Origin of the sequence: Pseudomonas syringae pv. tagetis, from assembly GCF_022557255.1 — a bacterium.
Lineage (GTDB): Bacteria > Pseudomonadota > Gammaproteobacteria > Pseudomonadales > Pseudomonadaceae > Aquipseudomonas > Aquipseudomonas caricapapayae.
The window spans coordinates 5,111,103-5,164,973 of sequence record NZ_CP092923.1 but is presented as its reverse complement, the minus strand read 5'-3'; the positions used below and the strand labels follow the sequence as shown (position 1 = coordinate 5,164,973).

The 53,871-nt window shown below is 58.5% G+C and carries 63 protein-coding genes and 1 pseudogene (2 of these 64 running past the window's edge); 26 read left to right on the top strand and 38 right to left on the bottom strand.

The window, feature by feature from the left end; all coding sequences use genetic code 11:
• The 3 genes in view from MME58_RS23035 to MME58_RS23025 are tightly spaced (each overlapping or abutting the next) and all read right to left on the bottom strand, a layout consistent with a single transcriptional unit that may run on beyond the window.
• Positions 1 to 88: the 5' end (the start) of an ABC transporter permease subunit gene (locus MME58_RS23035; RefSeq protein WP_054987279.1), read on the bottom strand. It extends 806 nt beyond the left edge of the window; only the first 88 of its 894 coding nucleotides appear in the window; its start codon is at positions 86 to 88; its stop codon lies off the left edge, out of view.
• Positions 85 to 978, bottom strand: coding sequence for a carbohydrate ABC transporter permease (locus MME58_RS23030; protein WP_055004801.1), 894 nt, complete (start codon positions 976 to 978; stop codon positions 85 to 87). Before MME58_RS23030 ends, MME58_RS23035 begins: the two co-directional genes overlap by 4 nt.
• Positions 975 to 2,291, bottom strand: coding sequence for an extracellular solute-binding protein (locus MME58_RS23025; protein WP_055004800.1), 1,317 nt, complete (start codon positions 2,289 to 2,291; stop codon positions 975 to 977). The genes MME58_RS23030 and MME58_RS23025 overlap by 4 nt, the downstream gene beginning before the upstream one ends.
• Positions 2,292 to 2,455: 164 nt before the next feature.
• On the opposite strand from MME58_RS23025, the gene MME58_RS23020 reads away from it, so the two are divergent.
• Together MME58_RS23020 and MME58_RS23015 are read left to right on the top strand one after the other, a co-directional pair.
• Entirely contained in the window at positions 2,456 to 3,586 is a 1,131-nt protein-coding gene (locus MME58_RS23020) for an ROK family transcriptional regulator (protein WP_055004799.1), read from the top strand.
• Between the two features lie 154 nt (positions 3,587 to 3,740).
• On the top strand, positions 3,741 to 4,871 hold the full coding sequence (locus tag MME58_RS23015; RefSeq protein WP_233590976.1) for a tetratricopeptide repeat protein: 1,131 nt from the start codon (positions 3,741 to 3,743) through the stop codon (positions 4,869 to 4,871).
• Between the two features lie 74 nt (positions 4,872 to 4,945).
• Here MME58_RS23015 and MME58_RS23010 read toward each other — a convergent pair whose 3' ends face one another.
• The 5 genes from MME58_RS23010 to MME58_RS22990 form a co-directional block, all read right to left on the bottom strand.
• Entirely contained in the window at positions 4,946 to 5,185 is a 240-nt protein-coding gene (locus tag MME58_RS23010; protein ID WP_054987284.1) for a hypothetical protein, read from the bottom strand.
• 178 nt (positions 5,186 to 5,363) lie between these two features.
• The gene (locus MME58_RS23005) at positions 5,364 to 7,670 is read right to left on the bottom strand and encodes a TonB-dependent receptor (protein ID WP_055004797.1); all 2,307 of its coding nucleotides are present in this window, start codon (positions 7,668 to 7,670) and stop codon (positions 5,364 to 5,366) included.
• A gap of 72 nt (positions 7,671 to 7,742) precedes the next feature.
• Entirely contained in the window at positions 7,743 to 8,147 is a 405-nt protein-coding gene (locus MME58_RS23000) for an ExbD/TolR family protein (RefSeq protein WP_055004796.1), read from the bottom strand.
• 1 nt (position 8,148) lies between these two features.
• Positions 8,149 to 8,841, bottom strand: coding sequence for a MotA/TolQ/ExbB proton channel family protein (locus MME58_RS22995; RefSeq protein ID WP_055004795.1), 693 nt, complete (start codon positions 8,839 to 8,841; stop codon positions 8,149 to 8,151).
• 10 nt (positions 8,842 to 8,851) lie between these two features.
• On the bottom strand, positions 8,852 to 9,646 hold the full coding sequence (locus tag MME58_RS22990) for an energy transducer TonB (protein WP_055004794.1): 795 nt from the start codon (positions 9,644 to 9,646) through the stop codon (positions 8,852 to 8,854).
• A 318-nt stretch (positions 9,647 to 9,964) separates the two neighbouring features.
• Here MME58_RS22990 and MME58_RS22985 point away from each other — a divergent pair, with 318 nt between their 5' ends.
• Complete coding sequence (locus MME58_RS22985) at positions 9,965 to 10,813, top strand: ureidoglycolate lyase (protein WP_055004793.1); 849 nt, start codon at positions 9,965 to 9,967, stop codon at positions 10,811 to 10,813.
• Positions 10,814 to 10,861: 48 nt separating this feature from the next.
• Here the strand turns inward: MME58_RS22985 and MME58_RS22980 are convergent, their stop codons facing one another.
• On the bottom strand, positions 10,862 to 11,680 hold the full coding sequence (locus MME58_RS22980; protein WP_054987290.1) for an alpha/beta fold hydrolase: 819 nt from the start codon (positions 11,678 to 11,680) through the stop codon (positions 10,862 to 10,864).
• Positions 11,681 to 11,957: 277 nt separating this feature from the next.
• Between MME58_RS22980 and MME58_RS22975 the strand changes: the two genes are divergently transcribed.
• The 4 genes from MME58_RS22975 to MME58_RS22960 all read left to right on the top strand — a co-directional run bounded on the left by MME58_RS22975 (position 11,958) and on the right by MME58_RS22960 (position 17,064).
• A complete protein-coding gene (locus MME58_RS22975) occupies positions 11,958 to 14,261 on the top strand; it encodes a mechanosensitive ion channel family protein (protein WP_055004792.1) in 2,304 nt (767 codons plus the stop codon).
• 153 nt (positions 14,262 to 14,414) lie between these two features.
• On the top strand, positions 14,415 to 15,299 hold the full coding sequence (locus MME58_RS22970) for a sugar nucleotide-binding protein (RefSeq protein WP_061447435.1): 885 nt from the start codon (positions 14,415 to 14,417) through the stop codon (positions 15,297 to 15,299).
• Positions 15,292 to 16,221 carry an NAD-dependent epimerase/dehydratase family protein gene (locus MME58_RS22965; RefSeq protein WP_055004791.1) on the top strand — a complete coding sequence of 310 codons (930 nt, stop codon included), beginning with the start codon at positions 15,292 to 15,294 and terminating at the stop codon, positions 16,219 to 16,221. Before MME58_RS22970 ends, MME58_RS22965 begins: the two co-directional genes overlap by 8 nt.
• A gap of 354 nt (positions 16,222 to 16,575) precedes the next feature.
• Entirely contained in the window at positions 16,576 to 17,064 is a 489-nt protein-coding gene (locus MME58_RS22960; RefSeq protein WP_054987294.1) for a hypothetical protein, read from the top strand.
• Positions 17,065 to 17,340: 276 nt separating this feature from the next.
• Here the strand turns inward: MME58_RS22960 and MME58_RS22955 are convergent, their stop codons facing one another.
• From MME58_RS22955 to MME58_RS22935, 5 genes are all read right to left on the bottom strand, one after another.
• Entirely contained in the window at positions 17,341 to 18,027 is a 687-nt protein-coding gene (locus tag MME58_RS22955; RefSeq protein ID WP_055004790.1) for an OmpW/AlkL family protein, read from the bottom strand.
• Between the two features lie 103 nt (positions 18,028 to 18,130).
• The gene (locus MME58_RS22950; protein ID WP_055004789.1) at positions 18,131 to 18,655 is read right to left on the bottom strand and encodes a DUF3299 domain-containing protein; all 525 of its coding nucleotides are present in this window, start codon (positions 18,653 to 18,655) and stop codon (positions 18,131 to 18,133) included.
• A gap of 8 nt (positions 18,656 to 18,663) precedes the next feature.
• Positions 18,664 to 19,929, bottom strand: a complete 1,266-nt coding sequence (locus MME58_RS22945; RefSeq protein ID WP_054987296.1) for an ABC transporter permease — start codon at positions 19,927 to 19,929, stop codon at positions 18,664 to 18,666.
• A 1-nt stretch (position 19,930) separates the two neighbouring features.
• A complete protein-coding gene (locus MME58_RS22940) occupies positions 19,931 to 20,641 on the bottom strand; it encodes an ABC transporter ATP-binding protein (RefSeq protein ID WP_054987297.1) in 711 nt (236 codons plus the stop codon).
• A 70-nt stretch (positions 20,642 to 20,711) separates the two neighbouring features.
• Entirely contained in the window at positions 20,712 to 21,305 is a 594-nt protein-coding gene (locus MME58_RS22935; RefSeq protein ID WP_054987298.1) for a DUF2796 domain-containing protein, read from the bottom strand.
• 292 nt (positions 21,306 to 21,597) lie between these two features.
• Here MME58_RS22935 and MME58_RS22930 point away from each other — a divergent pair, with 292 nt between their 5' ends.
• Together MME58_RS22930 and MME58_RS22925 are read left to right on the top strand one after the other, a co-directional pair.
• The gene (locus tag MME58_RS22930; protein ID WP_054987299.1) at positions 21,598 to 22,020 is read left to right on the top strand and encodes a nuclear transport factor 2 family protein; all 423 of its coding nucleotides are present in this window, start codon (positions 21,598 to 21,600) and stop codon (positions 22,018 to 22,020) included.
• A gap of 61 nt (positions 22,021 to 22,081) precedes the next feature.
• The gene (locus tag MME58_RS22925; protein WP_054987300.1) at positions 22,082 to 22,435 is read left to right on the top strand and encodes a hypothetical protein; all 354 of its coding nucleotides are present in this window, start codon (positions 22,082 to 22,084) and stop codon (positions 22,433 to 22,435) included.
• Positions 22,436 to 22,475: 40 nt separating this feature from the next.
• Here MME58_RS22925 and trxA read toward each other — a convergent pair whose 3' ends face one another.
• From trxA to MME58_RS22910, 3 genes are all read right to left on the bottom strand, one after another.
• Positions 22,476 to 23,348, bottom strand: a complete 873-nt coding sequence (gene trxA, locus MME58_RS22920; protein ID WP_054987301.1) for a thioredoxin — start codon at positions 23,346 to 23,348, stop codon at positions 22,476 to 22,478.
• Positions 23,349 to 23,445: 97 nt separating this feature from the next.
• Positions 23,446 to 24,099 carry a class I SAM-dependent methyltransferase gene (locus MME58_RS22915; RefSeq protein WP_054987302.1) on the bottom strand — a complete coding sequence of 218 codons (654 nt, stop codon included), beginning with the start codon at positions 24,097 to 24,099 and terminating at the stop codon, positions 23,446 to 23,448.
• The gene (locus tag MME58_RS22910; protein WP_055004788.1) at positions 24,096 to 24,545 is read right to left on the bottom strand and encodes a hypothetical protein; all 450 of its coding nucleotides are present in this window, start codon (positions 24,543 to 24,545) and stop codon (positions 24,096 to 24,098) included. Before MME58_RS22910 ends, MME58_RS22915 begins: the two co-directional genes overlap by 4 nt.
• Positions 24,546 to 24,721: 176 nt before the next feature.
• Between MME58_RS22910 and nrdR the strand changes: the two genes are divergently transcribed.
• The 9 genes from nrdR (at position 24,722) to MME58_RS22865 (ending at position 31,401) form a co-directional block, all read left to right on the top strand.
• Complete coding sequence (nrdR, locus tag MME58_RS22905) at positions 24,722 to 25,186, top strand: transcriptional regulator NrdR (RefSeq protein ID WP_003317051.1); 465 nt, start codon at positions 24,722 to 24,724, stop codon at positions 25,184 to 25,186.
• Between the two features lie 41 nt (positions 25,187 to 25,227).
• The gene (gene ribD, locus MME58_RS22900) at positions 25,228 to 26,328 is read left to right on the top strand and encodes a bifunctional diaminohydroxyphosphoribosylaminopyrimidine deaminase/5-amino-6-(5-phosphoribosylamino)uracil reductase RibD (RefSeq protein ID WP_162491435.1); all 1,101 of its coding nucleotides are present in this window, start codon (positions 25,228 to 25,230) and stop codon (positions 26,326 to 26,328) included.
• A 47-nt stretch (positions 26,329 to 26,375) separates the two neighbouring features.
• Complete coding sequence (locus tag MME58_RS22895; RefSeq protein WP_054986642.1) at positions 26,376 to 27,038, top strand: riboflavin synthase; 663 nt, start codon at positions 26,376 to 26,378, stop codon at positions 27,036 to 27,038.
• A gap of 21 nt (positions 27,039 to 27,059) precedes the next feature.
• On the top strand, positions 27,060 to 28,151 hold the full coding sequence (gene ribBA / locus MME58_RS22890; RefSeq protein ID WP_054986641.1) for a bifunctional 3,4-dihydroxy-2-butanone-4-phosphate synthase/GTP cyclohydrolase II: 1,092 nt from the start codon (positions 27,060 to 27,062) through the stop codon (positions 28,149 to 28,151).
• Between the two features lie 129 nt (positions 28,152 to 28,280).
• On the top strand, positions 28,281 to 28,757 hold the full coding sequence (ribH, locus tag MME58_RS22885; protein WP_010438339.1) for a 6,7-dimethyl-8-ribityllumazine synthase: 477 nt from the start codon (positions 28,281 to 28,283) through the stop codon (positions 28,755 to 28,757).
• A complete protein-coding gene (nusB, locus tag MME58_RS22880; protein ID WP_054986640.1) occupies positions 28,754 to 29,251 on the top strand; it encodes a transcription antitermination factor NusB in 498 nt (165 codons plus the stop codon). The genes ribH and nusB overlap by 4 nt, the downstream gene beginning before the upstream one ends.
• 16 nt (positions 29,252 to 29,267) lie before the next feature.
• Positions 29,268 to 30,233 (top strand): thiamine-phosphate kinase, encoded by a 966-nt coding sequence (gene thiL, locus MME58_RS22875; protein WP_055004786.1) that lies wholly within the window; start codon positions 29,268 to 29,270, stop codon positions 30,231 to 30,233.
• Between the two features lie 134 nt (positions 30,234 to 30,367).
• Positions 30,368 to 30,985: a GTP cyclohydrolase II gene (gene ribA / locus MME58_RS22870; protein WP_054986638.1), complete on the top strand. Its 618-nt coding sequence runs from the start codon at positions 30,368 to 30,370 to the stop codon at positions 30,983 to 30,985.
• Entirely contained in the window at positions 30,982 to 31,401 is a 420-nt protein-coding gene (locus tag MME58_RS22865) for a hypothetical protein (RefSeq protein WP_054986637.1), read from the top strand. The genes ribA and MME58_RS22865 overlap by 4 nt, the downstream gene beginning before the upstream one ends.
• Before the next feature lie 54 nt (positions 31,402 to 31,455).
• Here MME58_RS22865 and MME58_RS22860 read toward each other — a convergent pair whose 3' ends face one another.
• From MME58_RS22860 to MME58_RS22840, 5 genes are all read right to left on the bottom strand, one after another.
• Positions 31,456 to 32,028, bottom strand: a complete 573-nt coding sequence (locus MME58_RS22860) for a HupE/UreJ family protein (RefSeq protein ID WP_054986636.1) — start codon at positions 32,026 to 32,028, stop codon at positions 31,456 to 31,458.
• A gap of 25 nt (positions 32,029 to 32,053) precedes the next feature.
• Complete coding sequence (ureG, locus tag MME58_RS22855) at positions 32,054 to 32,671, bottom strand: urease accessory protein UreG (RefSeq protein ID WP_054986635.1); 618 nt, start codon at positions 32,669 to 32,671, stop codon at positions 32,054 to 32,056.
• A gap of 21 nt (positions 32,672 to 32,692) precedes the next feature.
• Positions 32,693 to 33,367 carry an urease accessory protein UreF gene (locus MME58_RS22850; RefSeq protein ID WP_055004785.1) on the bottom strand — a complete coding sequence of 225 codons (675 nt, stop codon included), beginning with the start codon at positions 33,365 to 33,367 and terminating at the stop codon, positions 32,693 to 32,695.
• A complete protein-coding gene (ureE, locus tag MME58_RS22845; protein ID WP_054986633.1) occupies positions 33,364 to 33,864 on the bottom strand; it encodes an urease accessory protein UreE in 501 nt (166 codons plus the stop codon). The genes MME58_RS22850 and ureE overlap by 4 nt, the downstream gene beginning before the upstream one ends.
• A gap of 287 nt (positions 33,865 to 34,151) precedes the next feature.
• Positions 34,152 to 34,784, bottom strand: a complete 633-nt coding sequence (locus MME58_RS22840) for a TetR family transcriptional regulator (RefSeq protein WP_002555418.1) — start codon at positions 34,782 to 34,784, stop codon at positions 34,152 to 34,154.
• Between the two features lie 223 nt (positions 34,785 to 35,007).
• On the opposite strand from MME58_RS22840, the gene MME58_RS22835 reads away from it, so the two are divergent.
• The gene (locus tag MME58_RS22835) at positions 35,008 to 37,074 is read left to right on the top strand and encodes an AsmA family protein (RefSeq protein WP_055004784.1); all 2,067 of its coding nucleotides are present in this window, start codon (positions 35,008 to 35,010) and stop codon (positions 37,072 to 37,074) included.
• A gap of 67 nt (positions 37,075 to 37,141) precedes the next feature.
• Here MME58_RS22835 and MME58_RS22830 read toward each other — a convergent pair whose 3' ends face one another.
• The gene (locus MME58_RS22830; RefSeq protein ID WP_054986631.1) at positions 37,142 to 37,681 is read right to left on the bottom strand and encodes a ferritin-like domain-containing protein; all 540 of its coding nucleotides are present in this window, start codon (positions 37,679 to 37,681) and stop codon (positions 37,142 to 37,144) included.
• Positions 37,682 to 37,891: 210 nt separating this feature from the next.
• Here MME58_RS22830 and MME58_RS28015 point away from each other — a divergent pair, with 210 nt between their 5' ends.
• Positions 37,892 to 37,978: a small membrane protein YohP gene (locus MME58_RS28015; protein WP_441344152.1), complete on the top strand. Its 87-nt coding sequence runs from the start codon at positions 37,892 to 37,894 to the stop codon at positions 37,976 to 37,978.
• Between the two features lie 166 nt (positions 37,979 to 38,144).
• On the opposite strand, the gene MME58_RS22825 is transcribed toward MME58_RS28015, so the two are convergent.
• From MME58_RS22825 to osmE, 8 genes and pseudogenes are all read right to left on the bottom strand, one after another.
• A complete protein-coding gene (locus tag MME58_RS22825) occupies positions 38,145 to 38,519 on the bottom strand; it encodes a hypothetical protein (protein WP_055004783.1) in 375 nt (124 codons plus the stop codon).
• Positions 38,520 to 38,609: 90 nt separating this feature from the next.
• Positions 38,610 to 38,981 (bottom strand): hypothetical protein, encoded by a 372-nt coding sequence (locus MME58_RS22820; protein ID WP_054986629.1) that lies wholly within the window; start codon positions 38,979 to 38,981, stop codon positions 38,610 to 38,612.
• A 114-nt stretch (positions 38,982 to 39,095) separates the two neighbouring features.
• Entirely contained in the window at positions 39,096 to 39,431 is a 336-nt protein-coding gene (locus tag MME58_RS22815; RefSeq protein WP_055004782.1) for a hypothetical protein, read from the bottom strand.
• 100 nt (positions 39,432 to 39,531) lie between these two features.
• A pseudogene (locus MME58_RS22810) lies at positions 39,532 to 39,945 on the bottom strand (IS5 family transposase); the annotation flags it as partial.
• A gap of 81 nt (positions 39,946 to 40,026) precedes the next feature.
• On the bottom strand, positions 40,027 to 40,398 hold the full coding sequence (locus MME58_RS22805; protein WP_054986627.1) for a hypothetical protein: 372 nt from the start codon (positions 40,396 to 40,398) through the stop codon (positions 40,027 to 40,029).
• Positions 40,399 to 40,401: 3 nt separating this feature from the next.
• Positions 40,402 to 41,379: a hypothetical protein gene (locus tag MME58_RS22800; protein ID WP_055004781.1), complete on the bottom strand. Its 978-nt coding sequence runs from the start codon at positions 41,377 to 41,379 to the stop codon at positions 40,402 to 40,404.
• Positions 41,380 to 41,388: 9 nt separating this feature from the next.
• The gene (locus tag MME58_RS22795; protein ID WP_005736826.1) at positions 41,389 to 41,877 is read right to left on the bottom strand and encodes an Hcp family type VI secretion system effector; all 489 of its coding nucleotides are present in this window, start codon (positions 41,875 to 41,877) and stop codon (positions 41,389 to 41,391) included.
• A 211-nt stretch (positions 41,878 to 42,088) separates the two neighbouring features.
• The gene (gene osmE, locus MME58_RS22790) at positions 42,089 to 42,427 is read right to left on the bottom strand and encodes an osmotically-inducible lipoprotein OsmE (RefSeq protein WP_054986625.1); all 339 of its coding nucleotides are present in this window, start codon (positions 42,425 to 42,427) and stop codon (positions 42,089 to 42,091) included.
• A gap of 272 nt (positions 42,428 to 42,699) precedes the next feature.
• Between osmE and MME58_RS22785 the strand changes: the two genes are divergently transcribed.
• A complete protein-coding gene (locus tag MME58_RS22785) occupies positions 42,700 to 42,933 on the top strand; it encodes a hypothetical protein (RefSeq protein WP_054986624.1) in 234 nt (77 codons plus the stop codon).
• On the opposite strand, the gene MME58_RS22780 is transcribed toward MME58_RS22785, so the two are convergent.
• Positions 42,930 to 43,811 carry a DMT family transporter gene (locus MME58_RS22780; protein WP_055004780.1) on the bottom strand — a complete coding sequence of 294 codons (882 nt, stop codon included), beginning with the start codon at positions 43,809 to 43,811 and terminating at the stop codon, positions 42,930 to 42,932. The genes MME58_RS22785 and MME58_RS22780 overlap by 4 nt on opposite strands.
• Positions 43,812 to 43,963: 152 nt before the next feature.
• Between MME58_RS22780 and MME58_RS22775 the strand changes: the two genes are divergently transcribed.
• A complete protein-coding gene (locus MME58_RS22775; protein WP_054986622.1) occupies positions 43,964 to 44,254 on the top strand; it encodes a PsiF family protein in 291 nt (96 codons plus the stop codon).
• 188 nt (positions 44,255 to 44,442) lie between these two features.
• On the top strand, positions 44,443 to 45,453 hold the full coding sequence (locus tag MME58_RS22770) for an AI-2E family transporter (RefSeq protein WP_054986621.1): 1,011 nt from the start codon (positions 44,443 to 44,445) through the stop codon (positions 45,451 to 45,453).
• 155 nt (positions 45,454 to 45,608) lie between these two features.
• Here MME58_RS22770 and MME58_RS22765 read toward each other — a convergent pair whose 3' ends face one another.
• The gene (locus tag MME58_RS22765) at positions 45,609 to 46,874 is read right to left on the bottom strand and encodes an Hsp70 family protein (protein ID WP_054986620.1); all 1,266 of its coding nucleotides are present in this window, start codon (positions 46,872 to 46,874) and stop codon (positions 45,609 to 45,611) included.
• Between the two features lie 327 nt (positions 46,875 to 47,201).
• Between MME58_RS22765 and cbpA the strand changes: the two genes are divergently transcribed.
• Positions 47,202 to 48,146: a curved DNA-binding protein gene (gene cbpA, locus MME58_RS22760; RefSeq protein WP_054986654.1), complete on the top strand. Its 945-nt coding sequence runs from the start codon at positions 47,202 to 47,204 to the stop codon at positions 48,144 to 48,146.
• Positions 48,147 to 48,180: 34 nt separating this feature from the next.
• Here cbpA and MME58_RS22755 read toward each other — a convergent pair whose 3' ends face one another.
• Positions 48,181 to 49,311, bottom strand: coding sequence for a sensor histidine kinase (locus tag MME58_RS22755; RefSeq protein WP_055004779.1), 1,131 nt, complete (start codon positions 49,309 to 49,311; stop codon positions 48,181 to 48,183).
• 144 nt (positions 49,312 to 49,455) lie between these two features.
• Between MME58_RS22755 and MME58_RS22750 the strand changes: the two genes are divergently transcribed.
• Both MME58_RS22750 and MME58_RS22745 read left to right on the top strand, forming a co-directional pair.
• Entirely contained in the window at positions 49,456 to 49,854 is a 399-nt protein-coding gene (locus MME58_RS22750; RefSeq protein ID WP_233591001.1) for a thioredoxin family protein, read from the top strand.
• Between the two features lie 13 nt (positions 49,855 to 49,867).
• Positions 49,868 to 50,476, top strand: a complete 609-nt coding sequence (locus tag MME58_RS22745; RefSeq protein ID WP_055004778.1) for a thioredoxin family protein — start codon at positions 49,868 to 49,870, stop codon at positions 50,474 to 50,476.
• A gap of 49 nt (positions 50,477 to 50,525) precedes the next feature.
• On the opposite strand, the gene ureC is transcribed toward MME58_RS22745, so the two are convergent.
• The 4 genes from ureC to MME58_RS22725 all read right to left on the bottom strand — a co-directional run.
• Positions 50,526 to 52,226, bottom strand: coding sequence for an urease subunit alpha (ureC, locus tag MME58_RS22740; RefSeq protein ID WP_055004777.1), 1,701 nt, complete (start codon positions 52,224 to 52,226; stop codon positions 50,526 to 50,528).
• A gap of 342 nt (positions 52,227 to 52,568) precedes the next feature.
• Positions 52,569 to 52,877 carry an urease subunit beta gene (locus MME58_RS22735; protein WP_055004776.1) on the bottom strand — a complete coding sequence of 103 codons (309 nt, stop codon included), beginning with the start codon at positions 52,875 to 52,877 and terminating at the stop codon, positions 52,569 to 52,571.
• A complete protein-coding gene (locus tag MME58_RS22730; RefSeq protein ID WP_054986616.1) occupies positions 52,874 to 53,407 on the bottom strand; it encodes a GNAT family N-acetyltransferase in 534 nt (177 codons plus the stop codon). The genes MME58_RS22735 and MME58_RS22730 overlap by 4 nt, the downstream gene beginning before the upstream one ends.
• Positions 53,408 to 53,417: 10 nt before the next feature.
• A protein-coding gene (locus tag MME58_RS22725) for a GNAT family N-acetyltransferase (protein WP_055004775.1) crosses the window boundary here: on the bottom strand, positions 53,418 to 53,871 show its 3' portion. The gene runs 89 nt beyond the window's last position; the window shows 454 of its 543 coding nt (coding positions 90–543); its start codon lies beyond the right edge, outside the window; the stop codon is at positions 53,418 to 53,420.

Here is a 53,871-nt window from a genome sequence, read left to right as displayed (position 1 = left end):
CAACGTACAGCGGCCCCAGCGCGAACACCAGCCCCAGCGTCAGCAGCAAATAAGCACCTGTGTCGAGCAGCCGATGACGCTCGATCATGCTTTTACCCCGCGTCGCTGGAAGCGGACCAGGAGTTTGAATTGGGCAATGCTCAGCGCCACGACTGCCAGCAACATGAGTACTGACAGCGTCGACGATCCGGCCAGATCCAGCCCCATGAAACCGTCTGTGTAGATCTTGTAGGCCAGCACGTTGGTGGTATCGCCTGGTCCGCCGTGGGTGAGCGTATCGACCAGTCCGAAACTGTTCGACAGGCTTTCCAGCAGGTCGATGACAAACACGAAGAGCAAATAGGGCGCGATCAGTGGCAGCTGTATGTCGAGCATCCGTCGCAAGGAGCCAGCCCCGTCCAGTGCTGCAGCCGCGAGGTAGTCGTCCGGTACGGACTTCAAGCTGGCAACCAGCATCACAAAGTTGAACGGGACCAGGCACCACGCATACCCCACAATCAGCAGCAGCATGCTTTGTAGCGGGCTGGCGTAGGGTGCCCAGGTGCCTGGCGCTATCTCGTTGAGCCAGGCGAAAATACCCATCACCGGGTTGGCCAGCACATGAAAGACGATACCGATGGTGGCGCCCGATACCGCGTAGGGCCAGATCAGCAGATTGCGAAACACGGCATTGCCGCGCATTTTCAATTCAAGGCACAGCGCAAGTACCAGCGCGATGAGGATCGAAAGTACAACACTCGACAGACTGAACAGCAGCGTCGAGCCCAGTGCGGCGAGCACACCGGGGTCTTTCAGTACCCGCCAGTAATTGCTCAGTCCGACAAAGATTTCATGACCGCCGAACGGCGGGACCAGATGAAACGACCACCAGATCGCCTGCACAGCGGGCCAATAAAAGAACAGCCCCAGCGCCAGTAATTGGGGCAGGGCAAACAGCAGCGCCAGACTCGGCTGCGGGAAATGTGCACGAGGTTTCATGGCGTTGCCTCGCTTGCCCCATTGCTGGCCTGGGTCTGGTGCATCTGCTGAAACAGGCTGAGCAATTCGTTGGCGCGCAGCGTTGTCTGGCGCAGGGCGTGTTCAACGCTTTGGCGACCTGTGAGCGCGTTCTCCATTTCCTGCGACCAGATCAGCCGCATCAGCGTGATAAAGCCGCAGCGCAAAGGCGCAGACGGCCGACCGTCAATGTCGCTGAGTGCAGCAAGTCCGACCGTCACTGCCGATGGCTCCCTTGCTGTGGACTGCAGCCGTGCTGCAGCGTCCTGCGTGACCGGTAGATAGCCCGTCCGGGCACTGAATACCAACTGGTTCTCGGCTTGCAGCACGAACGCCAGGAATTCCGAGACCAGCCGGTACTCCCTGACAGAGTGGCCACGCATTACCCACAGCGAGGACCCGCCGGGGGCATTGGCGCGTCGCTGGGTGGTGGCGTAGATCGGCACCGGTGTGACATCGATATCGGATTTGAGCGTGCTGTGCACGATATTCCAGGCACCTGTGGAATCCAGCAGCATGGCGCAGTCATCCGTGGCGAAAGCCAGCGCCTGCTGGCCGCTGCGGGTCGAATCCTCATGAACCACCAGACCTTCGCCAGCCCATTGCGTCAGGTCGTTCATCAGGCGCAGGTGGGCACCTTTGTCGAACTGATAGCGTTCGTTGCCTGCAGCGCGAGTAGCGACCTCGGTGCCTTGCGCTGCACTGGTCTGTTCCAGCCAGATCCAGGGTGCAAACTCGGTGACGGCAGGGCACGTGTGGCCGTTTCTCTTCAAGGCCCGCAAGGCCGTGGCAAATGCTTCCCACGTGGCGGGTGGCTCGCTGATACCTGCCGCGGCGAGTGCATTTCGGTGCGTATAGAGCACGGCTGTGGAGGCTGCAAAAGGCTGAGCTGCGAGAACGCCTTGCTCATCGGAGTAGTAGCGGCGCAAGGCTGGCAGAAAGGTGTCGTCGGAATAAGCTCTTTGGTGATGGGCCATGACCGCCTCGACAGGTCGCGTGGCACCGCCCAGCAGCATGTCCGGTGTGGCAACGTCGTAAATCTCGACCAGTGCCGGGCCTATGCCTGCGCGGTAAGCGGCTACGGTTTTCTGCAGCGTCTGTTCATAACTGCCTTGGCGAATACAGTGCAGGCGATCCTCATCCTCGCGCTGAGCGTTGAAGCTTCTGCACAAATCCGCGATGGCACTTCCGGCCGCGCCGCCGTGGCTGTACCAGAACTCGGCGGGTGCGGCGAAGACCTGAGCTGCGAGCGGCAGCAGCGCCAGCACCGATAGCGTCTTACTGATGAAAGGCATGAGGGCATCCACAAGAACTCAGTGCCATTTAATACAGCTTGTGTGTAGTATTTGTGACCTGTGCGACGTTTATTAAATTTTCATGATGGAAGTGTGCAATAGGTGGTGGGCGATACACTGCTTCATACGCCCACCGTTTTAATCCCTTCTGATTTGTAGATTCCATGCCTCTCGACCTCGATACGCCGCTTCATTCGCAACAACCGTTGAGCCTCAATGAACGCAAATTGCTGGATATCCTTCGCCGTCGCGGCGCAATCACCCGCGCCACGGTTTCGACCGAGATGGACCTGGCTCAGCAGTCGGTACACCGCCTGATTGAAGAATTGATCAGTCGTGGTCTGCTGCGCAGCGGCGAGCGCGTGAAGAACGGTAGGGGGCAACCGAGTCCACGTATCGAACTGGTCAATGAAGCGGTGTATGCCATCGGCGTATCGATCAATACCGACTCGGCAGTCGTCTGCATCGCCGATCTGGGCTGCAATGTGCTGGAACAAGTCACTCTGCGTACGCCGCCGTTGAGCCGTAAGAGCACGCTGGCCTCGCTGGAGAGAACCATCGAACGCATCCTTCAGCGCAACGGCATCGAAGCGGAGCGGGTGGTTGGCGTGGGTTTCGCGATTGCCGGGTTTTTTCTCGATAATCGCCAGATCAATGCTCCGGAACCGCTGCGCGACTGGTCATTGATGGACCTGCAACCGGTACTCGAAGAGCACTTCAGCATGCCGGTCTGGCTGGAAAACAACGCCACCACTGCCGCCATCGGTGAAAGCCTGGTGGGCGTGGGGGCATGGGCCGGCAATTTCATTTACCTGTCGTTCAACTTCGGTTTCGGCGCAGGCGTGGTGATCAACGGCAAACCGTATTTCGGCAGTCACGGCAACGCCGGCGAGATCACGCTCTACAACGACGAAGAATCGATAAACCGACCGGCCTTGCGTTACCTGCTCGATGAATTGCATCAGCGTGGCGTGCAGGTCGATTCAATCGAAGACCTGCGCCTGCGCTTCGACCCTGACTGGCCCGGTGTGGATACCTGGCTGACTCGGGTCAAGCCAACGCTGGACCGTTTGATCAACGCCTTGGCGGGACTGTTCGATCCGCAGGCTGTGGTGTTCGGCGGGCAGCTGCCACCAGAACTGGGCAGGCGGCTGATTGCAGAGACGACTTTCTGGGGCACGCATCGCTATAACTCGCCACCGCCTCGGCCACAGTTACTGTTGAGCGAGACGAATGGGGATGCGGCGGCTCTCGGGGCGGCGCTGGTGCCGTTGAAAGAGCGGTTTTTTGTTTGATTTTCTTTTACGTTGTGAGGTGGCATCAGCTTGGGGCTTCTTGTGGTTAAGCGCGTCCGGGTCAAATTTTTTGTGAACGGCAGCTTTTTGCCAAGCGCGACGTTCATGGAAAGCACCCATAAGCTTCGATAAACTCCATCCCTACGCCTCACGGATGGATTCGAAGTTGCGCCGGTCTTTAGTTGCTCTGTGCCTTTGCGTTGCAGCCTTTCTTTTTGTCACCTTCAGCATAACGTTGTGGCGTAGCCCATACAGCCTCACCGTACTGGTTGCGTCGGCCTATGAAGATGGGCTCGTCATTGGCAAAAATCCTGGTGAAGCCATGAATTGGTATTCACGCGCGGCAGAAAAAGGCGATCCTGTTGCTCAGTACAAGCTAGGCCTCATTCATTTCTATGGCCGGGGTGTAGACATTGATCGGGCCAAAGGCCTTCAGTGGTTAACTGAATCGGCGGAACACGGGAACGCAGATGCCGAATATTTTATGGGCGTTGCAATGACCGCAGAGGCAGCGACTCAGACAGATTTTGGGCAGGTGGCGAGTTGGTTTAGCAAGGCTGCAGAGCAAGGTCACGCTAAAGCTCAACAAGAGCTCGCTTCCCTTTATTTCAGAGGCTGCGGCGTTGAAAAGGATGATCAGGAAGCTTTCAAATGGGCTAGCAGGGCAAGCGCTCAAGGCTATGCGGGCGCCAAACCACTCCTGGCTACACTGTATTTCTATGGCAAAGGTACTCAGGCAGATCCTCAACACGCAGTGGAGTTGCTCACCGAAGCGGCCAACTCCGGGAACAGCCTTGCATACGAAATGTTGGGAGCTGCCACTTTACACGGCACGGGCACTCCCAAAGACCCTTCCGCCGCATTGCAATGGTATACCCGTGCTGCCAGGGAGGGCAGGATTAACGCTCAGTTCGCCCTTGGCTACCTGTACAGCAGCGGCGGTGAGGTGGCGTTCAATTACTCACTGGCAAACCACTGGTTTTTGAAGGCCGCTGCACAAGGAAGCGCGCCCGCCATTGTCGCACTCGCCTTTCATATCGATAACGGGCAGGGTTTCGAACGCAATAAGGTCAAGGCGTGCGGGCTGTTGCGTGTGGCGCTAAAAAACGAGCTACCGAACAATATGGCAGATGACCTTCGCGTCCAGCTTGAGGAGGAGGAAAAAGCACTTTCAGCGCAGCAACTGGCTGAGGTATCAGTCTTGGAAGCCCTTTATTCAAGCCCTGAGGGCTTAAGCGAACTGCACGTTGATATAACACCCATGCCTGCTCGAACAGAGTTGTGAGATACACGCAGTCAGCATCTTGAGACGCGGCGATGCTGCAACGATACTGCAGCACCAACCAACATCAAAAAAACCTACCTCCTCAGCGCTACAGCCTCTGCAACAAGGCACTCCAGCGCAAACTGCTCTGTGTACGTCATCTGAATCGGCGTGGTCTCGCCCTTGACGGTCCTTTCGCCCTCGAGGATGTAGCGAATGCGTTTGTCAGTGACTCCGATACGCTTGGCGATCCATGAGGGCGTCTGGCCGATGCGCGAGATCAGCTTGTCGGCGTATTCGGTGGAAGGGTTATAGAGTTCTGCGTTGGGTGTCATGGGGTGTCCGGAGGGAGGTCAGGCGCTATAGATGCGGGGAAGTATGCAGCACGGTGGGGGATTCGTCGCTGTGGCGGTGAGCAATAGACGTTCACTGGGCAGCGGTTGAGAGATTTTCTTGATGAGCAAGCGCCTGATTGGCGAGTGAGGCGATCCTTCGCCCTTCAGCCAGCAGCGATCAGAGTTTCACCCCTAGCGTCACAAACGCACTGCGCGGTGTGCCCACCTGAAGAACCTGCAAATTGCCTGCCGGGTCGCTGGCTGCGCTGGCGTCGGTGTTGAGGGTGGAGATGTAGCGCTTGTCGAACAGGTTGACCATGTTCAGTGACAAGGTGGTGTCTTTGATGGCACCGAGTTTGCCGAAGTCATAGCCCAGGTTGGCGTTCGCCAGCCAATAGCCGCTGACGCTGGAATCGTTGGTGTAGGTGTAATAGCGCTTGCTGATGTAGTTGCCCTGCAGGCCGGCATTCCAATGCTGCCAATTCCAGTCCAGATTGCTCGAATACATCAGTTTCGGAGTATCCACGACGGTTTTGTCTTTCACATGAACGGTGCTGCCGCCGCTGCTGTAGTCATCATCGTAAGTGCTGCGGTTGTAGGACATCGAGTTGGACCAGCGCCAGTGCTCGTCGGGCGTCAGGCCGAATGACAGTTCCAGACCACGGCTGGTGACCGAGCCGACGTTGGCGACCCCGTTCTGACAGATGACGATGCCGGTACAGTTGGTGATGGCCACCAGGCGATTATCGAATCTGGTGTTATAGATTGCCGCCGAGGCCGAATACAGTGGGGTGCTGCGGCGCAGGCCCAGTTCGACGGTTTTCGAGGTCTCGGGTTTCAAGTCCTTGAAGCCGTTTTGCGCATCGACTGCGCTCTGCGTCGTGAAGAACGGGCTGTAGCCGCCACTTGGAAACGCTGCCATGTTTTCCGAGTAAGACGTAAAGACTTCATCGTTCTCGTCGAGTTTGTAGGTCGCGCCCACTTGCGGCAAAAACCTGTCCCGCGCTTCCAGCGAGCCGCTGGCATAACCGCCACCTTTGCCTTCGGCGGTCGAGGTGGTCACCGTGTTTTTCGCACCGAACTCAAGCTTGAGACGGTCATCGAGCAGGGTGTAGGTGTCACGCAGGTAGAACTGCCGGGTCAGGTCGTTGTAACTCTGGTCCAGCACCGTCGCCGCCTGCCTCAGACCGTTGGTTTTGACGATGTGGTTTTGCGGCGTCGCATTGGTGGTATCGAACAGGTAGCGGGCGATGTCGTTCTTGTTCGACTGAATCCAGAACCCGCCCTGAATTTCATGCTGGCCCAGGTAGTAGGTCAGCGAACTCTGGAAACCGGTTCGATCGATGCCATACACCGTGCTGCGAATCGAGTTGCTGGGCACTGTGGTCGAGCCGCTGGTGAAGACGAACGGGTAATACGAGTTGCCCCGACCCGAGTCATGGTGGTGATAGACGGTCGCGTCCAGAACCAGATCATCGGTCAGCGAGAAGTTGCCGTTGAGGATGTCCAGTTCGTCATCGCGCAGGCTGCTGGCGTTGTAGGTCGCATCGCCCGCACTGGTCACACCGCCGGTATAGATACCGTTGGCTGCATTGACCGCACGGGTCCAGTCCGGCGTGTAGTAGCTCCAGTTGTAACCCAGGCGCTGGATGATGCTCTTCGACAGGCTGGGCAGATTGGCTTCATCGTGAGACGAGGTGCTGTGGAAGAAGCTCACGCGGTTGTCGCCGAAGTTGTAGTTGACCTTGGCGTTCACCGCATCGGATTTTTGCGGGTTGTCGTGGCCTTTCCAGGCGTCGGCGTCGTACTTTTCTCCCGACACATAAGCGGACAGGCCATTGTATTCGCCCGTGTCGATGCGCATGAAGGTGCGCGAAGTGTCGTAACTGCCCAAGGTCTGTGACAGTCGCGCGCCGAACACCTTGTCCGGGTTGGAGCTGGTGAACTGAATGGTGCCGCCCAGATCACTGTTCGACGCCGTACCCAGCGAGCCGATGCCGGGAGCCACTTCGCTGGTTGCGATGTTTTCCGCAATGATCGCCCGGGTGATGCTCAGGCCGTTGAAGTTACCGAAGCTCATGTTGCCGAGCGTGACGCCGTCCAGCGTGTAGCCCAGGTGGTGCATATCAAAACCGCGCAGACTGATGCGCTGGCTGCCTTCTTCACGGCCCAGCGGGTCGCCGGACTGGAAGTTGACCCCCGGCAACCGTTGCAGAACCTTCAGCGGGCTGGTGCCTGCGGAATAAGCGGTCACGTCCTTTTGCGTAACGCGCTGCACCTGACGGGTTTCACCCTGGCCAATCACCGACACTGTGCCCAGTGTCATGGCTGCCGCGTCTTCGCCAGCCGGTGCCGTTACCGGGATTGGCATGTCATCGTCGGCCTGAATCAACGGGCTGACCAGGCACAGTGAATTCAATGAAACCAGCAGCGCGAGGCGCGTTACCGGGAATCGAGAGGCGCGCGGTATCAATCGATTGTTCATGAAAAGGTTTTCCTGGGGGCGTCAGGGGGCCGCGCTTGCGGCGGGTCATGGGGTTAACGACAGGTTTTTGTGTCAGGGGCTTTCGGTAATCACCGACAGGCGACTGATGCCGGCTTTCTGCACATCGGCCAGCACCTGAGCAACGCGGCCATAGCCTGTGGCCTGATCGGCGCGCAGGCTGACCGCAACGTCCGGGTCTTTGTTGTGCAAGGCTTGCAGCAGGTCCGGCAGTTGTTCCAGCGCGACCGCTTCACTGTCGATGAACACGCCGCCACTGGCGTCGATACTCACAACCACCGGGCTGGCCTGATCCAGTGAGGTGGTGGCGACGGTTTGCGGCAGGTCGAGCGGGATCGCGTTGTTGAGCAGCGGGGCGGTAACGATGAAGGTCACCAGCAGCACCAGCATTACGTCCACCAGGGGCGTAATGTTGATGTCGCTGATTGCGTCGTCATCACTGGACGTGGAGAAGGACATGTCAGCTCACTCCTTTCAGGTTGGGGGCCGTCTTGTCGCGATTGTCGGGCTGCAGCCGGAAGGCGTTGCGTTGTGAGAGATTGAGAAAGTCCACAGCGAACTCCTCAAGGTCCGCGATCACCAGCTTCAGGCGCCGTCCGAAGAAGTTGTAAGCCAGCACTGCGGGCACCGCGACTGCGATGCCGACGCCAGTCGCCACCAGCGCTTCGCCAATAGGCCCGGCGACCACCGCAATGCTCGCCGACCTGGCCTGGCTGATCGCGCTGAGTGCATGAATGATCCCGAACACTGTGCCGAACAGGCCGATGAAGGGCGCGGTGCTGCCGATCGACGCCAGCAGAATCATGCCGCTTTCCAGGCGACGACGTTCCTTGTGGATCTGCTGGCGCAGGCTGCGCTCCAGCAAGTCCTGGCGGTTCCAGCTGTGGCCCAGGTCCGGCGAGTCGTGAGGCGCTGCGAGCGCCTGCGCGCCGGCATCGGTCAGGCGTGCCAGGCTGCCTTCACTGTGCGGCAGGTGCAGCGCATTTTTCAGATCGCGAGCGGCCCAGAACTGTGCGGCGTAGCGTCGGTTCTGACGCGTCAGTCGCCAGTGCTGAAACGACTTGCCGAGTAAAAGCGCCCAGGTCACCAGCGAGAAAATCACCAGCAGGGTCATTGAGGATTGGGTGATGAGTACGGAGTAAGCGGTGTTCATGACGTAAACCTCAGGGTGCGAGTTTGAAAGCCAAGGGCACGTTGACCCAGCCTTCTAGCGGGGTGTCGCCACGTTTGGCGGGAATAAAGGTCCATTGCCGGACAGCGGCCTGCGCAGCTTCATCCAGCGCCGGGACACCGCTGCTTTGCAGCACTTGCACCTGATCGGTACGTCCGTTGGGCAGCACATGGACACGCAGCAGCGTCGTACCTTCCTGATGCCGGCGCGCAGCGGCGGGTGGATAGACCGGAGGCGGATTGTCGAGATAACCGGCCCGGCCTATCGGTGCTGTGGTGGTCTGGGTTGCCGCAGGCGTCTGTGTCGCCACTGGCGCCGGTGTTGGCGGGGCTGCGGAGGGTGTCGGCGCAGCAGGTTTGGCGACCGCTTTTGTCGGTGCGGCTTTGGGCAGTGCCTTGGGTTTGGGCGACTCGGCAGGCTTTGGCTCCGCTGACGCTGCCTTGGGGGCTGGCGGCTGCGGTTCGGGCTGAGCGGCTGGCTCGGAGGGCGTCGGTTGGGCAGTCGGCGGCGTAACCGGTGGCGGTACCCATTGCACGGTGATTGGCAGCGGAGGGGCTGGTTCAGGCACATGCGGCTGATCAACCGTCAGCCACCATGCCAGTGCACCATGCAGCCCTATCGCAAGCGCAATCGCCAACGCGTTTGCCAGCCATGGTCTTGGCGCAGCCTTGCTCTGTTGCTGCACAGCAAGTGCCGACGGGGCAATAGTGCGGCCGTCCAGAGGCTGTTCTGGCCATTGACGCAGCTGAAGCGGTGGCGATCGGCGGGACAGTATCAGCGTTGACATGAGTTCAGCTCACCCTTGAAGGAATACGGGCCTGACGCCTTGGCGAGGGGCTCGTTTCAACTGGAGCTGATATTAATACTCTCTGTGTGTATTAATTATGACCGCGGGCATTGATGCGGATTTTCCGGCGCCAAGGTGAGCGCGGCTTGTCAGCCAGTCGTTCGTAAATTTCATTAGGCAAGGCAGCCGTTGCAGTGCTATCTGTCCAGACCCAACGGGTTCGCCTCTGCCGCGAATACCGATTGCCGCGCGGGTCGAGCGACAGGGCGTCATCCTTTGAATCCGCGGTTTACACCTTGGACAAAACGGGAGAACTCGATGAAATTGCTTCGTTACGGCGAGAAAGGCCAGGAAAAGCCAGGCCTTTTTGATGCTGACCACCGGATCCGCGACCTGTCCGCGCATGTCGAGGACATTGCTGGCGATGCCTTGAGCCCTGCAGGTCTTGCACGCCTGGCTGCGCTCGATCCCGAGAGCCTGCCTCTGGTTGCGGGTCAGCCGCGTATCGGGGCGTGTGTCGGGCAGGTCGGCAAGTTTATCTGCATAGGCCTGAACTACGCCGACCACGCTGCCGAATCGCGCATGGAAGTGCCGAAGGAGCCCATCCTGTTCAACAAGTGGACCAGCGCAATCTGCGGTCCGAACGACAACGTCGAAATTCCTCGCGGCTCGCTCAAGACTGACTGGGAGGTCGAGCTGGGCGTCATCATCGGCAAGGGCGGACGCTACATCGACGAGGCCGTTGCCATGGAGCATGTGGCTGGCTATTGCGTGATCAACGATGTGTCCGAGCGCGAATGGCAGCTTGAGCGCGGTGGAACCTGGGACAAGGGTAAAGGCTTCGATACCTTCGGCCCGCTAGGCCCGTGGCTGGTGACCTGCGATGAGGTCGCCGACCCTCACTCGCTCGACCTGTGGCTGGAGGTTGACGGGCATCGTTACCAGCATGGGAATACGCGAACGCTGATATTCAGCGTTCCGCAATTGATCGCTTACCTCAGCCGTTGCATGAGTCTGCAACCGGGGGATGTCATCTCGACCGGTACGCCGCCGGGGGTGGGGATGGGTGTCAAGCCGGAGCCGGTCTTCCTGCGCGCGGGGCAACGCATGCGTCTGGGGATTACCGGGTTGGGCGAGCAGAGTCAGTTGACCGTTGCGGCCGACTGATTCGCTGTGTGCAGGGAGTCGGCAATCGACTCCCTGCCATACCCGGAATCAGCCCTGCACGAAGGTCAGCAGGTCTTTGTTGAGCGTCTCTGCATGGGTCACCGCAAAACCATGCGGCGCGCCTGGATAGACTTTCAGTTCGGCACCCTGGATCAGCTCGGCAGCGCGCTTGCCCGAGGCTTCGAAGGGGACGACTTGATCGCCGTCGCCGTGAATCACCAGGGTTGGCACATCGATTTTTGCCATGTCCGCACGGAAGTCTGTCGCCGAGAATGCCGTAACGCAGTCCAGCGTGCCTTTGAGTGAGGCGAGCAGGGCAATATTCAGGGTCTGGGTCAGTACGCCTTCGGAAACCTTCTGTCCTTTGTTCAGGCCGTAGAAAGGCGTGGCGAAATCACTGATGAACTGGGCACGGTCCTTGAGCAGGCCTTCCTTGATGCCGTCGAACACCGATTTGTCGACGCCTTCCGGATTGTCCTCGGTCTTCAGAAAAAACGGCGTGACCGAGCCCAGCAGGGCCAGTTTGGCAACCCGCTCGCTGCCGTATTTAGCGATGTAGCGCGTCACATCGCCGCCGCCCATCGAAAAGCCCACCAGCGTCACGTCGCGCAGGTCAAGGTGCTCGATCAGTTCGGCGATATCGTCAGCAAAGGTGTCGTAGTCATAGCCGGTCCACGGCTGGCTGGAGCGGCCGAAGCCGCGGCGGTCAAAAGCGATGGTGCGATAGCCCCGGCTGCTGAGGTATTCCATCTGGTATTCCCACATGTCCGCATCCAGCGGCCAGCCGTGGCTGAACAGTACCGGCTTGCCCGTGCCCCAGTCCTTGTAATAGATCTCGGTGCCATCTTTTGTATTGAACGTGCTCATGCAGATTCCTCTCGATGTCGGGTTGATCGGGCAAGCGTCGCGGCGGACAGGCTGATGCACGCCTTCGGCAGCTCCCGATAATTCCGGCAGCCGGGCCTTTGCATAGTTCAGTCGGGAAGACTGAGTGCACTGCCCTGACGCAATTTTTTGAAACATCGGCTCATCGTATTTCCCTGCTGCAACCGAACTTGCCGGGCATACGGGAATCAGTTCCTTGGGATCAAAGCGTGCTTTGGTCAGTACATGGTTTTATTTGTCCATTGAAGGAGAGAACTGCGTGGCGTCTCAGCTGAAAATCTTGATCCTCTCGGGTCTGCTGCTATTCGCAGGCAGTTTCAATCTTCAGGCAGCCGATGTACCTGCGTTACCGATGGGCGCTGCGGTGCCGGCCGACGACAAGGCCGCTGAAAAAGCCGACGCCAAAGCCGATAGCAAAGCAGCTGACAAACCTGCAGCGAAAGCAGATGACAAATCGGACGCGAAACCGGCAGACGCCGGGGACCCAGCGGCAGCCGAACCGCCCGAGCTTCTGGTACAGGGCGGGTTGCTCGGGGCCATCAGTTCCAGCATTGATGACGTCCAGGAAAAGCTCAACCTCGACGACAACCTGTTCGACGCCTGGCGATTGCGCGCCGACCGTGCGGCCGACGAACTGGAGAAACTGGTCAACAAGCGCACTACGCGTTCGCCATGGAGCGTCGTCGGGGACTTTCTCGCGCTGTCCTTTGTCTGGATCGGCTCGTTTGCCGTCCTGACCACGCTGGGCCGTTTCCTCGCCGTACGCTTGTGCCGGACGCCGTTCATGCGGGTGCGCGAGCGCAGTCAGGCGCTGCTCAAGTACGTCTTGCCGTTCACCCTGCCGGCCATCGTCTGCCTGCCGTTGACCCTGTATGTCAGCCACTTCATGCCGTCTTCGGTGGGGCGCGCGCTGGCGTTGTGCTTTGCCTATGCGACGAGCAGCGGCATCGTGTCTACCTCGGTGCTGCTCTGTGTAATTGTGATGTTCAACGCCGGCCACAAGCGCGCGGCTGTACGGATGATTCGCCGCTATGCGCCGAGGCCACTGTTCGTGGTCGGCTTTCTGGCGGCGCTCAGTGATGCGCTGACCAGTCCGCAGATCGCCCGTCAGTTGGGCAGTAACGTCACCACCAGCGTTGCGGTGTTCACCGGGCTGTTTGCCTCGGTGGTGTTCTGCATGCTGATCATCAAGGTGCGCCGCCCGGTGGCGCACCTGATTCGCAACCGTTCCCTGAGCAGCCGCCTGCAACGGCCAGCGCTGCAGCAGTCGTTGAAAATATTCTCCAACCTGTGGCACTTGCCGATCCTGTTGATGATTCTGGTCTCGGCGATCAACCTCATAGGGGCCGGTGAAGACAGTCAGCAAGCACTGCGTTGCGCGCTGTTCACCACCATTCTGCTGATTGCCACGGTGTTTCTGAGCACGGTGTTCCAGCACCTGTTCAAACCGACGGAATCCATGGGACGCGGCGGGCATGTATACAAGGCGCGTCTGCTGAGCCTTGTGTACGCGGTGTTGCGCATTGCGCTGGCCATCGGGTTCATCGAGATACTGGGGCGTATCTGGGGTTTCTCGATGTTCGAGTTCGCCCAGCGCAATACGCTGGGGCGTGTGATCAGTGATTCGCTGAGCAGCATCGGCCTGATATTTGTGGTCACCTGGCTGCTGTGGGTAGTGCTCGACACGGCCATTCAGGAAGCCCTCAAACCGCCGGCCAATCATCGCAGTGGCCGCCAGCCGAGTACACGAATCAAGACCATCCTGCCGCTGCTGCGCAACGCGGTGAAAATCATTCTGGTGGTGATCTGCGCGATCACCACCATGGCCAACCTGGGCATCAACGTTGCACCGTTACTGGCGGGTGCCGGGGTTGTCGGTCTGGCCATCGGCTTTGGTTCTCAGCAACTGGTGCAGGACGTGATCACCGGCCTGTTCATCATCATCGAAGACACGTTCTCGGTGGGCGATTGGGTGGTGCTCAGCACCGGCCATTCCGGCTCGGTGGAAAGCCTGACCATCCGTACCGTGCGCCTGCGTGACGGCAAGGGTTTTGTCCACTCGGTGCCGTTCGGGCAGATCAAGGCGGTCACCAACCAGTCGCGGCAATTCGCCTATGCGTTCTTCTCGGTGCAGTTCACTTACGACTCGGATATCGATGATGCGCTGGCGCTGATCCGCGAGACCGGCCAGTCGATCAGCGAAGACATCCTGCTCAAGCACAACCTGCAAGGGCCGCTGGAGGTTTTCGGCGTCGACAGCATGAACCTCAACGGCATGGTACTGACCGCTCAATTCCGCACCTCTTCCGGTGGTCAGTACGCGGTGGGGCGCGCCTTCAACGAGCGCCTGAAACGACTTGTGGATAAAAGTCCGAACGTGCGTTTCGCGCAGACTTATCCACAGATGGTCATGGGGCCGGGCTTCAACAACCCACAGGCCGGTGTCGAAGTGGAGGGGCCGCCAGCGCCAACGGATCCGGCCGCTGCGACACCTTCCGCGCCGGCACCTGCGCCGCTTGGTCTGCCCAAGGGCAACAGCCCGCCAGGGCCCGCAGCACAGTAATTGACCGGGGAGAATGGGACGCCGTAACGCGTTGTTGCGGCGTCATCCACCCGCCAGGCTGCGCAACTGTTGGGGGTTGGCAGGCAACGTGTTATGTTTGCAGGCGTTTTTCAATTGTTCGTTTGATTATCTGATACCGAGCCTGCTGACTCTATGCGAATGCGCCTTATGCTGTTGGGCGGCGGGAATGCCCTTGGGCAGGCGCTGATTCGTCTGGGTGCCGAGGAAGACATTGGTTTCCTCGCACCACGTCCACCGCAAGACGGCTGGGACGTGGCGAGCCTCACGCAACTGCTTGATGACACCCGTCCCGATGCCCTGATAAACCTTGCTTACTACTTCGACTGGTTTCAGGCGGAGACTGTCAGCGCTGCGCGCCTGACCCATCAGGAGCGCTCAGTCGAGCGCCTTGCCGAACTGTGTCAGCACCACAACATCACCCTGGTGCAGCCTTCCAGCTATCGTGTATTCGATGGCTCGCGCGCGACGGCCTACAGCGAAAAAGACGAGCCGGTACCTTTGGGGCTGCGCGGTCAGGCGTTGTGGCGTATCGAGCAAAGCGTACGCGCCACCTGCCCGCAACATGTGCTGGTGCGTTTCGGCTGGCTGCTGGATGACAGCGCCGAAGGCGTGCTGGGTCGCTTTCTTTCGCGCGCCAGAGAACCCGGAGAGCTGCTGCTGGCCGATGATCGACGCGGTAACCCGACCCCGGTCGATGATGCGGCGCGAGTGATTATTTCAATCGTCAAGCAACTCGACTGCGAAGCGCCACTGTGGGGCACATACCACTACGCCGGACACGAGGCGACCACGCCGCTGGCGCTGGGCCAGGCGGTGCTTACCGAAGCACGTCTGCTGCATCCTCTGGCCATCGAGTCGCCCACCGCGCAGGCTCACGCCGCGCGTTCCGATGCAGCCGAAGAACCGCAGCACGCGGTGCTGGCCTGCAAGAAGATTCTCCACACTTTCGGCATCAAGCCCCGCGCCTGGCGGGCCGGCTTGCCAAGCCTGCTGGACCGGTATTATCGACATGTCTGAAGCTCCTGTTCTGATCACCGGAGGCGCGGGTTTCATTGGCTCGCACCTCACCGACGCCTTGCTTGCCAGCGGGCACGGCGTACGTATCCTCGACAACCTCTCGGCGGGCAAACGCAGCAATTTGCCGCTCGACAACCCACGGGTCGAACTGATCGAAGGCGATGTGGCCGATGCCGAGCTGGTCAAGCGCGCTGCGCTGGGTTGCAAGGCTGTGGTGCATCTGGCGGCGGTGGCCTCGGTTCAGGCATCAGTCGATGATCCGGTGCGCACCCACCAAAGCAACTTCATCGGCACGTTGAATGTCTGTGAGGCCATGCGCGAAGCGGGCATCAAACGGGTGATATTCGCTTCCAGCGCGGCGGTGTACGGCAACAACGGCGAAGGCGAAGCGATCACCGAAGACACCCCCAAGGCCCCGCTGACCCCTTATGCTTCGGATAAGCTGGCCAGCGAGTATTACCTGGACTTCTACCGTCGCCAGCATGGTCTGGAACCCGTGATCTTTCGCTTCTTCAACATTTTCGGCCCGCGCCAGGATCCGTCGTCGCCCTATTCGGGCGTGATCAGCATCTTTGCCGAACGCATCCAGAAAGGCCTGCCGATCAGTGTGTTTGGCGATGGCGAGCAGACACGCGATTTCTTCTACGTGGGCGATCTGCTCAAGCTGCTGCTGCAGGCTTTGTCACGGGACAGCGCCATCGAAGGCGCGATCAACGTGGGCTTGAACCAGACCACATCGCTCAACGAACTGCTGGCTGCGCTTTCGCAGGTTGTCGGCAAGCAGCCGGAAGTCAGCTATCAGGCACCACGCTCGGGCGACATCAAACATTCCCGCGCCAGCAACCAACGCCTTCTCGAGCACTTCACCCTCGACGAAGTCACCCCCTTGAAACATGGGCTTGAGTTGCTGATAGGGCGGTGAATTGCGCGCCAAGTGCTTGTCGTTATCCGTGCCTCAATCAGCCCTGAAAAAGGTGCTTATGCACGAGAGCACTGGAGGTTATGACAACTGCGATGAACTGCGGCCCTGGAATATGCGGCCTCGGTTACCCTGATGCACCGTCTGTACGGCTTTTACTGCCTGTTTCGGCAGAGTATGTCCGCTACCAATTGCCTGTGGCCCAACGTTGCTGTGAGACCTATTGGCTGGTTGCGCAGGATTTAGCTTGCAAGTATGTAGGAGCATTCTGCATTTTTTGTAGTTGATAACTTTAAGGTGTTCAGCAGTTTCAATGGCTTCTAGTATCCATCGTCATTCTTATGAAGGACGCATGGCATGCAAGACGAAGGTGAACCAGAGGTAGAAAATCCCGGCGAGGTCATCGTGCGCCAAGTGCCGGGAGAGGTCGCAGTACCTGGCTTTATTAAAGAATATTCGGCCTATCTTTCTGCTGAAAAGAAAACCGATAGCGCACCGGTCATTTTGACGTTACTGCGTCTTATTGGGTTGCTACTGTTGGTCGTGGGGGGCGTTTTTATCATATTTGGTCCTGGCACTGTTCGTATCAACTACCTGACCGGGCTAACGTTTCTTCAGTTTCTTCAACTTTACCCAGGTCCTATCGCTTCCGTCGGTGTGCTGGTGTACGGCATCAGCAACTTTCTTCGTTCCTCGGGTATAGAGGAACAGATGATTCCGGAGCAGTTCCTGACGGCTAATTACTGTCTGAAATTGCCAGAGGGAATTGACGATGATAAGCCGCTGGCGATCACCTATGTCGGTAATGAAGTATTCAGAATTGAGGATACTGTCGAGCAAGCATAATAAGCTTCGGCCCGAAACGACGGTTCAAGAGTCTGGCCATTTTGCCTCCTCAAGGCAGTTTTTCGAGGTGCGAAGAGTCAACTTGAACAGGGCTTGAGCTTCTCTGATACCGCTTCACCACTTGGGTGTAAGAGCGGATCGAAAGATCCTCTGCTCGTTCGCGAACTGTTGAGAACCGACAAGCGTGGTGCACGGGCACGAGCGTCAGCAGCCCCCCATAAAAGCAAAGGCACCCGATAAGGGTGCCTTTGTATGTGGCGTTTGAAGGTGTGCAGGTCAGAACTTGTAACCCACGCCCACCATGTACACCCACGGGTCGATATCCACGTCGACCTTGGTCTTGCCGACAGCCAGGGCAGAAGGGCCGTCCACAGTCGCTTCGGTGTCGATATCTACGTACCAGACCGAGGCGTTGAGCAGCACATTATCGGTGATCATGTAGTCCATGCCTAACTGTGCAGCAAGGCCAACCGAGTCCTTGAGCTTGAGGTTGCTGAACCCCTGATCCTTGCGATTACCGGTCAGGTCAGTGTCGAAGAAGGTGGTGTAATTGATACCGACGCCCGCATACGGCTGGAATTTCGACGAAGGCTCCATCGGGTAGTACTGCAAGGACAGTGTCGGCGGCAGTTGCTTGATGTCGGCCAGCTTGCCGTCAAGGCCAGGCCCCAGGCCCTTGACTGAAACGGTATGGCTGAAGGGTGTGGCTGCCAGCAGCTCGATGCCGACTTGCTGGGTCAGCATGTAAGCGAAGGTCAGACCGAGCTGGTTTTCGCCATCGACGGTTGCTTTGGTGCCGGAAACCCTGGTGCCGTCCAGACGGACTTCACCGCTGTCTTCGTTGGGCTGTACGTGCGCCACACCGGCGCGAACGATGAAGTCACCAGGCTCGTAAGCGTGTGCCGCGACCGGGGCAGTGATGGCAAGCGCGACAACAGACGCGCGTAGCAAGTGCTTGTTCATGGAGGCTCCAGAGATCAGTCAAAATTTATGGGCGTAATGTTAAAGCGCTGTCGAGCGGCGACTTTGACTCAGCTCAATGAAATCGCTGGGAACCCCGTCATCCTTATGAATCCGGCAACTCGTAGACAAGTATCTTGTCTGCCTGCATCTGATAACCCGCTTCTGCCAGTTCGCTGGTAGACGATTTGGCCTGCATCGGTCCTTCGATCCAGTACGGCTGATACAGCTCATCGACCTTCACACCCAGCTCACTCGTGACGTGCACGATCTGGTTCGCCGGTGGCGGCGGCACATGGATGCAGGCACCGAAATACGGCACCAGCAAAAACTCCGTCACTCTGCCTTCCTCACTGACCTCAAGCGGCACGATGTACCCTGGTAAACGCACCTGTTTGCCATCCAGTGCCTTGACCACTGGCGCATGCGGAGCCAGTTGGCGGGCCGCAGGCGCTGCCTCCATGGCCAGCGCATCGGACAGCTTGGACATATCGTGTATCGGAGCCGTTACCGGCTTCACCACGGGTGCATCAGGTGGAATCATGTCATTCCAGGTCAGTTCACGCGGCTCGGCGGCCCACAGCGGAGTGCAAGCCGAGAGCAGCAGAGTGAGTAGCATGCGCCGCATCATGAAGGTCCTCATAAACGAATCGACAGTCCATCGGCCAGTGACTGCCTGTAGGCTCGCCAGGCTGGCACGGTTCCCATCAACAGCGCGCAACCGAGAATGGCACCGAGCAAGGTCCATTCATATTGGCCAGGTGGCATAGACGACAGGTACAGACCGTAGTTGTCGAGCACGTAGTCTCTGGCCACGAAAATGCCGATATAGAGCAGTGCAAGGCCGCTGATCACACCGGCAAGCGCCAGAACGAAGGCTTCAAGTATAAGCAGGCTTGCGATATGCCAGGGCCGTGCGCCGACCGAACGCAGGATGGCCATTTCCCGGCGTCGTTCATTGAGGCTGGTAAGAATCGCAGTCAGCATGCCGATCAGTCCGGTCAGCACCACGAACAGGGAAATCACGAAGAGTGCCTTTTCAGCGGTGCCCATCAGGCTCCACAGCTCCTGCAGCGCCACGCCCGGCAGAATCGCCAGCATCGGCTCGCCGCGGTATTCGTTGATCTCGCGCTGCAGGCTGAAGGTTGAAATCTTGCTGTTCAAACCCAGCATGAACGCGGTGATCGCCGTCGGCGTCAGGTCCATGTTGCGCGCCTGATCGGCGGAGATGCGCTCGTTGCCTCGTGCCGGGGCACCGTTGCGCCAATCGATATGAATGGCCTCCATGCCGCCCAGACTGATATGCAGCGTGCGGTCCACCGGCGTGCCGGTCGGCTTGAGGATGCCGACGACGGTAAACGGTTTGTCGTCATGCTTGACCAGACTGATCGCCGCCACACCATGCGCCAGTACCAGTTTGTCGCCCAGCTTGTAGTGCAGCGCTTTGGCGACCTCCGAGCCCAGCACGACTTCAAAGGGGTCGGTCTTGAATTCGCGTCCTTCGGCCATTTCCAGGTGTTGTTGGCGACCGAACTGATAGTGCTCGAAATACGCCTCGTTAGTGCCCATCACCCGATAGCCGCGATGGGAGTCGCCCAGCGAAACCGGGATCGCCCACTTGACCTGTTTGCTGTTGGCGAAGTGCTCGAAACTGTCCCAGCGAATGTTGTTGGTGGCGTTGCCTATGCGAAATACCGAATACAGCAACAGGTTGATCGAGCCGGAGCGTGCGCCGACGATCAGGTCGGTGCCGCTGATGGTGCTGGCGAAGCTGGAGCGGGCTTCGGTACGCACCCGTTCGACGGCCAGTAACAGACATACTGACAGCGCAATGGCGAACGCAGTGAGAAATGCGGTGAAACGGCGGTTGGCCAGACTGGCCATTGCCAGACGAAACAGATACATCTCAACTCTCCACGGCGACGGCGGCGCGATTCAGGTCGCTCAGCGACAGATTGCGATCAAACAGCGGTGCCAGGCTCTGGTCATGGCTGACGAACAGCAGGCTGGCCCCGGCCTCGCGGCATTCGGCGAACAGCAGGCGAATGAACGCCTCGCGAGAGTCGGCGTCCAGCGCTGAAGTAGGTTCGTCGGCAATGACCAGTTCCGGTTGCCCGATCAGCGCACGGGCGGCGGCGACGCGTTGCTGCTGGCCGATGGACAGTGAGTCGGCGCGTCGGGTCAGCATCGCCGGATCTTTCAGGCCCAGATGGGCTAGCAGGGTGGTCGTGGCTTTATCGACACTGCCGTGGCGTTGCTTCGCACGGCTGGCACGGACGTTGGAAAAGTGGCAGGGCAGCTCGATGTTTTCCCGCACTGACAGAAACGGCAACAGATTGAACTGCTGAAAGATGTAGCCGGTGTGATCGACACGGAAACGGTCACGTGCCGCCGCCGACAGCGTCGACAGGTCCTGATTCAGCAGGCGAATACTGCCGCTGACGGGCTTCTGCACACCGCCCAGCAGGCCCAGCAAGGTGGTCTTGCCGCTGCCGCTGGGGCCTTTGAGGAACAGCGTTTCGCCGGTTTGCAGGCGGAACTCGGGGATGTCCAGCAGTTGAGGATGACCTGGCCAGTTGAAGCGCAGGTCCGACAGTTCGATCAGTGCTTGGGTCATGGGCTGACTCACGCTCGCTTGGAAATTAAAAGACCGGGCCAGGCCCGGTCGTTATGCGCCGCAGGGGTGATCAGAATTTCAGCGTGGGGTTGGCTGCGATCACTTCTGCGCCCGACTGGCCGCCTGGCGAGATCAGTTGTACCTGAAGCTTCCTGGTGTCGGGAAAGGTTTTGAAGATTTGCGACAGGTCGAGCTTCTTCAGAACGGCGGGCGCGTCACAGACGAACGTGTAGTGCCCGTGGATTTCACTGTGCTCATGATGATCGGCATCGCCAGCGTCGGCGTGTTCATCGTGATCGTCGTCCTTGTCGCCGAACAGCGGGCTTTTCAGCGTCACCGAGGTGGCTGAACAATTGGCGGCATCGGCGATGCTGAACAGTGCATTGGGCTTGAGCAGCAGCTCGCGGGCCTTGGCGACTTTGGCCTTGTCTTCATCAGAAGTTGCAACGTGTTCGAAGCCGACGATGTTCATGGCCGGGCTTTCGAATTCGAATTCCAGCTTCTTGCCTTCCAGCACCACATCCAGACGTCCGACCCCGTGCTCGTGGGCACCCAGACTGCCGTGTTCATCACCGTGCGCATGATCATGGTCATGTTCTTCGGCAGCGTGGGCAGCAACGAGTGGTAGCAAAGCGAAAGGCAGGGCGAGTAACAGACGGCGCATAGCGGACTCCGGACAATGTTCGAGAAAAACTGTTATGTGATCTTATAACAACTGTCGTTGTGCGTGGACGTGTTTTTATTCGAAAGCCAGACCACCAGGTCTGCGCGGGACGCTATCGGGCGGTGTCTTCTGGAACAGTCTTGCGGAATATCCTGTCCAGTGCTTATGCCGAAGTAGTCTCACACTTTGCGTCATCAAGTCCTACTCTGGAAGATGAAAATTGCTGTGCCTGCGCCGGATGCGCAGGAAAGGTTTTCATCGCCAGCCAAACGCGACATCAGGGAAGATGCTCATGAACAAGCTCCATTCGAATAGAGAAATCCTGCGTGCTGTGTACAAGGATCTGACGCGCATTACTGAATTCGCCGATGCCGACATTGTGTTGCACAAGGCCGATCAGGGTGCTGGCGGCGGCCTGTCCATCGCTATCGGCAAGCAGGCGGTGCTGTCCCACGAGATCAACCTGATCAGGCGTACACGCCAAACCTTGTACATGGATGTCCACGAGATCGTTGCCAATGATCACTTCGGCAGCGTAGTGGGGGAGATGCGCGCCAGTTGCGAAGGGCGGAAAATCATCATGCCGTTTTGCGGCCTGTGGCGATTTCGTGATGGCAGAATTGTCGAGCATTGGGAGAACGTCTATGACGTACGGGCGCTTGGCAATTTCATGAACGGTAAAGAACCGGCCGTCAGCCAGTGGCGTTACGGTTGATCATGGGCATGTGCGCCAGCCTGTGGGAGCATGTACGCCTGACTGTGAGCAGGTACATAACATGTTGCGTATTCGTGGAACCGTAGGCCAGTGGCCGGTGGATTTGACCTTGGAGCTTGACGAAGGTGACTGGGCGCAATTGGGCGCGCAGCTCAAGGCGGCAGCTCCGGACGCAAGCACGCCGGTAGTGGAGAGCAAGCCACTCAACCAGGATGACAGGCTGTGGCAGGTCGCGCAGGAATTGCTGCAAAAGGCCGGGCAGATGAGCGGGCCGGACCTGTTGGGTCAGCTCGAGGGGCTGGCCGGCAGCACGGCGGCGGGCAAGCATTTGCTGGTGCGCTTGCGTCACTGTGCGAACGTGAAGGTCGAGAGCAGCGGAGACGCGCCGCTGTATAGCTGGACCGAGGTGACGTGAACAGCCGCAGGCACCGGCACGATACCTGCGGCTGGTTGTCTTAGTACAATGCCGCGAACAGCTTGCGACGGTACGCAGTCACCAGCGGATGCTCGTTGCCCAGCAGGTCGAACACTTGCAGCAGGGTCTTGTGCGGCAGGCCTTCGGCGTAATTACGGTTGCGGATGAACAGCTTGAGCAGGCCATCGAGCGCTGCTTCGTACTGTTGACGCGACAATTGCTGAATTGCCAGTTGATGCGCTGCTTCGTCATCCTGAGGATTCTGCGCAAGACGGCTTTTGAGGTCGGCTGCATCCGGAAGGGTGGCCGATTCAGCCAGGAACGTCAGTTGCGCCTTGGCACCTGCCAGTTCGGCTTTATGTGCGTCACCGGTGACGGCATCCAGCACTGCTTTGGCCTCGCTCAGCTCGCCACGTTCGGCCAGGCAGCGTGCATACAGAATCAGCGCTGCAGCATGGGTATTGTCTTCGCTCAGCAGCACCTTGAGCTGTGCTTCGGCTTCGGCAAAACGGCTTTCTGCAAACAGTTCCTGGGCCTGCTTGAACGGATCGCCGGCCGGAGGCGGCGGCATGACCACGTGCTGTTCGAGAATCTTGCGGATTTCCGACTCGGGCTGAGCACCGGCAAAACCATCCACCGGCTGACCGTCCTTGAACAGCACCACGGTCGGCAGGCTGCGAATGCCGAAGCGCGCAACGATGTCCTGCTCGATGTCGCAATTGACCTTGGCCAGCAGCAACTCGCCCTGATAGCTCTCGGTGATTTGTTGCAGCAGAGGCATCAGGACCTTGCAGGGCGCGCACCACTCGGCCCAGAAATCGACCAGCACGGGCTGGTCGAACGACTTGTCGATCACCAGTTGATCAAAGTTCGCGGTGGTCGCGTCGAAGATGTAAGCAGTTTCCTGGCTCATTGCACGTCTCGAAGAGTCTGAATGCGGCCAACTATACGGCCAGCAGGGCAATGCTGAAAGCGGCGTCGGCAGTGGGATGTCGTCCTCACCCCCACGCTCACCGCGCCGCGTGATACACACTCACGTCGCGAAACTCGTGCGGTTCGGCCAGGTCCGGCAGGGTATGCGCGTGCAGTATCGTAAGACGCTGGTAGGCATCTCGCTTGAAGTCGCGTACGCGGGAATCCGCCACCAGTGCCTCGCGGCCCCGTGACAGAAACTGATCCAGCAGTGGCAGGTTGGCACGATCGTAAAGAACGTCGGCCACCAGAATCAGATCAAAGCGGTCCGTTTCGGCAAAGAAGTCTGTCGAGTAGCTCAATGGCACCTGATTGAGTTCGGCGTTGGCCCGGCAGGCAGCGATCGCCAACGGATCGAGATCACAGGCCACCACCTCAAGCGCTCCGGCCCTGACCGCAGCAATGCCCGCGACACCTGAGCCTGCGCCGAAATCCAGGATCCGCTTGCCTTCGACCCAGTGCGGATTTTCGGCCAGGAAGCGCGCCATAGCCAGGCCGCTGGCCCAGCAAAAACTCCAGTACGGTGGATCTTCCAGAATACGACGCGTTTCATCGGGGCTGAAGGCACGGTCCATGTTGGCATCGTCGATCAGCCACAGCTTCAGCTCGGTGCCCGGTAGCGGTGTGACGACCAGCCGGGCATCGCCGAGCAGTTCGCTCAGCGCGTGTTGAAGGTGTTGCGGAGCAATCATGGCGCCTTGACGAATTGCAACGGCCCCAACGCTTGTGTGGTGGGCTGGTCGATGCGCATCGACGGCAGGTGCAGGATCAACTGCCCTGACTGGCTGGCGCGGCCACGCAATTCGACCCGCCCACCCACCGGAAAGGCTTCCGGGTTGAAGCGCAGCTGGAACGGCAATGACTGGCCATTCCCTTTGAGCAACGTGTTGGTCAAAAGCTTTTGTGGACGACCACGCTCGTCGATCACCAGCATCGCGAGTTCGACCTCGGCTCCGGCCGGTACGCCCAGCAATTGCCCGCTGAGTTCACGTTGATAGGGTTGCAGCGGGCCAGGTCCGGCAGGCACTCTGATTGCCGGGGCAACGGGCGGGGCTGCAGCGGGTTTTGGCGCATCGTTGCTGCTGCACGCGGCCAGCAAGCCAATGAGGCCAAGCAGAAAAACGGGGCGTAACGTCATCAAGAGCTCCACAAGACAAAAATCGACAGGCTGTGCGACGCCAGACGTGCAGTATTACCGAGCCCGGGCAATTTCACATCGCTTTAATGCGCGTCTATATACCGTAAACCCTCAGCCTTGTCTTGCCGGCAGGATGCGCTAACATGGCGCTCCTCATTCTTTCGTTGCCAGCCACCATGCACTGTCCCTTCTGCGGTGCCAATGACACCAAAGTCATCGACTCCCGCCTCGTCGCCGAAGGCGAGCAAGTACGCCGCCGACGCGAGTGCCTGGCCTGCGGCGAGCGCTTCACGACGTTCGAAACTGCCGAGCTGGTCTTGCCGCGCCTGATCAAACAGGACGGCAGCCGTCAGCCTTTCGATGAAGAAAAACTGCGCGCGGGTATGCAGCGGGCGCTTGAAAAACGTCCGGTCAGTGTCGAGCGCCTTGAAGCGGCGCTGGTGCACATCAAGCACAAGCTGCGAGCGACCGGTGAGCGCGAGGTCAAATCACTGGTGGTTGGCGAACTGGTCATGACCGAACTGCAGAAACTCGACGAAGTGGCTTATATCCGCTTTGCTTCCGTGTACCGCCGCTTTCAGGACCTCAACGAGTTTCGTGAAGAAATCGACCGTCTGGCCCGCGAGCCGGGTAAGGAATAAGTGCATTGCTGACTGAACAGGCGGCTCTCGACGTTCATTACATGGCGCGTGCGCTGGAATTGGCGCGCAAAGGGCTCTACTCGACGCACCCGAACCCGCGAGTCGGCTGCGTGATCGTGCGAGACGGCCAGATCGTCGGTGAGGGCTGGCATGTGCGGGCTGGCGAGCCGCATGCCGAGGTGCATGCCCTGCGCCAGGCGGGCGAACGCGCAAGGGGCGCGACTGCCTACGTCACCCTTGAACCGTGCAGCCATCAAGGGCGCACGCCACCGTGTGCGGATGCGCTGGTCGATGCCGGTCTGGCGCGGGTCGTTGCGGCCATGCAGGACCCCAATCCTGAAGTGTCCGGCCGTGGCCTGTTACGCCTGATGAATGCCGGTATCGGCGTTCAGTGCGGGGTGCTGGAAAGCGAAGCGCGAGCACTGAACAAAGGCTTTCTCCAGCGCATGGAAACCGGACGGCCTTATGTGCGGGTCAAGATGGCCATGAGTCTGGATGGCCGAACGGCGATGGCCAGCGGCGAGAGCCAGTGGATCACCGGCCCGGAGGCACGTTCTGCCGTGCAGCGTCTGCGCGCGCAGTCGAGCGTAGTGCTGACCGGCGCCGATACGGTACTGGCCGACAAGGCCCGCCTGACCGTGCGCCCCGACGAGCTGGGGCTCAATGCAGAATTGACCGCGCTGGCGGCTGTGCGTCCGCCGCTGCGGGTATTGATTGATGGCCGTCTGCGCGTGCCGCTGGACGCGCCGTTCTTCCAGGCTGGCAGTGCTCTGGTGGTGACTTGCGCTGCAGCGTCTGCGCGAGGACGTTATCAGGAAGACGGCCATGAAATGCTGGCACTGGCCGACAGCGCCGGTCATGTGGACCTGCGCAAGTTGATGAGCGAACTGGCCACGCGTGGCGCCAATGATGTGCTGGTCGAAGCCGGCCCGCGGCTGGCGGGTGCCTTTGCGCGTCTCGGGCTGGTCGACGAGTTTCAGCTATTCATTGCCGGCAAGTTTCTCGGCTCATCGGCCCGGCCGCTGCTCGACCTGCCGCTGGCACAGATGAGTGAAGCGCTGGAGCTGAATATCGTGGAAATGCGCGCCGTCGGTAATGACTGGCGAGTCATCGCTCTCCCTGTGCGCGCACCCGGCGTATAATTCCCGGCTTTCGCCTTGCGCGCAGCCCTTGTTCTCCCGGAGGACCCATGTTTACCGGCATTATCGAATCCATCGGCAGCATCCGCGCCCTGACTCCCAAGGGTGGCGACGTCCGCGTTTACGTGGAAACCGGCAAGCTCGACCTGAACGACGTCAAACTGGGTGACAGCATTGCCGTCAACGGCGTGTGCCTGACCGCCGTCGAATTGCCCGGTGACGGTTTCTGGGCCGACGTCAGCCGTGAAACCCTGACCGTGACTGCCTTCGTCGATTTGAAGAGCGGCAGCCGGGTCAACCTGGAAAAGGCCCTGACCCCGACCACGCGCCTGGGCGGCCATCTGGTCAGCGGTCATGTAGATGGCGTGGGCGAAATCGTCTCCCGTGCCGATAACGCCCGCGCGATTCAGTTCACGGTGCGTGCCCCGCGCGAGCTGGCCAAATACATCGCCCATAAAGGCTCGATCACGGTCGACGGCACCAGCCTGACCGTCAACTCGGTCAATGGCGCCGAGTTCGAGCTGACCATCGTGCCGCATACCCTGAGCGAAACGATCATGGCCGACTACCAGCCTGGCCGTAAGGTCAATCTGGAAGTGGACCTGCTGGCACGTTATCTGGAGCGCCTGCTGTTGGGCGACAAGGCCGCAGAACCGGGCCACGGCACGATCACCGAAAGCTTTCTTGCCGAGAACGGCTACCTCAAATCCTGAATTGATTGAAGGGGGTGCCGCGTGGCGCTCAACAGTATCGAAGAACTGGTCGAAGACATTCGCCAGGGCAAGATGGTCATCCTCATGGATGACGAAGACCGCGAGAACGAAGGCGACCTGATCATGGCCGCCGAATGCGTGAAGCCCGAGCACATCAACTTCATGGCGCGTTTCGCCCGTGGCCTGATCTGCATGCCGATGACTCGCGAACGCTGCGAAACCCTCAAGCTGCCGCTGATGGCACCGCGCAACGGTTCGGGTTTCGGCACCAAGTTCACCGTTTCCATCGAAGCCGCAGAAGGCGTGACCACCGGTATCTCCGCCGCCGACCGTGCGCGTACCGTTCAGGCTGCTGCCGCCAAAGAAGCCAAAGCCGAAGACATCGTCAGCCCGGGGCACATCTTCCCGTTGATGGCTCAGGCGGGTGGCACTCTGGCTCGTGCCGGTCATACCGAGGCCGCCTGCGACCTGGCGCGCATGGCCGGTTTCGAGCCCACGGGTCTGATCTGCGAAGTGATGAATGACGACGGAACCATGTCTCGTCGCGCCGAACTCGAAGCTTTCGCACAGGAACATGACATCAAGATCGGCACCATCGCCGACCTGATTCATTACCGGATGATCCACGAACGTACCGTTCAGCGGATTGCCGAGCAGCCGATGGACAGCGAGCTGGGCAGTTTCAATCTGGTGACCTACCGTGATTCGGTCGAGGGCGATGTGCACCTGGCACTGACCCTGGGCAAGATATGTGCGGAAGAACCGACCCTCGTCCGCGTCCATAACATGGACCCGCTACGCGACTTGCTGATGGTCAGGCAGCCCGGCCGCTGGAGCCTGCGCGCCGCCATGAGCGCGGTTTCCGCGGCCGGCAGCGGTGTCGTGCTGTTGCTCGGCCACCCGCTGGATGGCGATGTGCTGCTGGCGCATATCCGTGAAACCGCCGGGCAACAACCGATCAAGACGCCCACCACGTACAGCACCGTGGGTGCCGGCTCGCAGATCCTTCGTGACCTTGGCGTGCGCAAAATGCGCCTGATGAGTTCACCGATGAAGTTCAATGCGATATCCGGTTTCGATCTGGAAGTTGTAGAATACGTGCCCTCCGAATAAATACCGGCAGGTCGAGGCGTGCGAAAGACGGTTTTTCGCAGGTTTTGGCCTGACGGTCATGATTCGTGGCCTAATATCCCTCAAAGTCCGCCCCAAGGCGGGCTTGCTCTTTAATACGAGACTCACCGAATGACCTTGAAGACCATCGAAGGTACCTTCATCGCCCCCCAGGGCCGTTACGCTCTGGTAGTTGGCCGTTTCAACAGCTTCGTCGTGGAAAGCCTGGTTAGCGGTGCCGTTGATGCGCTGGTACGTCACGGCGTCAGCGAAAGCGACATCACCATCATTCGCGCGCCGGGCGCATTCGAGATTCCACTGGTTGTGCAGAAAGTTGCCCAGCGCAGCGAGTTCTCGGCCATCGTTGCGCTGGGTGCTGTGATCCGCGGCGGTACGCCGCACTTCGAATACGTCGCTGGCGAATGCGTCAAAGGCTTGTCCCAGGTTTCCATGGAATTCGGCGTTCCGGTCGCTTTCGGCGTATTGACCGTCGACTCCATCGAGCAAGCCATCGAGCGTTCCGGCACCAAGGCCGGCAACAAGGGCGCTGAAGCTGCTCTGTCCGCCATTGAAATGGTCAGTCTGCTGTCGCAGCTGGAGGCCAAGTGATTTCCGACGATACCGATCAGTTCAACCCGCGCGACGCCAAATCACCGGAAGCCGCCAAGGGCAAAAGTGCCAAACGTCGCGAAGCGCGCCAGATGGCAACCCAGGCCCTGTATCAGTGGCATATGGCTGGCCATGCGTTGAACGAGATCGAAGCACAGTTCCGTGTCGACAACGACTTCAGCAATGTCGACGGCGCCTACTTTCGCGAGTTGCTGCACGGTGTGGCGACCAACAAGACCGAGATCGACACCGCGCTCTCGCCTTGCCTCGACCTGACCATCGAAGAGCTCGATCCGGTTGAACTGGCCGTGTTGCGCCTGTCCACGTTCGAGCTGCTCAAGCGCATCGATGTGCCTTACCGTGTGGTGATCAACGAAGGCATCGAGCTGGCAAAAGTCTATGGCTCCACTGATGGCCACAAGTTCGTCAATGGCGTGCTGGACAAGCTGGCACCGCGCCTGCGCGAAGTCGAAGTGAAGGCCTACAAGCGCTGATTCGCGCCTGACCTTCATGGGAGAGTTCGAGCTGATCCGCAATTACTTCGCCGCCGCGCCCTGTGCGCAGGCGGGCGAGGAAGTTGCCCTCGGGATCGGCGACGACTGTGCGCTGCTGGCGTTGGCGCCCGGCGAGCAGTTGGCGATCTCGACCGATACTCTGGTTGCCGGGGTACATTTTCCCGATATCTGTGACCCCTTCCTGCTGGGCCAGCGTGCGCTGGCGGTGTCTGCCAGTGATCTGGCAGCGATGGGCGCGCGACCCGTCGCGTTTACCCTTGCCTTGACCCTTGCGCAGGTCGATGCCGACTGGTTGCAGGCATTTGCTCGTGGCCTTAACCAGATGGCGCAAGGCTGCTCACTGCATCTGATCGGTGGCGATACCACATGCGGTCCCTTGAGCCTGACATTGACGGTGTTTGGTGCAGTTCCCGCAGGATCAGCCCTGACACGCGGCGGCGCTCGCGCGGGCGATTTGCTGTGCGTCGGCGGCGCACTGGGTGATGGTGCAGGTGCGTTGCCGCTGGTATTGAAGCAGCGCAGCACCGAAGCCTCGATTGCCGAAGCGTTGCTGGCCCGCTACTGGTCGCCGCAACCCCAACTGGCGCTGGGTCAGGCATTGCGGGGCAGGGCGACGTCGGCGCTGGACATCTCCGATGGGCTGCTGGCTGATTGTGGACACATCGCCCGTGCTTCATGTGTCCGTCTGGTTGTCGAACGTGACCGGCTGCCGATGTCTGATCAGTTGCTGACATTGTTCGACCTGCCTTCTGCCCGACAGGCCGCGCTCAGCGGTGGCGACGATTACATTCTGGCGTTCACGTTGCCGCCCGGCTATCTGGCCGGTTTGCTGGAAGAAGGCTGGCCAGTGCATGTCATTGGCCGGGTCGAGGAGGGGCAAGGTGTCGTTCTGGTTGACGATGCAGGACAAGACGTCACCCCCGACACGCATGGCTATCAGCATTTTGGCGGTGCGCAGTGAAGGAATGCAGCGCATCTATCTATCGAACTTTATGATCTAAATGCCCGAGAATTCAGCCTGAGCGTCCGTAGGAACCTGCTGTTACAATGCAAATCTTGCGAATTTCCAGTCTTCATACTGATCAGGAGCACACGGTGCCCGTCGTCTTTGTCGCCGCTTCCAAACTGCCCACACCCTTTGCAGAGTTTGCCATGCACGGCTTTATCGAGTCGGCAACCGGCCGTGAACATGTCGTCCTGAGTCTGGGCGATGTGGCGAACGGTGAGCCGGTTCTTGGCCGCGTGCATTCCGAATGCCTGACAGGCGACGCCCTGTTCAGCCAGCGTTGCGATTGCGGCTCTCAACTTGAAGCTGCCTTGCGCGCCATTGCGGCCGAGGGACGTGGCGTGTTGCTGTACCTGCGTCAGGAAGGACGCGGCATCGGCCTGATGAACAAGATCCGCGCCTACGAGCTGCAGGATGGCGGTGCCGATACCGTTGAGGCCAACGAGCGTCTGGGCTTTGCCGCCGACCAGCGTGACTACGCGATCTGCCTGCCAATGCTTCAGCATCTGGGCGTTGAGTCGCTGCGCTTGATGACCAACAACCCGCGCAAGGTCAAAGCCTTGACCGACATGGGCATCAAGGTTGCCGAGCGGGTGCCTCTGCACACCGGACAGAATCCGCACAACCGCCTTTATCTGGCGACCAAGGCCGGTAAGCTGGGGCACATGATGGGTAACGAGCATCAGAGTGAGGTCGGCCCCGCGTGACACGTAGCGAGGTTCGCCAAAAGCTGGAAATGGCATGGTGGCGTCAACTGGGTCTGACCCTGGCGCCATTGCTGGTGGTCTGTGTATTTTTCGGTGCCAGCGAGCCACTCATTCCCGTGTTGGCAATCCCGTTGTTCATCGCCGGCATAGGCTCGATGTTCGTCAGCCTCAAACCCTTCGGCGCTTACAAGCGCGCGCTGGCGGCCACCCAGGCCGCACTTGATACCCCGGAAGAGCCGACAGCATGGCTCAAACTGGCTGCCATCCGCCGTCTGGCCTTCCTCGCTGCCGGGCTGCCCGCCTGGATCGCGGCCATTGCTGTGCTGTTCGGTCTGCATCCCTTGCCGGTCTGCCTGCTGGCGTTTGCCAGCGCAGTGCTGCTCTACCTGTACCGCATTCCTGCGCTATCGCGCTGACCCTCTCCCACTGATCGCTCCCGAATAAACGGGCGCGATCAGCCGGGAGTCTGATCAGCCCGCCAGCAACCACACGCCAGTGGCCGCAGACGCTGCCCCTGCAATCCGCACCAACGGTGCTGCGGCTTGAGGCAGTGCGCGAACTACGGCATAACCCGCTGCGTGCAAAGCCGCAGTCGCAGCAACGAAACCTGCTGCATAAGCCCACGGGCTGGACATGTCAGGCAGTTCAAGGCCATGCGCTACGCCGTGGAACAAAGCGAACACTGCCGTTGCTGCCACAGCCAGCGCCACGGGCGGACGCACAGCCAGTGCCACGGCCAGACCCAGCGCCAGTACCGACGCCGCAATGCCGCTTTCCAGTGCTGGCAGGTTCAGCCCCTCAAAGCCCAGCACACCGCCGATCAGCATGGTGCCGACGAAGGTGCAAGGCAGCGCCCAGCGGGCTGTGCCTTGCTGTTGCGCAGCCCACAGGCCGACCGCAAGCATCGCCAGCAAATGGTCCAGCCCGCCAATCGGATGGCTGATACCTGCGATCAGACCGTTATCGCCATGACCGGGGTGAGCCAGCGCCAGGGTCGGGATCAGCAGCAGCGCGAGGGCGCCAAGGGCTTTTTTGTAGTTCATCGACGGGTTCCTTTTGGTTGTGAATTCAGGCGGCCGCAGTCAGCAGGCCCTGGCGTTCAATGAAGGCAATGATCTGCTCCAGACCCTGGCCGGTTTTCTGGTTGCTGAACACGAACGGCTTTTCGCCGCGCATCTTGCGTGTGTCGCTGTCCATCATTTCCAGTGACGCACCCACCAGCGGCGCGAGGTCGATCTTGTTGATCACCAGCAGATCAGACTTGCAGATACCGGGGCCGCCCTTGCGAGGCAGCTTGTCGCCTGCCGACACGTCGATTACATAGATCGTCAGGTCGGAGAGCTCCGGGCTGAACGTCGCGGAAAGGTTATCGCCGCCGGACTCGACAATAATCACGTCCAGACCCTCAAAGCGGCGATTGAGCTGGTCAACCGCTTCAAGGTTGATCGAGGCGTCTTCACGAATGGCGGTGTGCGGGCAGCCACCGGTTTCAACACCGATGATGCGCTCAGGTGCCAGTGCCTCGTTGCGCACCAGAAAGTCAGCGTCTTCGCGGGTATAGATATCGTTGGTCACGACCGCCAGGTTATAGCGGTCGCGCAATGCCAGGCATAGGGCCAGGGTCAGGGCCGTCTTGCCGGACCCGACCGGGCCACCGATACCGACGCGCAGAGGTTGGCTGTTCATTGAGTTCTCCATAAAGACTGATCAGGACCGGAATAACCGGCTGTATTGACGTTCGTGCGCCATGCTCGCCAGAGACAGACCAAAGGCCGCGCTGCCAGCATGGTGAGTATCGTGACTGTTTGCACTGACCTGCGCCTGCTGCAACAAGGGCAACAGCTCGCTGGTCAGGCGTTGCGCAGCCTGCTGACCCAGCGGCAGGGTTTTCATCAGTACGGCCAACTGGTTTTCCAGCCAGCTCCACAGCCAGGCGGCCAGCGCGTCTTGCGGATCAATCCGCCAGGCACGCGCAGCCAGTGCCCAGCCAAGGGCCAGATGCGGCTCTGCTGTCTGCTCCAGGAACCGACGTGCCTCGCGATCCAGCTCCGGCAGGCCATTGAGCAACTGTTGCAGGGAGTAACCCATCTGTCGGCTCTCCTGATACAACTCGCGTGTTTCGCGGCTGGCGCGGTGCTGCTCGCTGACTTGCAGCAACTGGCCCCAGTCACCGGCTGACGCTGCCTCGCAATGGGCGAGCAGCAAGGGTGCCTCGAAACGGGCGAGATTGAGGAGCAGTTGATCACCGATCCAGCGGCCCGCAGTCTGCGGATCCACCACAATGGCTTGCTCCACCGCCATTTCCAGCCCTTGCGAATAGCTGTAGCCACCAATCGGCAACTGCGGGCTGGCCAGACGCAAAAGCGCCCAGGCGCTGTTCACTTGCGCACGCCGAACTGGTGCATGCGCGGCGGATAGTTGAAATCCTCTTCGCCGGCACGCGAGTGATGATGACCGCCGCCATAGGCACCGTGTTCCGGCTGGAAAGGTGCTTCGAGCGTTTCAACGGTGGCACCCAACTGATCGAGCATGGCCTTGAGCACATAGTCTTCAAGCAGGCGCAGCCAGCCATCGCCGACTTGCAGGGCGACGTGACGATTGCCCAGGTGGTAAGCGGCGCGGGTCAGTTCGAACGTGCTGCTGCAGGTGACATGCATCAGTTTTTCGGGGCGTGCGCAGACGCGCACTATGCGGCCGTCCTGCGCCTGCAGAAACTCGCCATCGCGCAGTGGTGACTGACCACGCTGCAGAAACAGGCCGACGTCTTCGTTTTCCGCACTGAAGCAGCGCAAGCGACTCTTGCTGCGCGCCTCGAAATTCAAGTGCAGCTCGGCGGCCCATTCGGCCTGAGGTTCGATTCGATTGTGAATCACCAGCATCAGATAGCTTCCAGCCAATTGCGATGCTTCAAATCAGAGCAAGGGGCTTGCCAACAGTGCAGGTTGTGGGAAATGTCTGGCAGGCGCGGACGACGTTGATCAAGATGCGTCGTTGATTGCTCTTCTTGGGTGCACAAATAAAAACATGCACATTTTTGGTGCTCTGCCTGTTCTTCGCTGAGGGTTATTGGCGCACGACAATGCGTGTTGCGCACCAAGCGATGAATGATTCTCGTGCCCTCGCTGCGTAGCGCGCCGCTGAAGCACGCAAGATCGCGGTGGGTCACTCAATCGTGACTGCCGAGCCCTCGCCAGTGGCGTGCGCCAATAAAGATGAAGCGCAGTTGCTGGGTAATCTTGGCCTGAGGCGTCAGATGTGGCGCAAGCGACGCGGGAGGTGGGTCGATCAGTTCCGGGAGCATTGCGAACACACTCTTGACTACCAGGTCGGCGATGATCGACAGCGCATCGGCATTCAGGTGCTGCCATTTGGGCATCTTTGCCAGGTCGGCCGTCAGGTCGGCACTTATGCCTTCGCGCAAAGCTCCCAACGCCTGACGCACCTTGAGAGAGCCGCCGTACTGTTCGCGGGCCAGAAACAGAAACTGCGAGCGGTTGGCCGCGACACGTTCGAGAAATATCTTCACCGACGCACGAATCAGACCGCCCATTGCGAACTCATTGTGCCGCACCAGCCGTATGGTCTCGCGGAAGGTCTGGCCGACCTCACTGACCAGCGCCAGCCCCAACTGATCCATGTCTTCAAAATGACGATAAAACCCGGTCGGCACGATGCCCGCTGTTCGCGCCACTTCCCGCAGGCTCAAGCTGCCGAAGCCGCGCCCGCTCTCCATCAACTGATGGGCAGCATCAAGCAAGGCTCTTCGGGTCTGTTGTTTCTGTTCGGCGCGGGGCAGCATGGCTCAAACGATTCTTGGATTAGGCTGGGCTGCACTTTACCAAATGCGCTTTACCTGCGTCGAAAGGGTTTTCAGGACGGCCCCTCGAATGGAGCCGCAGTATCGGTGCTGGCCTTTGCTGCGATTTCGTATTCAAATCAAACCCTCGGCGCGTTTGTCAGTCGAACATTCATGTCGTATTCAGCGCGCCAGGGTCGGGGCGCTGTTTTCTGGAGAGTCACGCATGACGCGCAGCCGCAAGATTTTCGCCTGGACAGGTGCCACGTTACTGGTGGTGCTGGCCATATTGGTCATTGTGATTGTCACTTTCGACTGGAATCGCATCAAACCCACCCTCAATCAGAAAGTCAGCGAAGCGCTGCATCGCCCGTTCGCCATCAATGGCGATCTGGACGTACGCTGGACGCGCGAGCCTGAGCTCGGTGGCTGGCGCGCGTGGGTGCCGTCTCCGCACTTCGTCGCCGATGACCTGACGCTGGGTAATCCCGAGTGGTCGAAGACCCCGCAGATGGTAACCCTCAAGCACGTTGAATTTCGTCTGTCGCTGCTGCCGTTGCTGGCCCAGCAAGTGGTCATCCCGCGTATCGATTTGACCGGCCCCGAGGCAAAGCTTGAGCGTCTGGCCGATGGTCGCGCCAACTGGGTATTTGACCTGCCCAAATCCGATCCCGATGCCGAACCTTCCAAATGGGTTGTGGATATCGGCGCGATCAAATTCGACGAGGGGCTGGTGAGCTTCAATGACCAGACGTTGAATGCCAATCTGGACGTGGTGATCGATTTGCTCGGCAAGCCGATCCCGTTCAGTGAAATCGTCGGTAGCAAGGAAGCGCAAAAAGCGCAGGACAAGGGCGCGGTGCCGCAGGACTATGCATTTGGCCTTGCTGTTACAGGCCAGTACCACGGTCAGAAACTGAACGGCACCGGCAAAGTGGGCGGCCTGCTCGCGCTCAAAGACGCCAATCAGCCGTTTCCGGTGCAGGCTGATGTGAAGGTCGGTGATACCCACGCGGTCATCGCAGGCACCTTGACCGATCCACAGAACCTGGGCGCATTGGACCTGCGCCTCAAACTTTCCGGGGCGAGCCTGAGCAATCTTTACCCTCTGACCGGCGTGACCCTGCCGGACTCTCCCGCTTACTCGACCGACGGCCGCCTGGTTGCCAGGCTGCACGATCCGGCAGGTGCCAACTTTCGTTACGAAGGCTTCAACGGCAAGATCGGCAACAGCGACATCCACGGAGACCTGGGTTTCGTTGCCAGTCAGCCTCGGCCCAGGCTGACCGGCGTTCTGGTGTCCAATCAGTTGTTGTTCAGCGACCTGGCACCACTGATCGGCGCGGACTCTAATGCGGCGCAGAAAAAGCGTGGCGGCGAGAGCAAGCAGCCGTCGGGCAAGGTTCTGCCTGTCGAAGAGTTTCAGACCGACCGCTGGCGAGCGATGGATGCCGACGTTGAGTTCACCGGCAAGCGCATCGTGCAAAGCCCGGACCTGCCGTTCACAGACCTGTATACCCACCTGATTCTCAACGATGGTCAGTTAAGCCTTGAGCCGCTGCGTTTTGGCGTGGCGGGCGGCAAGCTGGATGCCGATATTCGTCTGGATGGCCGCAACAAGCCGATGCAGGGCAGGGCAAAGCTGTCGGCGCGCAACTTCAAGCTCAAGCAGCTGTTTCCGACGTTCGAGCCAATGAAAACCAGCTTCGGTGAGTTGAACGGTGATGCTGACATCAGTGGTCGCGGCAACTCGATTGCGGCGCTGCTTGGCACTGCCAACGGCGAAATGAAAATGTTGGTGAACGATGGCGCGATCAGTCGCGGCCTGATGGAAATCGCCGGCCTCAACGTAGGCAACTATGTAGTGGGCAAGCTGTTTGGCGACAAGGACGTGAAGATCAATTGTGCGGCCTCTGATTTCGGTATCAAGGACGGGCTGGCAACCAGTCGGTTGTTCGTCTTCGATACCGAGAATGCCATCATCTACATCAATGGCACGGCGAACATGAAGACCGAGCAACTGGACTTGCAGATCAACCCGGAATCCAAAGGCTTCCGTGTGTTCTCGCTACGCTCGCCGCTGTACGTCAATGGGCCATTCGCCAAGCCCAATGCGGGCGTGCAGTCCGGTCCGTTACTGTTGCGCGGTGCCGGCATGGTCCTGCTCGGGGCCACCGTAGGCCCGGCCGCCGGTCTGCTGGCGCTGGTCGCGACGGGCGACAGTGAGCCGAACCAGTGTGGTCCGCTATTGGAGCAGATGCGTACAGGCAAGGCGCCGAAGACGGTGAAGTAATCGTCAGAACCTTTCGCCCACAAAAAAGCCAGGACACAGGTCCTGGCTTTTCATTTGCTGCCGCGTGTTACAGATCGTTCAGAATATCCGCCATGTCATCAGCGTGCTCTTCTTCCTGAGCAAGGATTTCTTCGAAGATGCGACGCGTAGTCGGGTCGCTGTCACCGAGGTACTGAATGATCTCGCGATAGCTGTCCACCGCAATGCGCTCGGCGACCAGATCCTCGTAGACCATTTCCTTCAGTGTATTGCCCGCCACGTACTGCGCGTGAGAGTTCTTCGACAACGTGTCCGGGTTGAACTCAGGCTCGCCGCCCAGTTGCACGATGCGCTCTGCCAGCTTGTCGGCGTGCTGCGCTTCCTGTTCTGCGTGCTCCAGAAATTCGGCTGCTGCCACGCTCGCCTTCAGGCCCGACGCCATGTAGTAGTGGCGCTTGTAGCGCAGCACACAGACCAGTTCGGTCGCCAGCGACTCATTGAGCAGGCGCAGCACGGTCTCGCGGTCAGCGCTGTAACCTTCAGTCACAGCACCATCTTCAACGTTCTGGCGTGCGCGCTGGCGCAGAGTGTTTACATCGGAAAGCTGTGATTGCGGTGCAGAAATCATCATTTATCTCCAGGGTTCATCAGGTTTTGCTGTCTCGCTCTGTGTGTCGCCCGGCAGGATCAGCAAAGGGTGTGAGTGCTGGAGGAGGGGAAAAGTTTTATTGGATTTTCGTCGCTAGCGACGGTGGTGACTGAATGTAAAAATATAAGAAACGAGTGCAGAACGCTGCGGTCCCAACCATGAGACCCAAATAAATCGTGGAGATACACAATGCTCAAGTTCCTGGGAAGCACCGTCGGCATCATCTTTCTGATCGGCCTGGTCGTGGTTATTGCCCTGTTCAAGCTGGTTTTCTAAGCGTTAATCTGCTGGTTGGCCTGATACTGCGCTCTGGAGGGTTCTTCGGGGCGTGGTGATATTTTTCTATCTTGGGGAATGCGCTGTGATTCGTCATGTAATTTAGGCAAATCACCACCGTCAACCCCGCGCCCGGATCCGTTCGGGTGTGCGTTATCATCATCTTTCAAGCGTGGGGAATCACAAACTGGGTGAACCCGATCAGGGCCATAAGCACCACGATCTGCGCTGTCCAGGGGATAAACAGCAGGTACTTCATGTTTTTAGGAAAGCTTCTGGATTCCTCTATATCCATAAGGCCTTGTTTCTTACCCAGGCTGGGAAAAATCAAAAACAGATACATCATCCCGCACCGCACCATTTTTCCAGGCATGCCTGCGTCGCCGTACGTGGATTTGTTGTCTGTGATGAGCTTGCAGTTGGGTAAGTGTGATTCGAAAATGTCCGTGTAGTTATGTGCTACGTAGGCTGACGCGAGAATAATGATGAGCATCGCGGCGTACAAGAAAATCCCGATTAGGCCCGGCTCGATATTGGTCACGTTCTGATCTCGCTCATGAAGACTGTTCCCTTGTGCGCTTTATGAAAGAAGGAGCGTCATGTGTGCCTTCGATCTTGTCGTTATCGATTGCTAATCTTGACCCAGGAAAATACTAAGTGCCATCATCGCTGTAAGTAAACAGAAATTTACGACCGTCGGGATTATCAAGGATTTTTTATAAAACGCTGGGAGTTTTTCAACCTCTTTGTCATCAATGACGCCTCTCCTGGCGCTTAGCTTCGGCACCATCAATACTACAGAAATAACGCCACCGCGTATGACCTTTCCGAGCAGGCCACCACCTGACCATGCTTCTCTGATGGTCTGTACAGAAGAGCAGTTCGGTAGCTGCTGTTCGATGATCTCAACATACTTGTGCGCAATGAAGGCGGTGACGAAGAGGTTAAGTATCATCGGTACCATTATGATCAGACCGACCAAGCCTATCGGGATATTTATCATGGTCTGATCGACCTTGCCAGCATGGCGTGTGAGAGTTTCATTAAAAATAATATGTTCTATTCGGGCAAGTTTTTAAAGCCCTCCAAAATAAGCTGAAACCCTGAGTGCCATAAGTCAGAAAAACAAAAAGAACGTCACGATTGTCGGGATGAGTAAAACTTTTTTGTAAAAACCCGACAGGTTTTTGACTTCCTTAATGTCGATAAGTCCCCTTCTGGTGCTTAGGTTGGGGGCCATGAGTATTGTTGCGATAATGCCGCCGCGCATGATTTTTCCAATCAGACCACCTCCCGACCAGGCCTCTCTAATTGTTTGTACAGAAGAGCAGTTGGGTAGTTGTTTCTCTATAGTTTCAATATACGTGTGCGCAATAACTGCCGTGGCAAATAGATTTATTATGATGAGTATCAATAGCGCTCCAAAAATGAGACCTATTAGATCACTTGTCATTCTGTAATTTCCTTGTAGAGAATTCACCTAAGGAAGCTTTGAAGTACGCATCGATTTTTGATGCGCTCGTGGCCTGAGGTTCAAAAAACTCGCTCGATCAGATCCTCTGACGATCCTGATGCTCCGCGCGCTTGTCCACGCCGGTGTAGCCCGCATCACCGATGACATAGGTTTCCTCGCCGTGTAGCAACTGATCGACTTGGGTCACGTCCGCTACATTCGCCGCAGTGCCCACCAGGCTATGGACTAAACCCGAATCGGCATTGATGCCGATATACGCTTTCATGCCGAAGAAGTATTGATTTCCTTTCTTCGTCTGATGCATCTCAGAATCGCGTTTGCCGTCCTTGTTCTTGGTCGAACTCGGCGCGTGAATGATCGTCGCATCGACCTCGGTGCCTTGGCGCAGCATCAAACCACGATCACCCAAATAGCCGTTGATGAACTGCAGTATCCCGTCTGCCAACTCGTGCTTTTCCAACAAGCGCCTGAAGTTGAAAATGCTGGTTTCATCGAAGGTCATCTGCTTCATCGGGTGTCTCGGCGGTTGAGATCAGGCATTCTGCCAAATTTGAAAGTCTTCTTCAGCGTTTCCTTAGGTGTGTGTGCTAAAAGATGTCCAAAGCTGAAATAAAATAAGAGCTGTACATAGGGCGAGCTGGGCGATCCAGGGTGTGAGCAGTATCCATTTTAACTTAATCGGGAATTGCCGGATGTCCTTTGCGTCAGCAGCCCCTCTTTTAATGCTAAGTTTTGGTAGCATCAGAATAAATGCCATAAAGCCACAGCGCATTATCTTTCCGAGAAAACCTGCTCCTGAGAATGTTGCTTTATTTCCTTCTAAAAATGTACTGTTTGGGAAGAAGCTTTCTAGTTTTTCCGTGTACCTGGACGCGACGTAGAACGAAAAAAATACAGTAATCAGCATTGATATCATTAAGCAGGGTGCGACAGTTTCGGGAATCATAAACTACTCTCCTACCTTTTTATAGATGAACTCGCCAGTGCCTTCTCCAATATTTTCTCCAATTTTCCCAACGAGAAATCCACCGGCTGCTCCTCCTATTACAGCGCATGCTAATGCGCCGGGGCCTCCTGTAATGAGGCCTAGTCCGACGACGCATGTAAAGGTGCCTATAGCACCTCCGACGCTGCCCCCTATAATACTTCCATATACACTACCCACCAGCGTACTACCCTCGACATACTTTGCTCTCCTGCACTGCTCCTCACGGCCAAGCGTACAAGCTTTATGAATCGAAAGCCCTGTGGAACCCACCTCAAGCGCAGTCCCTATGTACGTGCCTCTCTTGATCCATTTAGAGGCTTTGGCCACGCCAGAGACCTTGTCAGCGTATCCTGCGATTTCGCCTGTGTGCATGTAGCTGCTGGTTGAAAGCCCGAGCAGTCTTTTGATCGAGCCTTCGTTGCGCAGCCCGGATCCATACGCCAGAAAATTATTGAGCAGTTTATCAAGCTTCATGAACAGTTCTGATCGTTTGGCGTAGAACGCGTCTCGTTGGGTCATCGTGCCGGAGCCCATGTGTTCCCGGTAGAGCTTTTCGATAGCCTGGAGCGATTTCTTGATCTCTTCCATATGCTTGGCCCAGCCATCACTCGTGGCACCTATGCCCATGGATGTGTAGGAGATGGCTTGCTTGAGCAGCTCGAAATTCTCAAGAAAAAAGTCATCCCCATCAGCGCCATTGACCAGTAACGCCGTATGCACCTGCGCAGCCTTGGCCATCAGGAAAGCTTCCTGAGCAGTGGACGACGGAGTGGAGGCGTCGCCGACGATGACCAGTTCACCGGCAAGGACGACGCCGCCCGAGATGTGGGAATTGAGGGCGACGAACTTGTCCTTGCTGTTCTTGGGCAGCGCAAGGTTCGTTTTCAGAGAGTCAAAAGTCTGTGTTCTGGGGTTGATGAAAGATCGTGCTTCGGCCATGGTCGTAACTCACGAGTACTTTTTATTATTGATCCGGTCCCATCCGCCGGCCACGTTACCGCCTGCTGTGCCATCGACACGTTTCTGCAGGGTGTAGGTAGTTTTGATACGGCCGTAATTGAGCTGTACGATTTCGATGGGGATGCCGGAGCTCGCGCTCTGTGTGTAGTCGGCGATGATGACTTCCTCAAGCACCACTTCGTAGTATTTGAGCTTGTCGGTGCCTGCGCGGCAGAGGACCAGCTTGACTTCCTTGAGGTGCTGGCCTGCGCAACTGGCTTCCATGAGTTTGCAACTGGCGCTGTCGAGGTATTTGGTGAACGTGAAGTTGGTCATGGTGGTACGACCGGATGACGCGCCGCCCGAGGAACTGGCGGTGGCAGAGGTGCTTTGGTTGACGCCGAAGTTATAACCGGTGATTTCGATCCATTTGCTGTACTTCTCGTCCAGCGCCTCGCCCGGGATGTCTGCGATCTGAATAAAAGCGTCGAAAGCCATACGAACCTCTCCTTGGTAATCAGCGGTGCCGCCCGGTCATTCTGCGGTGGGCGGCCATGACAACAAGTTTTTACAGAGGTTACAAGCCGTCAACAGCATTTCTAAACGCAATGTCTAATTGCGCTTTTATCTATAAACATGAATGCCGGAAAAGCCCGACGCATTGCGCGTCGGGCTTCCTTGGTTGCTTCAGTTACATCAGTTGCTTCAGTTACATCGCTTTTTCGTTCTTCTCGCGCTGTTCGCAGGTCATGAAACCTTTGTTGGTTACACGGCCGTCGCTGTTGAAGCTGACATGGTAAACCTGTTTGTGGCCGTCTTTGTTCATGACGTAGTTGTTGCAGGTGCCTGGGTTGACCTTACGCTCGATGGTGCTCGACGGTTCGCCGCCGATGGTCAGGACCTGCTGGCGCGTCATGCCGTTCTCGACCTGCTTGACCAATGGCTCATTGCGATAAGTGACGTAGTCCACCGGGTTCTGCACGGTTGTGTTGCTGCAGCCAGCCATCGTCGCCAATACAAAAGTCGCCGCGAAGATTTTCTTGTACATCGTTATTGCTCCACATGTCAGAGCCGGTCTTGGCCCGGTAGCGCTTTGAGCAGGAAACCGGGGTAAGAGTTCGAAAAAAAGATGGCGATACGGCAGTACCGCTGACGGCGAGGCGACCCTTTGAATATTCGCTCGCACGTTCGTGAAAGGACGGGGTCAATCTGATGGCACGGTCGGACACTAGGGTCCGGCCCTGGGCTCGGTCATCGGTAAGGTTGTGCAGACCGTAGTTCGTTAATCAGCCGATCCTTTGTGACGGCCAGGAAGATGCGATGAGCGATAAAGAACTGTATGAAATCGAGTACACCTTGCTGGGCGAGCACCACGTAGACGTAATCGAAAATCTGGATGTGCCTATTATCGAAGTGGTGCACGAGCTGGCGCTCAAGCACCATGTCGAGCTGGATGAGGTGCCGGGCGGTGAGGCCGGCATGCCTCACGCTGCCGGAATCACTGATGTGTCGATTCATAGTCTGGAGGGCAGCGAAGGCAGCGCGACTGCTTAACTTGCTTTTGACCGCAGCGGAGTCGTCCAGCGTTCTGCGAGGACGACTCCGCACAGGGTCAGCGCGCCACCGATCAGGTGGTAGAGCGCCAGTTGTTCGCCCAGTGTCGCCGCAGCGATCAATGCCGTGGCGATCGGCATCAGGTTGAAGAACAGTGTTGTGCGGCTGGGACCCAGACGCATGATCGACGTCATCCACAGCCAGGGCGCGAGCATTGACGTTGGAATGGCTGCATACAGCACCATCGGGATGTTGCTGGCGTTCAAGCCGGTTTTTTCCGAGAAGACAAAGGGTGGCAACAATACCACCAGCGCCAGCAGGATCTGTACGTAAAGCAGTTGCAGGGGTGGCAGGCGTAACTGCCACTTCTTCAGCAGCGTGCTGTACACCGCGTACGAAGCCGCTGCCACCAGCACCATCGCGTCCCCCCGATTGACACCATGCTCGATCAACGCAGCAGGGTTGCCCGCCGACACCACAACCACCACCCCTGCAAATGAAAGCACAGCGCCCAGCAACGCCCCCGAGGTCAGCCGATTACCCAGGCAGGCTATCGACAGCCCCAGCGCCATCATCGGCACCAGCGACTGGATGATTCCCATATTGGTTGCGGTCGTCAGGCCGGCAGCGAAATACGCCAGACTCTGATACATCGCGGTGCCGAGCACGGCGAGGATGAAAATCTTGCCCAGCACCGGTTTGATCGCGGCACGGTTCGCCCAGACGGGCCCGAGCATGAAAGGCGTAAACAACACGCCTGCCAGCGCCCAGCGATAGAAACCTATTTCAGCCGGAAAGATTACGCCGGCAGACGCCTTGGTAACGGCGGTATTGACCGCCCAGATAAGGACTGTGATCAGTGGAAAAGCGTATTGCATGGGAGGATCATCGTTAAAGCGAGGCGCAATTATCCGCCTGTTTGTCGAGAATGCCAGCGGCGATGCACGGTGCCCCGTCACGGGACGCAACAGCTGACTACACTGAATCTCAGCCTGTGCCGCCCGGTGCAGTGGATATGGAGAGTGGATCGATGAAGAAGCTCGGTATTCCTTTGTTGCTCGTTGGCCTTATGTTGTCTGCTCAGGGTTTCGCTGCGACCGCGCAGCAGAACAAGATGACCACCTGCAATGCCGACGCCAGCGCCAGGTCGTTGAAGGGCGACGAGCGCAAAGCGTTCATGAGCACGTGCCTGAAAGCTGCGCCGCCGCCAGCGGCCACTCAGCAGGACAAAATGAAAACCTGTAACGCGACGGCGGGCAGCCAGGCGCTCAAAGGTGACGCGCGCAAGAGCTTCATGAGTGATTGTCTCAAGAAGAAATAATTTTACGACGCCAGCCTTCACCGCAAGCACCAGGCGCGGGTGCAGTAAACACTGCACTTTCGCGCCGTTATCGAGCCGATCATCGGGAAGAGGGTCGTGCCTTGTTTTTTCCTGCTTTCGGATCACTGGTTCTCGGTTGAGAAGGCTGGCAGACTGCCCACCTTCCTTGTGTTGCCCTCTGAGGGTCTATGCCAACGTTTTCTGCGCGTCAGGTCTTAATCGCCAGCTGGATTCTTGTGTTTGGCGGTCTATTGGCAGTGTTGCCGTTCAAGTTGTTGCCCAGTCTGCTGGCCGGTCTGCTGGTCTTCGAGCTGGTCAACATGTTGACCCCCAAGTTGCAGCGTCTGATCTCCGGCGAGCGTGCGCGCTGGGTGGCGGTGGCGTTGCTGGGCACGATAATCGTCAGCCTGCTGACGCTGATCTTTGCCGGTGCCATCAGCTTTGTGCTGCATGAAGCCGAAAACCCCGGCGCCTCGCTGGACAAGTTCATGACCCTGGTGGACCGTGCCCGTGGTCAGTTGCCACCGTTTATCGATGCTTACCTGCCTGCCAGTGCGGCAGAATTTCAGGTGTCCCTCGGGCAGTGGCTGCAGAAGCATGTGGGTGAGCTACAGCTGATCGGCAAGGGCGCGGCGCATATGTTTGTCACCATGCTGATCGGCATGGTGCTGGGCGCGATCATCGCCTTGCAGCGCATTTCCGCGGACCATGTGCGCAAGCCGCTGGCAGCCGCACTGTTTGATCGTCTGTATCTGGTCAGCCGCGCGTTTCGTAATATCGTATTCGCCCAGATCAAGATTTCTCTGCTCAATACGGCGTTTACCTCGGTATTCCTGGCTATCGTCCTGCCGCTGTGCGGGATTCATCTGCCGCTGACCAAGACTCTGATCATCATGACCTTCCTGCTCGGCCTGCTGCCGGTGGTGGGTAACCTGATGTCGAACACACTGATCTTCATTGTCGGCATGTCGATCTCGATCTGGGTCGCCCTGGCGGCGCTGGGTTATCTGATCGTGATCCACAAGGTCGAGTATTTTCTCAATGCGCGCATCGTCGGCGGGCAGATCAATGCCAAGTCGTGGGAGTTGCTGCTGGCGATGCTGCTGTTCGAAGCCGCATTCGGCCTGCCGGGTGTGGTGGCAGGGCCGATTTATTATGCGTATCTGAAGAGCGAGTTGCAGAAGGAAGGGTTGGTTTAAGGCTGATGTGATATGGCTAGCTGACTGACTGAGGCCGGTACAGTCCTCAGAAACAGGGCGTTTGAACCATCGCCTTCGCGAGCAAGCTCGCTCCCACAAGGCCACAATAGCGCACAGCAATGAGAGGTGTCCGAGAGAACACCTCTGGTGGTGCCCTAGCCGTACCGCTTCTTCGCTTCAATCGCCAGGCCGCTGCCGATGCTGCCGAAGATATTGCCTTCGACGTGGCGGGCGTTGGGCAGCATGGCCGAGACGCTGTTGCGCAGCGCAGGGATGCCGCTTGAGCCGCCGGTGAAGAACACCGTATTGACCTGCTCGACACTCACGCCTGCATCGTTCAGCAGTTTCGTCACGCTGTTGCGCACCCGCTCAAGCTGGGCGTCGATGGCCGCTTCGAACATCGCCCGGCTCAGGTCCACGCTCAAGCCTGCTTCCACTCGATCCATCGGCAAGTGACGGTTTTCAGCATGGGTCAGCTGGATTTTGGTTTCTTCCACTTCCATGGCCAGCCAGTGTCCGGCGCGCTGCTCGATCAGCTTGAACAGGCGATCAATGCCGCCGGTGTCCTCGATGTCGTAACGCATGCTGCCCAGCGCCAATTGCGACTTTTGCGAGTACACGGCATTGATCGTGTGCCAGGTCGCCAGGTTCATGTGATGGCTGGTCGGCATGTAGGCACCGCTTTTCATGCGGCTGCCGTAACCGAACAGCGGCATCACACCTTGCAGGCTCAGCTGCTTGTCGAAGTCGGTCCCGCCGATGTGCACGCCACCCGTGGCAAGAATGTCCTGCTGGCGATCGTCGTGCAGGCGTCGCTCGGGTGACAGGCGCACCAGCGAGAAGTCCGATGTACCGCCGCCGATGTCGACAATCAGCACCAGTTCCTCGTCCTGAATGGTGGACTCGTAATCGAATGCCGCAGCAATAGGTTCGAACTGGAACGATACCTCCTTGAACCCGATCTTGCGGGCGACTTCGGCCAGCGTATCTTCGGCTTCCTGATCGGCCTGTGCGTCGTCATCGACGAAATGCACGGGGCGGCCCAGCACCACGTGCTCGAACTCGCGTCCGGCCGTGCGCTCGGCGCGTTTTTTCAGCTCGCCGATAAACAGGGCCAGCAAATCCTTGAACGGCATCGCCGTGCCCAGCACGCTGGTGTCATGCTTGATCAGCTTTGAGCCCAGCAGGCTCTTGAGCGAGCGCATCAGACGGCCTTCATAGCCTTCCAGGTACTCGTGAAGCGCCAGCCGGCCATACACAGGGCGGCGTTCTTCCATGTTGAAGAACACCACCGATGGCAGGGTAATCTTGTCGTCCTCCAGCGCGATCAACGATTCCACGCCGGGTCGTTGCCAGCCGACGGTGGAGTTGGACGTGCCGAAGTCGATGCCGCAGGCACGGGCCGGGGATTGGTCATTCATGTCTTTTACGTTCCAGTCAAAAAACGGCCGCGCAGTTTATGCCAGCGCGGGCAAATTGCGTAGCGCGACACGTCGCTTATATTTACCTGGCTGTATTTGCTGCCAAGGCTTGAACTGAAGCCCATTACCCCCAATCTTGAAGGGATTCTCGGTAGACCTGGTTGTCGAACGCTGCGTTGTCGAGCTATCGACCTGTCTGCAAGGACGGCCGGCTATCTGTACATTTTTCGACGTTAGGTAATCCAGATACCTCCTGAATAGAGGGAGCTGGGCGCGTGACGCCAGCGTATCTGGCTTTGCCGGATAATTCGGATGGGTGATCGTTACATGGATTTCAAAGACTACTACAAGATACTTGACGTGGAGCCGACTGCTGACGACAAGGCAATCAAGACCGCCTATCGCAAGTTGGCGCGCAAGTATCACCCTGACGTCAGCAAGGAAGCAGGCGCCGAAGACAAGTTCAAGGAAGCGTCCGAAGCCTACGAAGTGCTCAGCAGCCCTGAAAAGCGCGCCGAGTACGATGAGCTGCGCAAGTACGGTCGCCAGGGGCGCCCGTTCCAGACCCCGCCAGGCTGGCAAAGCCGGGCTGGCGCAGGGGCAGGCGGCTTCGAGGAAACCGCAGACTTTTCAGAGTTTTTCAGCTCCATTTTCGGTGGCCGGCCACAGCAGGGCGGCCGCACCCGCAATCCGGGGCGTACCGGGCAGGACGTGGAGATGGAACTGGCGGTCTTCCTTGAGGAAACCCTGTCGGGAGAGTCCAAGCAGGTCAGTTTCAAGGTGCCTCAGCACAGCCCCAACGGGCAGCGCATGAGTGACATCACCAAAACCCTGAATGTGAAGATTCCCGCCGGTGTTGTCGATGGCGAGCGCATTCGTCTCAAGGGGCAAGGCGCGCCCGGTGTGGGCGGCGGTGCGAATGGCGATCTGTATCTGATCATTCGCCTGGCTCCGCACCCTCTGTTCGAGGTCGAGGGTCATGATCTGGTCATCACCGTCCCTCTGGCCCCTTGGGAAGCGGTGCTGGGCACCAAGGTCGCTGTGCCGACACTGAACAGCAGAATCAACCTGACCATCCGCCCTGACAGTCAGAACGGTCAGCGTCTGCGCATCAAGGGTAACGGGTTGATGAACAAGAGTGGCGAGCGAGGCGATCTTTACGCTCAACTGAAAATCGTTGTGCCCAAGCATACCGACGAGGCTACCCGGGCGCTCTGGCAGAAACTGGCAGACAGTTCTTCGTTCGATCCAAGGGCGCAGTGGAAGGGCTGAAAGGATAGCGCCACTGCTCGATCGACAGCCTGAGTCAGGTTCTGGGCAGCACCACGGTAAACGTGGTGCCTTCGTCTATGGTCGAGGTCACGGTGATGCTGCCGCTGTGGGCGTTGACCACTTCCTTGACGATGAACAGACCCAGCCCGAGGCTCGTCGAGGTGTTGCGTGTCTCACTGTCTTCATGTGTGCTGCGCACCAGCGGATCGAAGATGGTGCCGATTGCATCTTCGGCAATCGGCCTGCCTTCGTTATGCACAACGAGCTCGACGGTGTTCGGGTTGCCGCTGATCCTGACCTTGATTTCGTGGGTGGCTGCACCATGCTGCATGGCATTGCCGATCAGGTTTTGCAGCAACTGGCCTATCCGTGCCCCGTCCCAGTGGCCTTTCGTGTCGCCCGCAACTTCAAGTACCGGAATAGAGTTTGGATGTCCGGCGCAGGCTTCCTCGATGGCTTCGCGACAGGCATGCGCCAGGTCCATGTACTTACGCTCGACCGGCAGCCCGGCACCCAGACGGCTGCGCACGAACTCGAGCAGGTCGCCGACCATCGCGCCCATGTGGCGGGTGCTCAGTTGAATGCGCGAGATATATGACTGGGCTTTCTCATCCGGAGATATCTTGCGGGCCAGCAATTCGGCGGACATGCTGACGGCCTGGAGTGGTGCGCGCAGATCATGGCCCAGGATGGCGAGAAAGATGTCCCGGGAGCGGCCGACCCGTTCGGCATAGGCGGCAGTGGACTCGGCAAGCGCTTCGTCAATGGCTTCGTTGAAGCGGATCACTTCTTGAAAATCGGCGAGCTGCGGCTCGGTCAGGCTTTCGACCCACAAGCGGATGACGCTGGCACGCAGGTGCCGGAACTCGGAAGTCATCTGTACCAGATCGAAACCGACTTCATGGCGCAATTCGCCATGGCTGCTGGCCGCTTCGTCCAGGCTTGGCGTCTTGTTTAGATCTTCGCCTCTGGCCTTGGCAATCTCCTCGCTTTTGCTCTGCGCGGTTTTCATGTCGCGTACCGCTGCCAGCAGAATCGATTTGGCGTGATCGCGTAGCTCCAGCTTGCTCATCGAGTCGGCAGCAGGTTTCAGGGTTCTGGCGAAGTCTTCCCATTCGTCGACAATGCGATCCACATGAACAACGATGAATTCGGAAAGGCGCATGGCCGAGTACCTTGCTGGAGAGGCGTGACGAAAGATGGCGCATATTATCGCCTTTACAGAGCACGACAAACAGAGTGTTACTGTCATTTCTGTCAGTAGACGCTGATTTCTATGGGGCCTATGTTCATTCGGCAGGTTAATCGAATGGACGCCCTGAGCTTGAGTGTCATGACAGTTACTGATTCGACCTTTCAGAAGGATGTCATTGAGGCGAGCAACCAAAGGCTCGTGGTGGTGGAATTCTCGACGAAAGGGAAGGTAAGTAAGCGAGGCGAGGAAAACGCCAGTACCAGAATGGATGCCATTTTTGATGCGCTGGAAGAGAAATATGCCGGAAAGGTCAGCTTGGTCAGGGTCGAGATCGAACTGGATTCGGATCTCAAAGACTCTTCGAATCCGGTGACTTCGACTGAATATCAGATAAATCATGGTCCGACGATGGTTTTCTTCAACGGTGGCGCAAGAGCAAGGGAAGACCCTGTCGGCCAGCAAACCAAAGAACGGATGACGCAAATCCTGGATGAATTGCTACCCGCTTCGTAATTGGAGAATGACCATGTCGAACACAGAACTCACAGCCTTCGTCGAAGAGCGTATAACGCGTGCCCAGCAGAAACTGGCCGACGGAAAAGTCAGCGAGCTCGACGACGTAGTGACAGGAAAACTGAGCGTTTTTCTCCCATTGCAGCGAGCATTGCAGGGCACCGACACCCCCCAGGATCTGGGGGTACTGGATGCTATCAACGATACGCTGCAGTCGCTGAAAATATTGGAACCTAAAGAAACACTTCTGAATTACCACAACAAAGCAGCCCAGGTCCGGGTCGTTAAGAACGATGCGGACTTCAGTTCCCAATGGACTGCAATCAGCCCATTGGTGGTGTTGGAATTCAGCAACCCCGGCGTTAATGACCACGTTGAAGCGAACAACAGTACACGGACTGGGGCAATTCTCGATGAGCTAGCGCCTGAGTTTGCAGGGAGGGTCATCATGCTTCGTGTACCTGTGGACACTAGCCCAGCGACAGCCCAAAACTACAATGTCACCGTTACACCAACCGTCATCTTTTTCAAGAGCGGTAAAAAGATTGAGGAAACCGCTGATTTTCATCTGAAGTTCTGGTTCAGAACCAAGCTCAACGAGTTGCTTAGCCTCCAAGAATAACTGAGCAGTAAATATTGAAGGGCCTTCTGGACCGAATGCCCTTGCTGATTCAGAACAGAAAATACCGCTGCGCCATTGGTAGCACATCTGCCGGTTCGCACCACAGCAACACCCCATCGGCCTTGACCTGATAGGTCTGCGGGTCGACTTCGATGTCCGGCAGGTAATCGTTGTGGATCAGGTCTTTCTTCTGCACGCTGCGGCAGCCTTTGACGACACTGATCTGCTTCTTCAGGCCCAGTGACTCCGGTACGCCTGCGTCGAATGCCGCCTGGCTGATGAAGGTCAGGCTGGTGGCGTGCAGCGAACTGCCGAAGCTGGCGAACATCGGGCGGTAATGAACCGGTTGCGGTGTCGGAATCGAAGCGTTGGCATCGCCCATCAGGCTGGCCGCGATGGCCCCGCCCTTGAGGATCAGGGTCGGTTTGACGCCGAAGAACGCCGGGCGCCAGAGCACCAGGTCTGCCCATTTGCCGACTTCGATGGAGCCCACTTCATGGCTGATGCCGTGGGTGATCGCCGGGTTGATGGTGTATTTGGCGATGTAGCGCTTGGCGCGGAAGTTGTCGTTGCCTTGGCCGTCCTGCGGCAGTGGACCTCGCTGTTTCTTCATTTTGTCTGCAGTTTGCCAGGTACGCATGATCACCTCGCCAACCCGGCCCATGGCCTGGCTGTCGGAGCTGAGCATCGAAAAGGCACCCAGGTCGTGAAGGATGTCCTCGGCGGCGATGGTCTCGCGGCGTATGCGGCTTTCCGCGAACGCAACGTCTTCGGCGATGCTCGGGTCCAGGTGGTGGCAGACCATGAGCATGTCCAGATGTTCGTCGATGGTGTTGCGGGTGAACGGGCGCGTCGGGTTGGTCGAACTCGGCAGCACGTTCGGCGAACCGCAGGCCTTGATGATGTCCGGTGCATGACCGCCACCGGCACCTTCGGTGTGATAGGTGTGAATCGTGCGGTTCTTGAACGCGGCCAGGGTGGTCTCGACAAAGCCAGACTCGTTGAGGGTGTCGGTGTGGATCGCGACCTGCACGTCGTATTCGTCGGCAACGCTCAGGCAATTGTCGATGGCCGCAGGCGTGGTGCCCCAGTCTTCGTGCAGCTTCAGACCGATGGCACCCGCCTTGACCTGCTCGATCAACGGACCGGGCAGGCTGACGTTGCCCTTGCCGGTGAAACCGATGTTCATCGGAAACGAGTCCGAGGCCTGGAGCATGCGCGCCATATGCCACGGGCCGGGTGTGACAGTGGTGGCGTTGGTGCCTGTGGCGGGGCCGGTGCCGCCGCCGATCATGGTCGTCACGCCGCTCATCAGCGCTTCTTCGATCTGTTGTGGGCAGATGAAGTGGATGTGCGTGTCGACGCCGCCAGCGGTGAGGATCATGCCTTCACCGGCAATGACTTCGGTGGCCGCGCCCACCGCAATGGTCACGTCTGGCTGGATGTCCGGGTTACCAGCCTTGCCGATGGCCGCGATACGCCCGTTCTTGACGCCGACGTCGGCCTTGACGATGCCCCAATGGTCGATGATCAGGGCGTTGGTTATCAGCGTATCGACCACGTCGGCGGCCATTAGCTGGCCTTGGCCCATGCCATCACGGATGACCTTGCCGCCGCCGAACTTCACTTCTTCGCCGTAGGTGGTGAAGTCCTTTTCGACCTCGATCCACAGTTCGGTATCGGCCAGGCGAACCCTGTCGCCGACGGTGGGGCCGAACATGTCTGCGTAGGCTTGTCGGCTTATCTTCATCTCTCGTACCTCGGATTCAGAGCGGCAAGCTGCAGGCCGCAAACTGTAAGTTTTTCAAAGCGACCAGCGGCAAGCTGCAAGTCGTTAGTCGTCAAAGCTTTTGATCCTCGTGCCGAGTGCCCATCGTCATACACACGTCCTGATTAGATCCCTGTGGGAGTGACCGGAGCGGCGATCCGCATTGCTCACCAAGACATTAGTCCGAACACCCTGTTTCGGTAGGCTGTACCGGCTTCTTCGCGAACAAGTTCGCTCCTACGGCCTACGGCCTCCGGCCAGAATCAAAAGCAGATTTGTGTATAGCTCTGAGCGCGCAGCGTAGGAACGGTATTCAAAAAGGCTTCAATCAAGATCGCCCATCACTCGCCCGCCAAAGCCGTAGACTTTGCGCAATCCGGCCAGGTCCACCAGCTCGACTTCTCGGGACTGACCAGGCTCGAAGCGCACGGCGGTACCGGCCGGAATGTTCAGGCGCATGCCTCGACTGGCGGCGCGATCAAAGCTCAGTGCGTCGTTGGTTTCGAAAAAATGGAAGTGCGAGCCCACCTGAATCGGCCGGTCACCGCTGTTGGCAACGGTCAGGCTGAGGGTGCGGCGTCCGGCGTTGAGTTCGATGTCGCCGGGCTGGATCTGGTATTGACCAGGGATCATGTCGGTTGCCCCAAGGTTTTGAAATAAATGGCGGTCGGCCGATAGCGACCGTCCGGTGTGGCGCAATAATCCGGCAGCTCGCCGAGGCGGTTGTAGGCCAGCGAACGGTAGAACGCTTCAGCCGTCGAGCCAGCTTCGGTGTCCAGGTGCAGCAAGCCGCGTTTATGCTTCACGGCCGCCTGCTCGACAGCTTCCATCAGTTGTCTGCCCAGGCCGCGCCCGCGAGAGGCAGGCTGCACCATCAGTTTCTGTACCTCTGCACGGTTCAGGCCGTTGGGTTTCTGGCACAACGACAGTTGCGCACTGGCCAGAACATGCTCGTTTTCGACCACTACCCAAAGAAGCAGATTACCTGAGGCGACGTCGGCTTTGAGTTCATCGCACCAGTTGCAGGCTTGCGCCATGTCCAGGTCGGCCATGAAACCGACCGACGCCCCGTCGTGAACCGTTTCGAACAGCAGTTGCGCCAGGCCCTGGCGGTAATGCGCGAAGCTTTCTGCAGTAACGCGGCGCAGCTGTGCTGGGTTCATGGCGTGCTCTCTATAAGGAGGAGGGGGCTTGCGAAGCAGGTGCCGGAGCGTCGGGCGACAGATCGAGTTGCATGAAGGTCAGGTCCAGCCAGCGGCCGAACTTGGTGCCGACTTGCGGCATTTGTCCGGTGGTCTTGAAACCAAGGCGATCGTGCAGGGCGATGGAGGCTGCGTTGCCGCTCTCGATAGCGGCCACCATCATGTGCTTGTCGCAGGCTCTGGCCCGTTCGATCAGCGATCCCATCAGGCGTGGCCCCAGTCCTTTACCGCGCTGATCTGCACGAACATAGACCGAATGTTCCACTGTATGGCGAAATCCTTCGAAGGGGCGCCAGTCGCCAAACGACGAATAGCCCAGCACTTCGCCTGCGCTGTCGACAGCCACCAGAATCGGGTACGCCTGGCTCTGGCGAGATGCGTACCAGGCCTGACGATTGGCCAGATCGACCGGTTGTTCATTCCAG

Bases quoted from the DNA above. Each gene is read 5' to 3' on its own strand.
- MME58_RS23030 (WP_055004801.1), bottom strand. From the start codon at position 978: ATGAAACCTCGTGCACATTTCCCGCAGCCGAGTCTGGCGCTGCTGTTT.
- MME58_RS23025 (WP_055004800.1), bottom strand. From the start codon at position 2,291: ATGCCTTTCATCAGTAAGACGCTATCGGTGCTGGCGCTGCTGCCGCTC.
- MME58_RS23020 (WP_055004799.1), top strand. From the start codon at position 2,456: ATGCCTCTCGACCTCGATACGCCGCTTCATTCGCAACAACCGTTGAGC.
- MME58_RS23015 (WP_233590976.1), top strand. From the start codon at position 3,741: ATGGATTCGAAGTTGCGCCGGTCTTTAGTTGCTCTGTGCCTTTGCGTT.
- MME58_RS23010 (WP_054987284.1), bottom strand. From the start codon at position 5,185: ATGACACCCAACGCAGAACTCTATAACCCTTCCACCGAATACGCCGAC.
- MME58_RS23005 (WP_055004797.1), bottom strand. From the start codon at position 7,670: ATGAACAATCGATTGATACCGCGCGCCTCTCGATTCCCGGTAACGCGC.
- MME58_RS23000 (WP_055004796.1), bottom strand. From the start codon at position 8,147: ATGTCCTTCTCCACGTCCAGTGATGACGACGCAATCAGCGACATCAAC.
- MME58_RS22995 (WP_055004795.1), bottom strand. From the start codon at position 8,841: ATGAACACCGCTTACTCCGTACTCATCACCCAATCCTCAATGACCCTG.
- MME58_RS22990 (WP_055004794.1), bottom strand. From the start codon at position 9,646: ATGTCAACGCTGATACTGTCCCGCCGATCGCCACCGCTTCAGCTGCGT.
- MME58_RS22985 (WP_055004793.1), top strand. From the start codon at position 9,965: ATGAAATTGCTTCGTTACGGCGAGAAAGGCCAGGAAAAGCCAGGCCTT.
- MME58_RS22980 (WP_054987290.1), bottom strand. From the start codon at position 11,680: ATGAGCACGTTCAATACAAAAGATGGCACCGAGATCTATTACAAGGAC.
- MME58_RS22970 (WP_061447435.1), top strand. From the start codon at position 14,415: ATGCGAATGCGCCTTATGCTGTTGGGCGGCGGGAATGCCCTTGGGCAG.
- MME58_RS22965 (WP_055004791.1), top strand. From the start codon at position 15,292: ATGTCTGAAGCTCCTGTTCTGATCACCGGAGGCGCGGGTTTCATTGGC.
- MME58_RS22960 (WP_054987294.1), top strand. From the start codon at position 16,576: ATGCAAGACGAAGGTGAACCAGAGGTAGAAAATCCCGGCGAGGTCATC.
- MME58_RS22955 (WP_055004790.1), bottom strand. From the start codon at position 18,027: ATGAACAAGCACTTGCTACGCGCGTCTGTTGTCGCGCTTGCCATCACT.
- MME58_RS22950 (WP_055004789.1), bottom strand. From the start codon at position 18,655: ATGATGCGGCGCATGCTACTCACTCTGCTGCTCTCGGCTTGCACTCCG.
- MME58_RS22945 (WP_054987296.1), bottom strand. From the start codon at position 19,929: ATGTATCTGTTTCGTCTGGCAATGGCCAGTCTGGCCAACCGCCGTTTC.
- MME58_RS22940 (WP_054987297.1), bottom strand. From the start codon at position 20,641: ATGACCCAAGCACTGATCGAACTGTCGGACCTGCGCTTCAACTGGCCA.
- MME58_RS22935 (WP_054987298.1), bottom strand. From the start codon at position 21,305: ATGCGCCGTCTGTTACTCGCCCTGCCTTTCGCTTTGCTACCACTCGTT.
- MME58_RS22930 (WP_054987299.1), top strand. From the start codon at position 21,598: ATGAACAAGCTCCATTCGAATAGAGAAATCCTGCGTGCTGTGTACAAG.
- MME58_RS22925 (WP_054987300.1), top strand. From the start codon at position 22,082: ATGTTGCGTATTCGTGGAACCGTAGGCCAGTGGCCGGTGGATTTGACC.
- trxA (WP_054987301.1), bottom strand. From the start codon at position 23,348: ATGAGCCAGGAAACTGCTTACATCTTCGACGCGACCACCGCGAACTTT.
- MME58_RS22915 (WP_054987302.1), bottom strand. From the start codon at position 24,099: ATGATTGCTCCGCAACACCTTCAACACGCGCTGAGCGAACTGCTCGGC.
- MME58_RS22910 (WP_055004788.1), bottom strand. From the start codon at position 24,545: ATGACGTTACGCCCCGTTTTTCTGCTTGGCCTCATTGGCTTGCTGGCC.
- nrdR (WP_003317051.1), top strand. From the start codon at position 24,722: ATGCACTGTCCCTTCTGCGGTGCCAATGACACCAAAGTCATCGACTCC.
- ribD (WP_162491435.1), top strand. From the start codon at position 25,228: ATGGCGCGTGCGCTGGAATTGGCGCGCAAAGGGCTCTACTCGACGCAC.
- MME58_RS22895 (WP_054986642.1), top strand. From the start codon at position 26,376: ATGTTTACCGGCATTATCGAATCCATCGGCAGCATCCGCGCCCTGACT.
- ribH (WP_010438339.1), top strand. From the start codon at position 28,281: ATGACCTTGAAGACCATCGAAGGTACCTTCATCGCCCCCCAGGGCCGT.
- thiL (WP_055004786.1), top strand. From the start codon at position 29,268: ATGGGAGAGTTCGAGCTGATCCGCAATTACTTCGCCGCCGCGCCCTGT.
- MME58_RS22860 (WP_054986636.1), bottom strand. From the start codon at position 32,028: ATGAACTACAAAAAAGCCCTTGGCGCCCTCGCGCTGCTGCTGATCCCG.
- ureG (WP_054986635.1), bottom strand. From the start codon at position 32,671: ATGAACAGCCAACCTCTGCGCGTCGGTATCGGTGGCCCGGTCGGGTCC.
- ureE (WP_054986633.1), bottom strand. From the start codon at position 33,864: ATGCTGGTGATTCACAATCGAATCGAACCTCAGGCCGAATGGGCCGCC.
- MME58_RS22840 (WP_002555418.1), bottom strand. From the start codon at position 34,784: ATGCTGCCCCGCGCCGAACAGAAACAACAGACCCGAAGAGCCTTGCTT.
- MME58_RS22835 (WP_055004784.1), top strand. From the start codon at position 35,008: ATGACGCGCAGCCGCAAGATTTTCGCCTGGACAGGTGCCACGTTACTG.
- MME58_RS22830 (WP_054986631.1), bottom strand. From the start codon at position 37,681: ATGATTTCTGCACCGCAATCACAGCTTTCCGATGTAAACACTCTGCGC.
- MME58_RS28015 (WP_441344152.1), top strand. From the start codon at position 37,892: ATGCTCAAGTTCCTGGGAAGCACCGTCGGCATCATCTTTCTGATCGGC.
- MME58_RS22820 (WP_054986629.1), bottom strand. From the start codon at position 38,981: ATGATAAATATCCCGATAGGCTTGGTCGGTCTGATCATAATGGTACCG.
- MME58_RS22815 (WP_055004782.1), bottom strand. From the start codon at position 39,431: ATGACAAGTGATCTAATAGGTCTCATTTTTGGAGCGCTATTGATACTC.
- MME58_RS22805 (WP_054986627.1), bottom strand. From the start codon at position 40,398: ATGATTCCCGAAACTGTCGCACCCTGCTTAATGATATCAATGCTGATT.
- MME58_RS22800 (WP_055004781.1), bottom strand. From the start codon at position 41,379: ATGGCCGAAGCACGATCTTTCATCAACCCCAGAACACAGACTTTTGAC.
- MME58_RS22795 (WP_005736826.1), bottom strand. From the start codon at position 41,877: ATGGCTTTCGACGCTTTTATTCAGATCGCAGACATCCCGGGCGAGGCG.
- osmE (WP_054986625.1), bottom strand. From the start codon at position 42,427: ATGTACAAGAAAATCTTCGCGGCGACTTTTGTATTGGCGACGATGGCT.
- MME58_RS22785 (WP_054986624.1), top strand. From the start codon at position 42,700: ATGAGCGATAAAGAACTGTATGAAATCGAGTACACCTTGCTGGGCGAG.
- MME58_RS22780 (WP_055004780.1), bottom strand. From the start codon at position 43,811: ATGCAATACGCTTTTCCACTGATCACAGTCCTTATCTGGGCGGTCAAT.
- MME58_RS22775 (WP_054986622.1), top strand. From the start codon at position 43,964: ATGAAGAAGCTCGGTATTCCTTTGTTGCTCGTTGGCCTTATGTTGTCT.
- MME58_RS22770 (WP_054986621.1), top strand. From the start codon at position 44,443: ATGCCAACGTTTTCTGCGCGTCAGGTCTTAATCGCCAGCTGGATTCTT.
- MME58_RS22765 (WP_054986620.1), bottom strand. From the start codon at position 46,874: ATGAATGACCAATCCCCGGCCCGTGCCTGCGGCATCGACTTCGGCACG.
- cbpA (WP_054986654.1), top strand. From the start codon at position 47,202: ATGGATTTCAAAGACTACTACAAGATACTTGACGTGGAGCCGACTGCT.
- MME58_RS22755 (WP_055004779.1), bottom strand. From the start codon at position 49,311: ATGCGCCTTTCCGAATTCATCGTTGTTCATGTGGATCGCATTGTCGAC.
- MME58_RS22750 (WP_233591001.1), top strand. From the start codon at position 49,456: ATGGACGCCCTGAGCTTGAGTGTCATGACAGTTACTGATTCGACCTTT.
- MME58_RS22745 (WP_055004778.1), top strand. From the start codon at position 49,868: ATGTCGAACACAGAACTCACAGCCTTCGTCGAAGAGCGTATAACGCGT.
- ureC (WP_055004777.1), bottom strand. From the start codon at position 52,226: ATGAAGATAAGCCGACAAGCCTACGCAGACATGTTCGGCCCCACCGTC.
- MME58_RS22735 (WP_055004776.1), bottom strand. From the start codon at position 52,877: ATGATCCCTGGTCAATACCAGATCCAGCCCGGCGACATCGAACTCAAC.
- MME58_RS22730 (WP_054986616.1), bottom strand. From the start codon at position 53,407: ATGAACCCAGCACAGCTGCGCCGCGTTACTGCAGAAAGCTTCGCGCAT.